Here is a 57,064-nt window from a genome sequence, read left to right as displayed (position 1 = left end):
TACGGCGGCGACAGCTACGACAGCGGCCACTCGCACTCCGACGGCGGTGGCTGGGGCGGCGGCGACGGCGGCGGTGGTGACGGCGGCGGGGGCGGTGGCGGCGGGGACTGACCCCACCGGCGGCTGACCGTCGGGGCGGAGGTCCCTGGCGCACCCGGCGTGGTTGCGGGACCGTTCCGCCATGACGGCAGTCGTGGTGGTCGCGGTGGTGGCGGCGCTGTGCTCCATGGCCCTGCTCGTGCAGCGGGCCCGCAACGGCGCGGAGCGGCGTGCGGGCACCTGGAACGCCGCCGGTGGCTACGGCGTCGGGCACGGCCACTCCGCCCGCTACCTGGCCGGCGGCGCGGCCGGCTACAGCGCCGACGCCGGCGGGGGCTTCGACGCCGGCGGTGGCGGCGGGGGAGGGGACGGCGGAGGCGGCTGCTGACCGCCCCCGCCGACCGGACTCAGTGCTGCCGCTCCTCGTCGGGGCGGTGGCCGATGCCTCCGGGGCCGTGCGACTCCGGCACCTCCTCGCCGGGCGCCACCGGGCCGGGCGGCGTCCCGTCACCGAACGGCGAGCCGCCGAGCTCCTCGCGCCCGTGCGGGGTCAGCCAGTTGCGGGTGTCGGGCCCCATCGGGATGACCTGCGTCGGGTTGATGTCGGCGTGCACCACGTAGTAGTGCTCCTTGATCTGCGGGAAGTCGGTGGTGTCCCCGAACCCCGGCGTCTGGAACAGGTCGCGCGCGTAGCCCCACAGCGCCGGCATCTCGCTGAGCTTCTGCCGGTTGGCCTTGAAGTGGCCGTGGTAGACGGCGTCGAAGCGGGCCAGCGTGGTGAACAGCCGGACGTCGGCCTCGGTGATCGTGTCGCCCATGAGGTAGCGCTGCGTCGTCAGCCGCTCCTCGAGCCAGTCCAGCGCCGTCCACAGCCGCTCGTAGGCCGCGTCGTACGCGCGCTGTGAGCCGGCGAAGCCGCACCGGTACACGCCGTTGTTGACCTCGGTGTAGACGCGCTGCATGACGGCGTCCATCTCGTCCCGCAGGTGCTCGGGATAGAGGTCGGGGGCGCCGTCGCGGTGGTGCGCCGTCCACTGGGTGGAGAAGTCGAGCGTCATCTGCATGAAGTCGTTGGTGACGACGGCCTTCGTCGGGACGTCGACCATCGCCGGCACCGTGATGCCGCGCGGGTACTCGGGGTCGCGGGCGAAGAAGGCCTCCTGCAGCCGCTCGTAGCCCAGCACCGGGTCACGGCCGCCGGGGTCGAGGTCGAAGGTCCAGCTGCGCTCGTCGTGCGTGGGCCCGCAGATGCCCATCGAGAAGGCCTGCTCGAGCCCGAGCAGCCGGCGCACGATCGCCGCGCGGTTGGCCCAGGGGCACGCCCGCGCGATGACCAGCCGGTACCGGCCGGCCTCCACGGGCCAGGGGCTCGACCCGTCGGCGGTGATCCGGTCGGTGATGTAGTTCGTGTCGCGGCTGTACTCCTGGCCGCTGGAGACGTACCCGGATCCGCTGTTGTCGCTCACGTGATCAAGGGTCGCCGACCCGGGGCGGGAGCGCCCGGCGGACGGCCGTGATCCGCAACCCGCGCGCACCGTCCCGTGCCCCGGCAGGTCACACGGGGTCCGGAGGCGGGTCGTGCTCTGCCCACGCGGGCGGGGCAGAGCACGACCCGGCGGGGGACCCGGGTGTCCTGAGCGGGGTCGTGCGCCGATTCCGCAGCGGACTCGGGGCACGAGCCGGCCCACTGCAACTCCCCTCCTCCGTGACCCACGCCACGCGCACGGCCCGCGGCCTCACCCATGGGGGTGGGCCGGACACGAAACGCCTGCTCAGGAGCCCGCCGACGGCCGAGGGAGCGGGTGTGAGCACCCAGCCGATCTGGCCCGCCACCCACCTCGACGGCCTCGACGACGCCGCGCCCCGCACCGTCGCCGACCTCGGCCAGGCCGTCCCCGTCCTCCCCGGCTCCGGCACCTGCCAGGAGCTCGACCGGGTCTTCGGCCGGGCGCACGACTGCGGCTGCGCGGTGGTCGCCCACCCCGACGTCCCCGGCCTGGTCGGCCTGGTCGAGCGCCGCCGCTTCGAGGCCCTGATGAGCGGGCCCTACGGCTACGGCCGCTCGCTCTACGGCCGGCGCACCCTCACCGAGGTCGCCCAGTGGGACGCCCTCACGGTGTCCGGCACGACCACCGTCGTCGAGGCCGCGAGCCGCGCGATCACCCGCGCTCCCGACCACGTGCAGGACCACGTCCTGGTCACCGGGCCCACCGGCGTCCGCGCCCTGCCCATGCCGGTGCTGCTGGCCGCCGTCGCCCGCACGCTCGCCGGCCAGGCGCTGCGCGACCCCCTCACCGGGCTGGCCAACCGCAACGCCTTCTTCGGCCGGGTGGAGGAGTCCTGCCGGCGCAGCGCCACGCAGGTCGGACACCGCACCGCCGTCGTCTACCTCGACCTCGACGGCTTCAAGGCCGTCAACGACGACCTCGGCCACGACGTCGGCGACGGGCTGCTGCGCGACGTCGCGGCCGCGCTCTCCGCCGCCGCCCGGCCCACCGACCTGGTGGCCCGCCTCGGCGGGGACGAGTTCGCCGTCTGCCTCGACGTCGGCGGCGACGGGCCGGGGGAGGGCGAGGCCGACGGGCTGGTGCGCGCGGTCACCGTCCGGCTGCACGACGCCGTGGCCGCCCTCGGCCGCGCGGGCGGCGTCGGGCAGCGGGTGCGGGTGAGCGCCGGGGTCGCGGTGGGCGGCAGCGGCGGGGTCGACGCCGCCGAGCTGGTGCGCGCCGCCGACCTGGCCATGTACACGGGCAAGCGGGAGGGCGGCGACCGGGTCACCGGTCCCGTCGTCGTCTCCAGCCCCGCCGACGCCGACCCGCTGCTGGGCACCACCGTCCGGGAGGCGGCCGCCCGCGGCGAGTTCGTGCTGCGCTACCAGCCGATCGTCGACCTGGCCGACGGACGGCCGGTGGGCGTGGAGGCACTGGTGCGCTGGCAGCACCCGCGGCTGGGCCTGCTCACCCCGGACGCGTTCCTCCACGCCGCCGCCCGTACCGGGCAGCTGCTCGACCTCGACGCGTGGGTGCTGCGCACCGCGACCGCCGAGTTCGCCGCCTGGCGCGCCGGCCACCCCGCCCTCGACGGTGTCGCGCTCAACCTCAACGTCTCCACCGACCGGCTGATCACCCCGGGGCTGTGCGCCCTGCTCGCCGACGCCACCGCGGACGCGGGGCTACCCGCCGGTCTGGTGCGGGTGGAGGTGCCCGAGCACCTGCTGGTCGACCAGATCGAGGCGGCCACCGGCCCGCTCACCGAGCTGCGCGCCGCCGGCTTCCGGGTGACCTTCGACGACGTCGGCGCGGGCGGCACGTCGCTGCGGCACCTGCGCGACGTCCGCGCGGACGGGCTGAAGATCGACCGCTCCTACGTGCAGGGCATGGGCGACGGCGACCGCGACCGGGCGCTGGTGCAGCTGCTGCTGGACTTCGCCGAGAGCACCGGCCTGAGCGTCACCGCCGAGGGCGTGGAGACCGCCGCGCAGCGCGAGCTGCTCCTGGCCATGGGCTGCCGCTACGCGCAGGGCTGGCTGTACGGCCGACCCGGCGCGCTCGACGCGGTGCTCGCGCCGGCCGCCGTCCCGGTCGGCTGACCGCGGCGGGGGGTCACAGCCGCGACGTCGTCGCCTCGTCCTCCTCGCCGCCGAAGTACTGCTCCAGCACGGCGCGGAACACCGGGCGCGCCGGGTCGGCGCGGGCGAACAGCGTCATCGACGAGCGCAACTTCTGGGCGTCGACGGGGCCGAGGACGGCGGCGGCGTCGCGGCCGGGCAGGTCGGCCAGCGCCTGCGCCGCCTCGACCAGCCGCTCGCCGAGCACCGGGTGCGCGAGGTAGGCGCGCGCCTCGTCGAGCCCGCTGATCGCGTAGTGCTGGGCGGTCGCGCTGCGGCCCAGGCCCTCGACCTGCGGGAACACGAACCACATCCAGTGGCTGGTCTTGCGGCCGGCGCGCAGCTCGGAGAGCGCCTGCGCGTAGGTGTCGGTCTGGGCGTCGACGAAGCGGGACAGCCGGTACGGGTCGTCGGTCACGCCCGGCAGCATCGCCCACCCCGGGTCCGGGGGCCCGCCGGGCGGCCGAGGACGGCGGCCCTCACCATGGTGCGGAGGACCGGCGGTGGGAGGGGGCGACGACGTGGTGCACGACGACCCGGTGTGGACGGCGTGGTCGGAGGCCGCCGCCCTCGCCGCCGCGGCCCTCGACCGCGCCGACGAGACCTGGCGCCGGGCGTGGGTGGACGCGGTCGCCGCCGCGGTGCCCGCCTCCGCGATGGCCCCCACCCGCCCGTGGCAGCTGCGCGCCCGCCGCCGCGCCCACCTGCAGCGCGCCGCCGTCTTCGGCGTCGACCCGCTGCGCGACCCGGTGCCCTCCTGGTCGCGGGCGGTCGACATGGCGCGCATCCGGGCGGCGCTGGCCACCGAGCGGCCGGACGGTCCCGTCGAGCTGACCGACCTGCCGTCGCTGCGGCTGCCCGAGGTCGAGGTGCGCGACCGCCCCGTGCCGCTCGACGCGGCGGCCGCCGACCTCGCCGAGCGCGTGCGCGCCTGGGACACCGAGGTCCGGGCGGTGCTGGCCGGGGTCTGACGGCGGCCTAGCGGGTCGCCGCCGGGTCGTCGTCGGTGCCCACGGTGATCGCGGCGTTGACCAGTGCCAGGTGGGTGAGCGCCTGGGGGAGGTTGCCGAGCCAGTCGCCGGTGGCCGGGTCGAGGACCTCGGGCAGCAGGCCGACGTCGTTCGCCGTCCCCATCAGCTCGTCCATGAGTGCGCACGCCTCCTCGCGTCGGCCGCAGAGCGCGAGCGCCGAGACGGTCCTGAACGAGCAGGGCAGGAAGACGCCCTCGACGTCGGACGCGCCGGTGAAGCGGTACAGGTGCGGGCCGGCGCCGAGCTCGCGGCGGAGCACGTCGAGAGTCGAGCTCATCCGCTCGCCGCGGTCGAACCCGCTGATGGCGTGCAGCACGATCGAGGCGTCGAGGGCGTCCGAGCCCGGGTACCAGACGTAGGCGCCGCGCTCGGCGTCCCACGCGTGCTCGTCCACCCACTGCGCGATCCGTTCGGCCTCGTGCGCCCAGCGCGCCGGGTCGCCGGGGATCTGCCCGCGCTCGGCGAGCTCCACGGCCTTGGTCAGCGCCTGCCAGCAGCCGAGCTTCGACGTCGTGTAGTGGCGCAGCTCCGGCAGCTCCCACATGCCGGAGTCGCGCACCTGCCAGCGGTCGCAGGCGAGGTCGGCGATGCCGGCGAGCATCCGGCCGGTCTCGGCGTCCAGCACGTGCCCGTTCTCCACGTACAGCGACACGATGCCGAAGACGTCGCCGAAGACGCCCAGCTGCAGCTGGTCGGAGGCGGCGTTGCCCACCCGCACCGGGCCGATGCCGCGCCAGCCGGGCACGTCGGCCACGGTGACGCCGTCGCTGCGGCCGCCGTCGACGGTGTAGCAGACCCGCGGCTCGGGCCCGTGCCGGCGCATCACCGACAGCAGCCAGCTCATCGCGCCGTGGGTCTCCTCGCGCAGGCCGAAGCGGATGAGCGCGACGAGCGCGTAGGCGGAGTCGCGCACCCACGCGTACCGGTAGTCCCAGGTGCGCCCGCCGGCCGGGCCCTCGGGCAGCGACGTCGTCGGCGCGGCGACGATCGCGCCCGTCGAGGCGTGGATGAGCTGCTTGAGGGTGAGCGTGCTGCGGCGGACGGCGTCGGCCCAGGGCCCCTTCCACTCGAAGGCGTCCATCCACGCGCCCCAGCGGTCGACGGTGCGGTCGATGCCGGCGTCGATGGCCTCCGGCGGCGGGAGGAACAGCGGCTCGTCCTCGGTGCCGACGACGGCGAGCAGGTGCCGCGACCCCGCGTGCGTGGTGAACGTGACGTCGATGCGGCGGTCGGCGGCGGTGACGTCGTCGGCGTGCAGCGTGCGGACGGCGAGGGTGAGCCCGGCGACCCGCAGCACCGGCCCGTGCGTGGTGTCGTGCACCCACGGGCTGACGGTGTTCAGGCAGGTGCCCGGGCGGACGGTGCCGCGCATCGTCACCGACCCCTCGAGCCCCTCGACCCGGCGGGCGAGCTCCACCCACGGCAGCCGGCCGGCGACGCCGGTGTTGAGCGCGTCGGTCACGCGGACCCGGCCGGTGGGCGTGGTGAACGTGGTCGCGAGGACGTTGGAGTCGCCGACGTAGGCGCGGGTGACCGTGAAGTCGCCGTCGGGGCACAGCTCCAGGCAGCCGCCGTTGTCGGTGTCGAGGAGCGCGCCGAACACCGGGGCGCCGTCGAGCTCGGGAAGGGGCAGCCAGTCGATGCGGCCGTCGCGGGCGACCAGGGCGAGGGTGCGGCCGTCGCCGATGGCGGCGTAGGTGCGCAGGTCGGCGTAGCCGAGGTCGTCGCGCTCGGTCACGGGCGCCTCGCGGCCGTCGCCCCAGCGCAGGCTGTCCACGCGGACGGCGCCGGGGCGGGGGACCTCGGTGCGGTCCGGGTCGACGCCGGCGGACTCGTCGACGCCGGTGACTCCGGGCATCGGGCGGGAGGCGGAGCGCGCGGTGCCGGTCACGGGCTGTGGCTGCCCTCCGTGCGCCCGCGCGAACCCCGGGGTCCGGTCAGGCGCTGGTCGTGCGCGCGGTGTCGATCATCGGATGCGTGCCGCTCCCGTCGGCGTGTCCGCGCGTGTTGGCGGCGAGCGTCCGATGATCGACAGTCCATCCCTGCGCCTCTGATCTTGAGCTGCCGGGATGCGAGCCGATCCTCCTGGGAACGCATCCGAGCGATCGGGGGATCGACGTGCCGTTGACCGAGCAGGAGTTCCAGGCCGGGGTCGCCTACTGGCGCGGCCGCTGGCCGGAGGACTTCCACAACGCCTTCTACGCACGGCTCGCGAAGGAGGACCCACGAGGCCACTTCACGGAGGAGTGGTGGCAGGGGTTCCTGCCCCACCTGAAGGCGTGGAAGGCGATCCGTCCGGCCAGCCCGGCCGCCGTGACGGCCAGGGTCACGCACGCCCTGCCGGGGCTGCGGGCCGCGTGGTCCGCGTCCGTCGCCGACGTCGTGGACGGCACCGTGGCAGAGGTGCACTGGAAGTCCGTGGAGGAGTTCGTCACCGAGGTCCGCTCGCTCAAGCAGCGGCGCCTCCGTCCCGAGCCGGTCCGCTCACCGGTGTTCACCGCGAAGTTCTGCCACTTCCTCCTCCCCGCGGTCTTCCCCGTCGTCGACCGGGCCGCCATGGGACTGCCCTACGGCACCGACTACCGCGCGCACTTCGAGGCCGTCCAGCGCGAGTGGGAGTCGACGCCGGAGGCGGTGCAGCGGGATCTGCACGACGCACTCCGTCGGGAGATCTGCACGCCTCTGGTCGAGGGCTACCCGATCACCAACAAGGTCGTCGAGCTGTGCCTCATCGGGCGGCGGCGCTGATGCCTCCGCTCGTGGAAGCATCCGGTGCACTCACCGACGTCCGCCCGGTCGTCGAGGCGGCGCTCGGGCCCGTCGAGGTGTTCGAACCGGGGCCGCGCCTCACCACCCTGGGACGCTGGTTCACGGCCAGGGACGGCAGCGCCCTCGTCATGGCCGTCGACGGCGGCCGGGATCTCGGCGAGGTCTCGACCGCGGTGGCCTACGCGGTCGCGTGGCAGCAGGACCGCGACCTCCTCCTCTTCGTCCCCCACGAGGCGGTGCCTGCAACTGTCGCCCGGATGGCCCTCCTGGCGAGGCCGGTGGGGGTGTGGGGCTTCGGTGTGGACGGGAGGGTGTCCCGGGCCACCGTCCCGTCCGTCGACGACGTCGTCCGCGCGGCCAGGGGACGCCGGCTGCGATGGGAGAAGCCGCACGACCTGGGCGAGCGGGCTTCCCTCGTCAGTGATCTCGTCCGCGCAGCCGACGACCACTGGGCGCTCGAGCCGGCGCACCGCGGCAGCTACCTCTCCTGGCACTGCCGGGGTCGCCAGGTGCTCAAGCTGGTGAAGCAGGGCGGCGGGGTCCTCGTGCAGGCGGGCGTCCAGTACCAGAAGGCGCCGGCGCACCGGCCTCCGTTCTCCGAGGTCCTGACCGCTCCCGTCACGGTGGTGGAACGCGCCCGCGTCGAGGCAGCGGTCGCGGCGGCGGTGCAGGACCGGCTGACGGGTGACGACGCCACCCACGTCGAGCACCAGCTGCAGGCCGCCCTGGGCGCCACGGGGCTGGCCGGCCTGGGGATGGCCGCCTACGAGCGCGAGTACCCGGCGTGGCGTGGAGACGAGGCCTCCGGCTTCATCGACTTCCTCGGCCTGGACCCGGACGGTCGCCTGCACGTCATCGAGACGAAGATCGGCTCCGACCCGATGCTCGTCTTCCAGGCCGTCGACTACGCGACCTGGGTCCGCGCACACGCCGCGGAGATCCGCACCGGCCTCGGATGGCCGGCCGGGGACGACAGCGAGGTCCTCGTCGACCTGGTCGTGGCGCCCAAGGTCTCCCGGCGGCGGAGCGAGTCCGCGATCGGCCCGTACACGGCGGCACAGCTCGAGGCGCTGGCACCGGAGGTGCGCTGGCGGGTGCACGTCGTCGAGGACGCCAGGGCAGAGGAGCCCAGGATCACCAGCCTCACGGAACGGACCCTGCCGGATGCCGCCTCCGGGATGGTGGCCGTCCCGATCGGGCGGGTGTAGCCGAGGACGGCGTCGATCATCGGATGCGTGCCGCGCTCGGCCGGTCCGCGCGTGCAGGCGGTACGCGTCCGATGATCAACTGGCGAGGCGGTGCGCCGTCCCCTCGCGGAGTCGCTGCGCGGCGTCCCGCAGCGAGGTGACGTTGCTCCGCGCGGGCGCCGTCCGCTTCACCCAGGCCTCGCGCGGCGGGAGGACGTCGCGGCACCACCGCTCGCAGTCGGCCAGCAGGTGGCCGGTGGAGATCGAGCGGGACATGCGGTCGAGCGGGGGGTGCACGGGCGTCCTTCCGGAGGGGTCCTCCTGTCCATCGGCAGGCCGGGCCCCGACCGGCACCCTCACGCCGCGGGCAGCCGCAGCCCGGCGCAGCGGACGCGCAGGTGCTCGCGGTGGTGCCGCATCCAGACGAGGTCCTGCAGGGCGCGCAGGTCGCCCGTCGTGACCAGCCCGGCCGCCCGCCGGACCGCGGCCACCCGCTCCACGAGGTCGGCGTCCGCGAACGCGTCCAGCGCCCAGTCCCACCCGTCGCCGGCGACGTCGAGCGCGCACTCCACCACGGGGTCGGGCACCGGGACGAGCAGGGGCCGCTTGCGCGCGAGCAGCGTGCCGGCGACGCGCAGGCCCCCGCGCTCCTCGATCAGGTCCCGCGCGAGGCCGAGCGACGACGACGTCCCGAGCAGCCCGGAGGCGCGCGGGTCGGCGACCGGCACGTCGTCCGGGACCTGCGCGAGGCAGTCGGCGACGTCGAGACCGAGGTCGCCCTCCAGCAGGTCGAGCGCGACGTCGCCCGGCACGGTGACACCGACCAGCCCGGCGGCGACCAGGTCGTCGGCGGTGACGCGCGCCGGGTCGCGGGCGCCGACCCACTCGAAGCGCCGGCCGGGGTAGAACGGCGAGTCGTGCCGGCGCAGGTCCTCGACCGCGTGCGGGTCGTCGACGAGGGGGAGCAGATCGACGGTCATGGCGGCACGGTGCCGCGGGGGTCCGACGGTTCAGGCGGGGAGCAGCGCGTCCAGGCCCTGCTCGGAGTCGGCGGCCAGCGCCCGGCCGACGGCGACCGCGTGCGTCATCCGCAGCGACCCGGACAGCCACAGCAGCACGTCGTGCAGGCGCAGCCGGGTGAGCGGGCGGCCGATGAGCGCCGCCGTCGCGGTCTCCAGGGAGGCGAACGCGCCGGCGTTGGCGGTGAGCTCGCGGTGCACGACGGCCTCGGGCCCGCTGTCGCCCTCGCTCACGTGGCCGTAGAGCTGGCGCCGCGTGACGCCGTCGACCAGCGGCACCAGCCCCGGGTACCGCGAGTGCAGCGCGGCGACGACGTGCCGGGCGCCCGGCGAGCCGGTGAGCGTGCGCAGCGCCGCGCCGACGGTGCCGGGCTCGCCGAGCACGGAGAACTCGTCGTCGGGCAGCTCCCACATCGGGCGGCCGCCGGCGCGGTCGAGCATCGTGCGCACCAGCGGCCAGACGTCGTCCAGGGTGCCGCGCACCTCCCGCCAGGCGGCCGGGTCGAGGCGGCCGTGCAGTCCCTCGGCGACGAGGACGTCGCGGTCGGTGGGCCGGTCGGCGGTCTCGGGCGCCTGGCCGTCGAAGCGGTCGAGGGCGTAGGCGAGCACCTGCACCCAGCGGCCCTGCGGCTGGCTGGGGGAGCGGAAGAACAGCGGCCGGCGGCCGCGCGCGTACCCGAGGACGGCGGCCAGCGCGGTCGGCAGCGGGATCGGGTCGGGCCCGGCGCTGGGCAGGACCAGGACGGCGTCGCTCCCTCGTCCCGCTGCCACGTCTGTCATTACTACTCCGTTCCGGCGACGGCGATGAGTCCCGGCGCGCCGTCGCGTCTGCCTCCCATGACGTTCGACCTGGGACCGGCCGCGGCGACGACGGCGGGCGTCGTCACCGGCATCCGCGACGAGCAGCTCGACGACCCCACGCCCTGCGCCGGCACGACCGTGGCGGGGCTGCTCGGCCACCTCGCCGGGCTGGCGTACGCGTTCCGGATGGCGGCGGCGAAGACGCCGGTCGAGGGCAGCGCGTCGGTGGACCCGGCGCACCTGCCCGCCGACTGGCGCACCCGCATCCCCGCCGAGCTCGACGCGCTGGCCGCCGCCTGGCGCGATCCCGCCGCGTGGGAGGGGGTGACGGCGGCCGGTGGCGTCGAGATGCCCGGCGAGGTCACCGCCGTCGTCGCGCTGGACGAGGTGGTGGTGCACGGCTGGGACCTCGCCGTCGCCACCGGGCAGCCCTACGACGTCGACCCGGCGCTCGCCGACGCGTGCCGCGCGTTCGCCGAGTCCTTCGGCGACGACCGCCCGCCGAGCCTCTACGGGCCGGTCGTGCCGGTGGACGCCGACGCGCCCGCGCTCGACCGCCTGCTCGGCGCCACCGGCCGCGACCCGGGCTGGAAGCCGCCGGCCTAGCCGAGGCGCCAGAGGGTGGGCTCGCCGCGGCAGTCGGCGACCACCGCGCCGCCGCGCAGGTCGGTTCCCGTGACCGCTCCGCTGTCGCACAGCTCCACCTCGCCGGTCACCTCCTCGGAGGCCAGGTCGACGGTCCGCTCGAGCACCCGTGGCACCTCGGCGTCGGACACGGTGTCGACGAGCGTGGCCGTGCCCGCGTCCGGGTCGACGGCGATCGCGGCGGGCAGGTCGCCGTCGACGGTGGTGAGCACCTCGGCGCCGCGGGTGATGCGCAGCTCGCCGCGGCTGCCGGTGATCGCGTACACCTCGCCGTCGACCACGGTCAGCGGTCCCGTCGACCCGTTGCCGAGCGGCGCCGTGCCCACGACCGCCGCCGCGGCGTCGAGCGTGGTGACGGCGGCCGCCGGTCCGTCCTCGGTGGCGACGACCGCGCCGCCGTCTCCGGTCGGCTGCAGGTCGCGCGGGGTGCCGGGCAGCGTGGCGGTGCCGCGGACAGCTCCGGTCGCGGGGTCGACGGCGACCACCCGGGCGCTGCCGGTGATGCCGCCGAGCGCGAGGTGCAAGGAGTCGGGTCCGCCCGCGACGTGGACCGCCGCGACGTCGGCGGCGCCGATCGTCCCGACCGGCTGGACCCCGCCGGCGCCGTGCGGGCCGACGGCGACGAGTGCGATGCGACCGGCGGCGGTACCGACGACGACCACGCCGTCGCCGGTGGCCGCGATCCGGGTGAGGCCGGGGCGCTCGGCGTCGAGGCCGGGCACGGGGACGGCGGTGGCCGTGCCGTCGGCGGCGACGTCGGCGAGGGTGAGCGGGCCGCCGGGCGGCGCGAGCAGGACGACCGCCCGGCCGTCGGGGAGCGCGGCGACGCCGAGGACGCCGGCGTCGGCACCGGCGACGTCCGCGAGGGAGACCGGCGCCGGTCCCGGGGTGCCGCCGGACGCGTCCGCGGCGACCGAGCCGCCGCAGCCGGTGAGCAGGGCGGCGGCCACCAGGAGCGCGGGGAAGCGGCGCACCCGCCGGAGTCTGGCGTCGACGGTGGGGCTCGACAAGGAGTCGCGGCGCGGTCAGTCGTGGGGGTTCGTGAGGAGGGGGGCGGCCTCGACGACGGAGAAGGTGACCGGCGGGCCGTCGGTCGTGGTGGTGCCGGGCACGTCGGCCGGCGCACTGCCGTCGACGGTGAACGTGGCGCCCCAGGTGACGGTGAGCGACGCGGTGTACGCGCCCGAGCGGTAGAGGTGCTCGGTGGCATGGCCGGGGTAGGCGCGGCCGGGTTCGGTGGTGGTGAGCGTCGGGCGGGCAGGGTCGCCGGTGTGCCAGTCGTAGCGCTGCGCCTCGGCGACGATGACGACGTCGAAGCCGCGGATGTCGACGGTGAAGGTCTGCGTGGACGGGGCGTCGGTCCAGAAGACGACGGGGAGGCCGGACAGCCCGCGGTCCGGCGGCGCCTGCGAGGTGGCGAGCTGGGGGAGCGGGAGGCGCTGGAAGTACTGGAACACCTCCTCCGGCGACGGCGGCGGGTTCAGCGCGGTGATGTCGATGCACTCGGTCCGGAGGGTCGCCCACGAGCCGAGTTGGTCTCCCGGGCCGAAACCCGGTGTCACTGGCACGACCGCTGTTCCATCCGGCCGCACGACGGGCCGCTGTTGGACCGAGAGGAAGCGGACGACCTGCCCCGGCTCGGCTGGGCAATTCTGGAAGTCCTGGGCATTGCAAGAGCCGTCTTGTTCGTCCGAGATTACGCACGGCGAGACGAGCCGCCAGACGTAATCGACGGCGGCTGCTCCACCGCCACTCACGAGTTGATTGACCGTCCCGCCGGCGTACTCAACCGTGGCCGCACCCCCACCGACGCCCGTCGACCCACAGTCGAAGAAGGAACATGCTTGGGCAGGCGTCGGGCTCAGCAGACCCAGGAACGTGGCCCACAGCAGCGCGAGGCCGACCAGCAGCGGGGTGCGCTTCATCCGAGTTGAAAGGACGTGACGAGCCAAGACTGCGTGGGTGCCGACCAAGCGAGGTAGAGGCCTGACGCTAGTTCCGGAGCCGCATCAGGACGTTCTTCCAGCACCGCTCCTGAGCTATCGACGAGGGACACAGGCTCGCGCCGTGCACTGAAGCTGAACAACACGTCGGATCCGCTGATCGCCGGTTCGGCCACAGCATTGATCGAGACGGCTCCACCGACGTAGCGGCTCCCTGCGGAGGCGGCTTCATCAAGGTTGTTGGCGATACGCAGGCACTCGTCGCAGTCTGGCCCGAGGTCGCGCAGGGGCTGGCCGGCCGGGATCGCCTGCTGCCGGTTGAGCAGGTCGATCCAGTAGCGGAGGAAGGCCTCGGCGCCCGCGGCGTCCTGGGTGCGCGCCTCGGGCGGGACGGGGAAGTCGGGCGGGCCGACCACCGGCAGCGCCTCGGTGGTGGTCGCGGGCGCCGACGTCGTCGGCAGGCTCTCGCTCGGCGCCTCGGCCTCCGCGGAGCAGGCCGTGAGCACCGCCGTCGCGAGGGTCAGCGCCGCGGCGGCGAGGCGCGTCCGTCGTCCGGGATTCCGCACGATCGCGGACGATAACCAGCCGGACGCCGTCCGCGCGGTAGCCCTGGGGACAACCCACCCGAACGGCTGCCCGGCCCGCCCGACCTCCCGTCGTCAGGCCTGTCCGGCCTTCTCCTTCTCGTACCGCTCGGTCATCGTCGCGACGGCCGCCATCTGCGCCGCGGCGTAGTCCTCCCGCTTGCCCATGGCGTACTCCTTGGCGTTGAGCGTGGCCTGCGCGTGGGTGATCTCCCCGCCCTGGAAGTGCGGCATCACGTGCTGGGCGATGAGCTCCCACGAGCGCTTCGTCGCCTGCGGGTTGGCCCACTCGTGGCCGAGCAGCAGCATCGCGCCGAAGCCGCCGGACTGGTCCCACAGCCGCTGCACCTGCGCGCGGGCGTCCTCGACGGTGCCGATCGCGCCGATGCCGGCCTCGTTGATGAAGTCGATCATCTCCTTGGCGTCGCCGCCCTCGACCGCCATCTGCGGGAACGCCGCCGTCTTCTGGAAGTACCGAAACCACGTCTCGATGCCGAACTGCACGTCGGCGTAGGCCTGCTCGCGCGTCTCCGCGACGTGCATGAGCCCGACCAGCCGCCAGTCGCGCCGCGACACCGTCTGCCCGAAGTGCGCCGCCCGCTCCTCCACGACGTTCCAGTGGTGGGCGAGCGCGTCGAAGCCGTCCTTGGTCAGGGTCGCGCCGATCGACAGCAGCCCGATCCCGTGCCGGCCGGCCATCCGCGGCCCGGTGGGGGAGGCGACCGCGGCGACGGCGATCTCGAAGCACGGCTGCGTGTACGGGCGCAGGTGCAGGCGGGCGTTGACCAGGTTGTGCGTCTTGGTCTGCTCGGTGACGGTCTCGCCGCGCAGGAGCCGCATGATGATGTCGAGGTCGACCTCGAGCAGCTCGCGGGTGTCGGTGGGGGTGAGCCCCAGCATCATCGAGTCGGTGGGCAGCGAGCCCGGGCCGCAGCCGAGCATCGCGCGGCCGCGGGTGAGGTGGTCGAGCAGCACCATGCGCTCGGCCACCCAGAGCGGGTTGTGGTACGCGATCGAGGTGACGCCGGTGCCGAGCTTGATGTGCCGCGTGCGCTCGGCCGCGGCGGCGATGAAGATCTCCGGCGAGGCGATGATCTCCGTGCCGGCCGAGTGGTGCTCGCCGATCCAGGCCTCGTCGTAGCCGAGCCGGTCGAGGTGCTCGACGAGCTCGAGGTCGCGCTGCAGGGCGAGCGTGGGGTTCTCGCCGGCGGGGTGGAACGGGGCCAGGAAGGTGCCGAAGCGCAGCCGGTCCATGGGAAGTCCTCCTCGGTTCGGGGTGCCGCCCATCGTGGTGCAGGTCACAGCCCGCTGACCAGGGTCAGCGGAGGACGAAGGCGGTGGACGACGGCGCGTCGCTGCTGATGCACGAGCCGACGACGACCAGTGCCTCCTCGCTCAGTGCGACCCGGCCGAAGGTGCCCTGGCCGTGGCACAGCCGGACGTCGCCGAGCTGCTCGCCGCCGGCCAGGTCGAGGGTGATGACGCCGGAGGTCACCTCGAACCCGGCCACCGGCAGGTAGGCGACCCGGCCGTCGGGGGAGACGGCGAGGTCGGGCGCGGTGCGGTCGGTGCCGGGAATGGGGTGCGACGCGGTGACCTCGCCGTCCTCGACCACCACCACGCGGAACGGCTCGTCGCCGCCGGCGCTGAGCGTGGCGACGGCGGTGCCGTCCTCGGCCAGGCGCAGGCCGAACGGGACGCTGGCCGGCTGGTCGGGCGCGAGCTCGACGCGGGCGGTCTCCCGGAGCCGGTCGTCCCAGGTGGCCAGCGCCGCGACGTCGGCCAGGTCGGGCGCGCGGGCGTCGCTGAGCAGGGCGGTGACGCCGTCGTCGGAGGCGGCGAGGTCCTGCACGGTGAGGCCGTCGTCGAGGTCGGTGGTGCCGGCGGTCTGCCCGCTGGTCGGGTCGACGGCGGCGACGCGCCGCTCGTCGGCGAGGTAGAGGCGGCGCCCGTCGGGCGAGAGGGCGGCGGCAGTCGCGTCGGCGTCCAGCGGCACGACGGTGGGCTCGCCGCCGGGCGGGACGCGGGTGAGCGCGCCCGGCCCGACCACGAGCGCGGTGCCGTCGGGCGCGACGAGCAGGTGCCGCCCGCCGTCGACCCGCCGCACCTCGCCGACGCCGTCGGCGTCCACCTCCGCCAGGTAGGTGACCGCCGGGTCGGCGGTGTCGGCGAGCAGGGCGAGCGCGCCGTCCGGGCCGGCCGCCAGGTCGAGGACGTCGACGCCGGCGGGGGAGACCGCGTCGAGGTCGACGGTCGTGACGTCGGAGAAGCTGCGCGGCGGCGGGGTGGGGGTGCCGTCGACGCCCGTGCACCCGCTGAGGGCCAATAGCGCGACAAAGGCTGTTCGGCGGGACGGCATGCGGGCTCCGGGGTCGGGGCCCGAGTGTGGAACCGGGCCGCTCGGGGCGGCAACCGGACGCCGTGGTCTGATGCCCTGGCAGGCCCGGCACCGGTGCCGAGGCCCCTGATCCGGAGGTGCACTGGTGGCGAACGCCGAGGTCCTGCTCGAGGTCGACGGCGGCGTGGCGGTGGTGACGCTCAACGCACCCGACCGCCGCAACGCGCTGACGCCCGCGATGGCGTCCGAGCTCATCGACGTCTTCGACCAGGTGGACGCCCAGCCGGAGGTCGGCGCGCTGGTGATCCGCGCGGTGGGCAAGTCGTTCTGCGCGGGTGGCGACGTCGCCACGCTGACCAACGCCGGCAAGGACCCCGCCGCGCCCGACGCCTACGAGGGCATGGGCCGCATCTACGACTCCTTCTACCGTCTCGGACAGGTGAAGGTCCCCACCATCGCGGCGGTGCGCGGGTCCGCCGTCGGCGCCGGGATGAACATGCTGCTGGCCGCCGACCTGCGGATCGTCGCGAACGACGCCCGCCTGCTGGCCGGCTTCCTCAAGCGCGGCCTGCACCCCGGCGGCGGGCACTTCGTCATCCTGTCGCGGCTGATCGGCCGGGAGGCCGCCGCGGCGATGGCGCTGTTCGGCGAGGAGATCAACGGCACCAAGGCCGTGGAGCTCGGGCTGGCGTGGGAGTCGGTGGACGACGCCGCCGTCGAGGACCGCGCCCTGGAGCTCGCCCGCCGCGTGGCCGCCGACCCCGAGCTCGCCCGCGTCGCCGTGGGCAACTTCCGCAAGGAGGTCGTCAACGGCGCGGTGAGCTGGGAGGTCGCCACCCAGTTCGAGCGCCCCGCGCAGATGTGGTCGATGCGCCGGTCGTCCCAGGGCTGACCCGAGCTCCGGCTCCTACCCGCAGACGCGGTACTCGCCGTCCTCCTCGACGACGCCCAGTGCCTCGCGGTGCATGCGGCCGTCGTGCCCGATCCACACGGTGACCAGGTAGGACCGCGAGGTGGAGTCCGTGCGGGGACGGGTGCCACCGACGACGACGGTGACGTCGGCGATGTCCCTGCCCAGGACGGCCATCATCCCGTCCTTGCCGTTGACGTACTGCTCGAGGGAGCCGATCGCCTCCCGGTCGGCGGAGCAGACGAGCGCCCACGACGCGCGCCAGTCGTGGCGCTGGTCGGCCGCGAGGTAGTGCTGGACCACCTCGGACGGTGAGTCCGGCCGGGAGCCGAGCACGCGGCGGGCGACCACACCGCCGATCACCGCGGCGACCGCGAGCACCGCCGCGGTGACGAGGAGTCCGCGGCGCCGGCGGCGATGACCGGGCGGTGGCGGGGCCGGGACGGCGTCGACCACCCAGTCCCGGGGACCGGGCGTCCAGCGCGGGAGGTCGTCCCGGGAGGGCGCCGCACCGTGCTGCGCGGTCACCGGGCACCGTCCTCGGCGGACGCGAACCGGTCGAGGAAGTACCGGACGTCCGTGAGCGGCTCGACCCGGCCGCCGGCGGCCAGGTGGAGGCTCCAGCAGGTGCCGAGGGCGTCGTCGAGGACGTCGCGGAAGGCGTCGGCCCACGCGCGGTCGTCGGCGGTCACCCCCGGACGCCCGGGACGGCACAGCACCATCGCCAGGAGGACCTCGCTGCCGCCGGCCGGGGCGGCGACGTCTTCGTGGAGGGCGAGCAGCTCGGCGACCAGCCGGTGGCGGGGCCGGGCGGGCACGTCCTCGACGGGGACGAGGAACGGCGTCTGCCGGCCGTCCGGGGTCAGCCAGCTGAGCCAGATGCTGCGGGAGGCGAAGAGGGGCGGCGCGAGGAGGTCGGCCCAGCGGTTGGTGAGCTCGAGGGGGGACCGCACAGGGTCGGTGGGCATCGGGGTCGTCATGCCGGTCACCGTGGCAGCCCGGGAGGCCCTCCCCCGGAGTTGTCCACAGGTCCGCCGGACGACGGGCACTGCGGGGTCACCGGTCCCGGCGGCGCTCTGCCACCACGGCGGCGATCCGCGCGACGACGTCGTCCGGTGCCTGGTGCTCCCAGAAGCGGAGCACCGTCCACCCCAGGCCGGTCAGCTGCGCGGTCGCCGCTGCATCCCGCGCACGGTTACCGGCGAGCTTGCGCACCCACCACGCGGAGTTGGCGTGCGGGACGTGCAGGTGCTCGGGGCACCCGTGCCAGAAGCAGCCGTCGATGTAGACGGCGATGCGGAGGCGGGGAAAGGCGATGTCGATCGTCCGCCGTCGCTGTCCGGGGATCCGGTACGCGACGCGGTAGCGGTAGCCGGCCGCGTGCAGTCGTCGGCGCACCGCCATCTCCGGCCCGTTGTCCCGCTTCGCCACCCGCCGCATGCGCTCGGCGATGACAGCGCTGGAGGCGCCCGGGTGCGGCCCCGGGTTCGTCGGAGCCCGGGGCCTCGGCGTCCGCACGACGACGAACCTGCCCGTGACGTACGACAGGTGGGGCCGGTCCGGCATGTGGACGCCCGCGGGCGGCCGTGGAGGTCAGGTCAGGTGGCGGCGGAACCAGTCGAGCTGCGCGGGCGCCGAGCGCTGGAACGCCTCGCCCGTGTAGGCCTCGAAGTGGCCGACCGGCAGGACCACCAGCTCCTTCGGGTGCCGGGCCCGCTCGAAGTACTCGAGGGTCAGGTCGGCCACGGTGAGGTGGTCCTTCGCGGCCACCACGACCATGAGCGGCGTCGGCGCGATGTCGGCGATGTAGGCGCCCGGCTCGTACTCGATGAACATCTCCACCGAGCGCAGCGTCGTCTCGTTGCGCCAGGTGACCGCCCGGTCCTGGATGGGGCCGAAGAAGAACTCCGAGGTGTCGGCGGTGGGCAGGGCGCACACCTCGGCCGGGTCCTTCTCCCAGGTCACCGGCATCATCGCCGGCGGCTTGCCCTCGTAGCGGGCGGCGCGGTCGGCGTCGAAGGCCGCCCGCAGGTCGGCGAACTGGTCGGACCGGATGAGCCGGCGCGCGTTGGCCAGCCCGCTCACCAGCGGCACCTGGCTGACGACGCACCGCACCCGGCGGTCGATCGCCCCGACGACGAGCACGTGCCCGCCGCTGTAGCTGGACCCCCAGACGCCGATGCGGTCGGGATCGCACCACGGCTGGGTCTGCGCCCAGGTGATCGCCGTCCGGTAGTCCCGGACCTGCTGCCACGGGTCGATCTCCCCGCGCGGCTCGCCGTCGGAGCTGCCCAGGTTGCGGTTGTCGTAGGCCAGGACGCCGAGGCCGCCGGCGGCGAAGTGCTCGGCGAAGTCGTCCAGGTACATCTCCTTGACGGCGGAGAAGCCGTGCGCCATGACCACCAGGGGCCGGCGGGTGTCGGAGGGGCCGTCGTCGGGCGCGTAGTGCCAGCCGCGCAGGGTGACGCCGTCCTCGGTCGCAAACTCGATGTCCTCTCGCATGCGGCCGACCCTGGCTCCCGCCGTCCGGCCGGTCGCGGCGCTGCGTGCACGTCCCGCGGCGATGCCTGCAGGCCTTGATGCGCGGCCCGGCCCGGAGTTGGCTGCGCGCCAGGAGGTGCCCGTGACGCTGACCGTCGAGCGCTGGCCCCCTCCCGACCTGCCCCTGAGCGCGCGGGACGAGGCCTTCCGTGAGGCGGTCAGCGCCACCCACCTGCCGTGGTCGCTCGAGTCCGGCCCGGAGGTCCCCGGCCCGACCGAGCTCACCCGCTACCGCATCGGCGACGTCGCCCTCGTCGACTGCCGGTGCGGCCCCTGCGCCGGGTCACGGGGCCGGGCGCAGCTCGCGGCCACCGACGACGACCTGGTCGGCGTCCTCCTCGTCCGCGACGGGGTCGAGGTCGTGGAGACCGGCGGCGCGGAGGCCGTCGTCCGCCCGGGTGCGGCGCTGGTCTGGCGGGCCGACCAGCCCGTGCGGTTCCGGGTGCCCGGGCGGCTGCACAAGTGGACGCTCCTGGTCCCCGCGTCCCGGCTGCCTCCCGCGCCCGCCGGGCTGCTCGACGGGCCGGCGGTCCGGTTGGTGAGCGCCCTGGTCGGGACGACGCTGTCGGGCGCCGGCGCCCTCGACCCGCGGTTGGGGCAGCCGGTCGCCGACGCGCTGGTCGACCTCCTCGCGGGCGCGCTCGCCCCGGCCGACGACGACCCGGCGTGGGCGCGGGTGACCGCCTTCGTCGCCGCCCACCTGCGCGACCCAGCGCTGACCCCGGCGGCGGTCGCGGCCGGGTCCTACGTGTCGGTGCGGGCGCTGTACGGCCTGTGCGCCGCCCGCGGGACGACGCCGGCCGCCCACGTGCGCCGGCTGCGGCTGGAGGGGGCGCGGCGGGAGCTCGCCCGGCGGGGGACGGCGGTGACCGTGGCCGGCGTCGCGCACGGATGGGGGTTCGGCGACGTCGTCACGTTCGGGCGCGGCTTCCGCGCGGCGTTCGGGTGCACGCCGGACGACGTCCGTCGGGGCCGCTGACGCCGCGTCAGGACCGCGGCTCCGCGGCGTACCCGGGCAGCCACCGGCGCAGCTCGCCGTCGACGGGGACCGTAGCGCCCAGCGAGCAGAGGACGCCCGCCAGCCCCACGGCGACCCGCTGCAGCAGCCGGTGACGCGGCGGGATCGTGAGCCGGCGCTGGGTCCGCGACGCCGCGCTGAACGGGTCGGAGGCGGCCTTCGTCTGCTCCTGCATCCAGGCCCGGGTGAAGGCGAAGGCGGGCGAGCGCAGCGGCCGCAGGTAGGGGTCGAGCAGCGCCAGCAGCGCGGCCGGCGTCACCTGGTCCGGCCGCAGCAGCCCCGCCGACGCCGCGATCCGGTGCAGCTCGCCGGCGTCGCCGTCCCGGCCCGCCGCCAGCAGCGGCCCGAGCCGGTGCGGCCAGCCGGACGGCAGCGCTTCGGTCGCGCCGAAGTCGAGGACGCCGAGCCGGCCGTCGGGCAGCAGCCGGAAGTTGCCGGGGTGCGGGTCGCCGTGCAGCCGGCGGGCCCGGGCGGGCGAGGAGGCGAGCAGCCGCACCAGCAGCAGGCCGGCGCGGTCCCGCTCCTCCTGCGTGCCGGTGGCGATGACCCGGGACAGCGGAGTCCCCTCGAGCCAGCCGGTCACCAGCACCCGGTCCTCGGTGGCGAGCACCTCGGGCACGCAGATGTCGGGGTCGCCGCGGTAGGCGTCGGCGAACGCCATCTGGGCGTCGGCCTCGAGGACGTAGTCGACCTCCTCGACCAGCCGGGCGCGCAGCTCCGCGAGCAGCTGCCGGGCGTCGAGGCCCGGCATGGCCGCCTGCACGAGCGGCGCCGCCGTCTGCAGCATCCCGAGGTCGGCGACGAGGGCCTCCCCGGCGCCCGGGTACTGCACCTTCACCGCCACCGGGGTGCCGTCGGACCAGGTGGCGCGGTGCACCTGCCCCACGCTGGCCGCCGCGACCGGCCGGTCGTCGAGGTCGCGCAGGAGCCGGCGCCAGGTCGTCCCGAACGCCGTCTCCAGCTGCTGGTGCACCATCGCCGCCGGCATGGCGGGGGCGGCGTCCTGCAGCCGGACCAGCGCCTCGCGGTAGGGGCCGACGAGCTGGTCGGGCAGCGCCGCCTCCATCGCCGACATCGCCTAGCCGACCTTCATCGCGCCGCCCTTGAGCTGCCCGAGGGTGGCGAACAGCTGCTCGGCGGTGCGCTGCTGGACCTGGGCGGCGACCAGCTCGGCCGGGCGGCCGCCGATGCGTTTCCCCAGGCCGACGGCGGTGCGGCCGGCGAACGCCGCGGGCAGCGCGGCGAGCCGGGCGGTGCGGGCGAGGCGGCTGCCGGTCGGCCGACCGTCCCCGGGGATCGCCGCCCCGCCCGCCGGCCCGGAACCCAGCTCAGCCGCCCATGCCGGGCGCGGGCGGGAGCACGCCGGCCTTGGTCAGCCAGCCGAGCCAGTCACCGATGTGCCAGGCCTCGGACACCTTGTCCCCGGTCCAGTGCAGGACGTGCGCGCCGTCGGCGGACGCGTGGTTCCCGGTCGGTTCCACCCCCGGAAGCAGCGGCGTGGTCCCGGAGAGGTCGGCCTCGGCCGTCCAGCGGTGCACCGAGGTGGTCCCGTCGACGACGTGCTCGTGCACCTGCACGTGGATGCCGGAGAAGCCCGAGCGGAAGGCGGTGACGAAGTCCCGCAGCCCGTCGCGGTCCATGTCCGGGAACGGGGGCCCGTGGTAGACGAGGTCCTCGGCGAACACCTCGTCGACGGCGGACAGGTCGCCCTGCTCCCAAGCCGCCATGAAGCGGATCATCGCCTCGCGCGCCCGGTCCTTCGAGACCGTCGAACCCGTGGTCTGGGTCATGGCAGCAGCTCCTCCCTCGTGTCCTCGACGACGTCCCCGATGCTCCTCGGGACGACGTCCCGGACCAGGGACTTCCGCCCCCGGAGCGCGGGCGTCAGTGGACGGCCCGCTCCTGCCCCGCCCAGTACGGCGCGCGCAGCTCCCGCTTGAGCACCTTGCCGGCCGCGGACAGCGGTAGCGCCTCGACGACCTCCAGCGACCGCGGCGTCTTGTAGCCCGCGAGCCGGTCGGCGCAGAAGTCCCGCAGCTCGTCGAGCGTCACCGTGGCGCCGGACGCCGGGACGACGACGGCGTGCACGCGCTCGCCCCAGGTCTCGTCGGGGACGCCGATGACCGCGCACGTGGCCACCGCCGGGTGCTGGGCCAGGACGCTCTCCACCTCGACCGAGTACACGTTCTCCCCGCCGGAGATGATCATGTCCTTGAGGCGGTCGGTGAGGGAGACGTAGCCCTGCTCGTCCATCCACCCGGCGTCGCCGGTGTGCATCCAGCCGCCGCGCAGCGCCTCGGCGGTGGCCTCGGGCCGGTCCCAGTAGCCGAGCATGACGTTGCCGCCGCGGACGACGATCTCGCCGACCTCACCGCGGGGCAGCTCGACGTCGTCCGGCCCGACGACGCGCACCTCCGTGCAGGGCGCGGCGCGCCCGACGGTGCGCCGGTGGACGGCGTCCTCGTGGTCCTCGGGGGTGAGCAGGGTGGCGACGGGCGCGAGCTCGGTCATGCCGTAGGCCTGCACGAAGCTGGCGTTGGGGAAGCCCTTCATGGCGCGGCCGAGCAGCGCGTCGGACATGGGGGAGGCGCCGTAGAGGACCCGCCGGAGGCTGGTGAGGTCGAACTCGTCGACCCGCGGGGAGTCGACCGTCAGCTGGATCATCGTGGGCACCAGCAGGACGTCGGTCACGCGGTGCTCCTGCACGGCGGAGAGGACGGCGACCGGGTCGAACGCCGGGATCATCACCTGCGTGCCGCCGACCACGCAGCCGGCGACCCAGGCGGAGAAGTCGGCGAGGTGGAACATCGGCGCCGCGTGCAGGTAGACGCGGTCGCCCGGGGTGGGGACGCCCGCGAGGTAGCCCATGGACGACGTCAGCAGGTTGTCGTGGCTGAGCATGACGCCCTTGGACCGGCCGGTGGTGCCGCCGGTGTAGAAGACGCCGGCGAGTGCGTCCCCCCCCGCGGCGGGCGTCCTCGACCGGCTCGTGCGCCGCGACGAGTTCCTCGAAGGCGAGCATGCCGTCGGGGGGAGGGCCGTCGCCGGCGTGGACGACGTGCTCCAGGCCTCCGTGGGCGGCCTTGATGCCGTCGACGCACCCGGCGAGGGCGTCGTCGACGGCGAGCACCCGGGCTCCCACCTCGGCGAGCGACTCGGCGATCTCCGGGACGCTCCAGCGGAAGTTCCCCGGGACGACGACGCCGCCCGCCCACAGCGTCGCGGCGAGGAACTCGGAGTAGCGGTCGGAGTTCAGGGAGAGGATCGCCGCGCGGTCGCCGTCCCCGATGCCGAGCTCCTGCAGGGCGGCCGCGAGGCGGGCGATCCGGTCGACGGACTCGGCATGGGTGCGGACGCGGCCGGCGCAGACGGTGGCGACCTCGTCCGGCCGTTGCTGGACGTGGCGGTGCAGACCCTGGGTGACGTACACGGGACCTCCCTGTCCGGTGGAGGCTCCGCATCGTGGCGGCGGCGGCGAGGGCGGGGCCAGAGGCGGACGGCCCTGCGGCGGCGCGCGGCGTGTTCCCGGGGTGACGCGCCGCGGCTAGGGTGCGCGCGCGTGAGCGCCGCCGTCGACACGCCCGTCCTGCCCTCCCCGCGCGCCGCCGTCGCGGAGCCCGCGCGGTTGGCCGCGATCGGCAGCTACCGGCTGGTCGGGCACGCGGGCGTCGCCGACCTCGACGCCGTCGTCGCCTACATGGCGCGGACGGTGGAGGCGCCGATCGCGATGATCAACCTGGTCGGCCCGGACGAGCAGTGCTACCCGGCCGAGAAGGGCGCCGGGGCGCCGTACTCGCACGTGCCCGACGAGCTGTCGTTCTGCGCGTACGTGGTGGCGCTGCGCGAGCCGCTGCAGGTGGCCGACGCGCTCGACCACCCGGTGTTCCGCGACAACCCCGCCGTGGCGGCCGGCGCGATCCGGTCCTACCTCGGGGTGCCGCTGGTCGACGAGGACGGCTTCGTCCTCGGCTCGCTCGGCGTCTTCGACGACGAGCCGAGGGCGTTCTCGCAGGCGGAGCAGGCGCTGCTGGAGAACCAGGTCCGGCTGGTGCGCAGCGTGCTGTCGCTGCGGCGGCAGGTGGCCGCGCACTGCTGGGACAAGGGGCTGCTGGCGGCGCAGGGGCGGACGCTGGAGGCGGTGGCCGCGGGGCTGCCGCTGGAGGCGGTGCTGGACACGCTGGCGTCGTCGACGGCGTCGCTGGCTCCCGAGGCGGACGCCGACCAGGAGCGGCGGCTGCACGAGACGGTGGACCGGCTGACCGCGGTGGCGACCAAGGCCGACGGGTGGAAGCAGGCGCTGCTGCGCTCGGCGCGGCAGGACCCGCTGACCGGGCTGGCCAACCGCAGCCACCTGCTCGACACCGGCCGCGCGGCGCTGGCGGTCGGGGGAGCGGTGTTGTTCGTGGACGTCGACCGGTTCAAGGAGGTCAACGACCGCGGCGGGCACGCGGTGGGGGACCAGCTGCTCGTGCGGCTCGCCGACCGGCTGCGCCGGCACGTGGAGAAGGAGCTGCCGGGGGCGGTGGTCGGCCGGCTGGGTGGGGACGAGTTCGTGGCGGTCCTGCCGGGGGTGTCCGCTGCTGTTGCCGAGTCGATCGGGCACGGGCTGGCCGCCGTGCTGGTGGACGAGGTCGAGGTGGGACGGCGGACGGTGCGGGTGTCGGCGTCGATCGGGCTGGCGATGGCTGCGCCGGGGACGACGCTGGACGAGGTCCTCTCGCTGGCGGACCGGGCGATGTACGGCGCCAAGGAGCGCGGCCGCGGCGTCCTGCACATGGTCGAGGCCGAGGACTTGCCGGCGTAGAGGCGACTGCTCCGGTCCATGCTGTGCTTGCTGCAGCTGGTGGTGCTCTACGCCGTTCCCGGCAAGCGGCCATCGCGGACGTCAGCCACGACCGGGACATGGTCACTCCGGCCTGAGGCAACCCAGGTGTCGAAGTCCCCGATGCGGACCTCAGCTCCCTCCGCCCACTCGGCTGGCACCCACACGTGGTCAATGTGGAACCCCTGCACGCTGCCTTGCTGACACCGGTAGTACGTCGCCTCTTCCGTCAGAGGTGCAGGTGCTTGTTCTCGGGACGCCCGGTAGACGTCAAGCAGGCCGCGCTGTTGGAGGCGACCCACGACTGCGTCATACCGCTTCTGACTGGTCTCGATTGGGGAGTTGAAGTCTCCGGCCACCACGAATGGCCCCGGGTCACCCACCTCGGCCATCCAGTCGACAACGAGATCAATCTGCTTCTCGTAGTTCGGTATTCCCGTCGCCTGAAAGGTGTGGATACCGACAAGTGTGAAGGGTGTCGGTCCATCAACACGTACGGGAAGTGTCCAGGCCGGTGCGCTCTCGGCGGCCTCGTGCAGCGTCACGGACCACGGAGAGCAGGCTAGAACGACGACTTCGTGCCAGTAGTCCGGCTGTACTCGTCGGCCGTGGCCGGTCACCATCCGGCCACCGGGTGCCGTGGGCCAGACGGGTGGCGTTTGTGCTTCGCACATAACGGCGACGTCAATACCTAGGTCGAGTAGATGTCCGATGTTGGTCACGGTCTTGCCGCGGCAGTTCCAGGTAGCCAGCCTCATGAGCGCGTGCTTCTCCCAATTCGCATCCGGACGACCGCTACTTGCGAGGAGCGCGTGTTGAAGCGCACACAGGTGGTGATCTCACCGATTGTGGCCCGCCTCGAAGTTCGAGGCGCTTTGCGTTGACTGCTAGCTGAACTCGATGGTGGCCGTCAGCATGACCTGTACCTGCTCTTTCGCCTGCTTGGAGAAGTTGGCGCTCACCTTGACGAGTCTGAGACCCGAGTATTCACCGGCCAGCTTGAGGTTCTGCTGAGCCTCCTGAGTCAGGTTGAGGGTGATCTGCCGGCGCTTCAGGGGGTTTGAGCCGCTGCGCATGTCTACCAACGAGACAAGTGTGCTGTCGTCCTCGAGACCGACCCGAGCCAGGAGGGCTCGTGCGGCGGCCACGTCGGCGCTTCCACCGGCGAATGTGTCCTTCAGGGTGAGGCGTTCGTTGATCTTTCGGGTCAGATCGCTGTCGACGTCAACATGACCCGAGTGGACGGCCGCCTTCGCTTGGACCTTCGCGTGCATCCCGCTCGAGTTGGTCACCGTCCTCACTTGTTCCACGCTGACCGACTTCGCCCCGAGCAGAGCGCAGAGCTCGGACAGGCGGACGAACTTGGTGACGGCGAACTCCGCTACAGCCGAGTCGGCCGGCTCGTACTGATCGGGGTCAAACGGGCTCTGGATGAGCAGAGCCCCGGCCCGGACCTTGTTGGAGCGGCGAAGCCGGGCGAGTACCGGGTCGTTAGCATCCATTTCAGCGAGCGACAGGACGACCGCTTCGGGGTGGTCCATGGTGTCGAGGAGGTCCGGGTCCCGCAGGGCCGACCGATAGTCATCCGCCGACAGCGGAACCACAACGCGACGACGCTCTTGTGGCAGGTGACTGAGGTTGACCATTCCGTGTTCCACTCTCTCGCTGTGAAGATCCGTTGACATTTCGGCACCCTCGGGTTCGCTCGTCCTGAGCAGCCACTGCATGTTGTGCTTCAGTCGACCAAGGAATTGGTCCACTAGCCCGGGAGAAGGCGGCCAAGCCGGTGAATCAGCCGACGAAGCCGACGAAACCGGTGGCCGCGATGAGCTTTTCCCGTGGCCGCCCACAGCTTCAGGTCTGCCTCGAGTGCGTCGGCGTCTAGTTGGCGACCCAGCAGTTGCGCAGCCTTCATGACGTCTCGGCTGAGGTCGTCGAGCCGAGCCGGCGGCTCGTTATCCAGCAGTATGTACAGGGGCGAGTTGCGGCCGAGATTATCGCGCGTGAAGGTCGAGGCCTTGACGGCGATGGTGGGACCGTCCTGGGTAATCTGGGTTGCGCCGAAGCGGCGTGCTGCGCCCGACTGTACGACGTCGAAGAGGCGTGCAATGACCGGTCGAGCCTCGGGCGCCGAGGCTGATATGCGGACGCCCCCGATGACGCACTCGTCCTCCGCTGCATTGTCCAGCGCTTGTGAGAGGACCAACACAGCTAGTTCAGGACCTGACGCAGTACGGCAGCGACGTCGTCAGGGGAGCCCGCCAGCGATCCCACCGTGGCGGCCTTCACGTCTGCTCGGGTTCGAAACGCTGCCACGATGTCATGGTCGAGGATGAGGTCGCTGTAGGTGACCAGGCCTCGCTTCCGGCAGGCCGGATCGGTATCCGCGTGTGTGCCGATCATCATGACGCGTCTACCCTCTGTGCCCCAGTCTCGGAAGGAGCGTCCATCCCGCCGGACGCGGTCCGCGTATTCAGTGTCGACGCGGAGCTGGTGAGCGTCGAAGAGGTAGAACACCTTGTTGGCAGCGGTGAAGACCTCTCGCCAGCTGTCGTGTGCATGCTCGCCACCGGGGACATCGCGACCAGTGCGGACGCTCAAGCCCAGGGTTCCGTTGCGGAATGCCTCTCTGTGCTCGGGGGCGACGGTCTGCTCCGGTGGACTGTCGCCGGTCCTCCCCGTCAGGAAGTTGTAGAGGGTCGTCTTTCCCGAAGCGCGCGGGCCCAGGACCGCGATCCGGTCTCCGGCGAACGTGACGACGAGCCAGTCCCACAGGTTCAACGCGCCCAAGCTCCTCATCTGTTCGCTGCGATGGCTCATAGGCGGCCAGAGGCCGTCCTTTCCTATCGGCCGGGTGGAAGGGCGGATCCAGTCAAATTGGCCACTCGTCGGTAGGAGACTGCTCCTGGTGAGGTCGCCGTCACCGCTTATCAACCGACGTGGGGGCTTCGCCGGCTCATGTGCCAGGCGAGCAACTGAGCGCCGGAGTCCCGCTGGTCGAAGAACACCGTCTCCTCGGCGACGTCAGTGAGCTGGTCGAGGAAGGCTTCGTGGGCCCCGTTCGCGGGGTCCTCCGCTGTCCCGCGCACGTACATGACGATGAAGGTGGCGGGTCGGTGGTCGGACTTGGGACGGATGACACGACCCATGCGCTGGATCATCTGCCTCCGGCTCCTGCTGGCGGCCAGGACGACCCCGACGTCCGCCTCGGGGACGTCCACTCCCTCGTCCAGGACGCGTGGCGCCGTCAGTACGTGGACCGCCCCACGTCTGAAGTCCGCGAGGCGCTCCTCGCGTTCCCGCTGCTTCAACGCGCTGGTGAAATCCATCGCCGCTAGCCCTTGTCTGCGCAGGAGTTGAGCGGCGCTGCTGGCGCTGTCCTTCGTCTCGCTGAAGACAAGTCCCCTGTCGGCGGCGTGAAGCAGGGGAACCAAGGCGCCCAACGCGTCGTGCTTCCGCCGACAGCCGGCGAGCAACTGCCGACGCTTGCTGAAGGCGTTGAGATAGCGGCGTGCGTCCTTCGTGGGGCGGGCATCCTCTAGGCCGCCCGTGCTGAGCTGCTGTACGGCGGCCATGAACTCGCCGAACGGCTCGGCAGGACAAGCGTGCTCATCGATGAGACGGCGCCGCAGGCTCCTGGCTTGATCGTCGTACTCGTCGTGTTGTTCGCGCTCCTCCGGTGAGAATTCGACACCCAGGAAGGCGACACGGAAGCGAGCCAGGATCTCGTCAGCGAGGCCGCGCTCGTAACCGCAGCGGAAGACGACCCCACCGAAGTACGGCTCCAGATGTCTCGCGACCCCGTCGTCCTCGCGTTCAAACGTGGCGGTCAACCCCAAGCGGGCGTGGAACTGAGGCTTGAGCGCCAAGGCGAAGGTGTCTGCGCCGTAGCGGTGCACCTCGTCGGCGATGAGCAGCCCATGACGGCCGGGGGTGAGCAGCTGCCACCTCGAGGCCGACTGCACCGTGGCGACGAGAACATCATGGTCGTCGAAGCGGGCACTTTGTCTAGCTCCGAAGCATCCCACCCGAGCTAGGGGGAGGTCCTTCCGCAGGATCTCGTACCACTGGCGGAGCAGTTCTTGGCCTGGCACGAGGATGAGGACCTTCTCGTCCCTGGCGACCGCGGCGGCCGCTGCCAGGACTCCGACCGCGGTCTTCCCTGTGCCGGTGACCGCCTCGATGACACCGCGCCGACCGCGGGCCTGCCAGGCAGCGAGCGCCTCCCGCTGCCAGGCGCGGGGGTCCATGCCTACGTAGCCGCGGGGACGAGAGAAGGTCGTCGCTTCCGCCGCCGGTCGTTCCTCTGGCGAACGTGATGAACCAGTTAAGCGCCATCGGGGCGGTGTCCCGCCGTCCGAGATGAACAGGTCCCGGTGCGAGTAGAGGACGCTGTTGACATCGGTCGTTGTCAGCCGGGCTGCCCTCTTGCCCAGGCGGGCGAGCAGCTGGCGCTTGTTCTGGTCGGGTTGAACGGCGAGCAGATCGCGGATGGCGAGCGCGACGCGCTCACGCCTCATGGGAGTGCTCCCGTCCTCGCCGCCGACTTGGGTACCGCGTGACCACGTGACTTCTCTCGGCATGAGGCCGTGTCATCTTCACCGGATCGCCCGATGTGGTGAGCCGTGCTCAGCGCTCGTTGATGGCACCTGTCCGGCGCTTCATCGAGTCACGGGCACGAGGCAGACCGTCGATGAGTACGTTCAACGGGCGTGTCGCCGTAACGTCAGCCGTTGACCTGGGCCGGTGCTCGTCCGGACCGTCCTCCTCGCACGTCGAGGAGGCGGCCATGGATGGCACCCGTATCGACACCGCTCGGACCTCATCTGGCGGGCGCCGGTTCATTGTTGAGCGCGTCTGCGGAGCAGTGGCACCAGGGGATGAATCTCGGGCGTCATGGTCCGGAGCCCGTGGGCCCCCGGAGACGAGATCCCGGTTCAGCCGCCTGATGGTGCGGCCCGGCCATGGGTCGCCTGCCGTCGTACGAGCAGGTGCCGACGCTGGAGCACGCTGAGCGTCTCGTGGCCCTGATGACCGAGAACTGGGGCCCCGAGCCGCGTCCTCCGCCGCTCGGCCGACCGGAAGGTCACCAACCTGCCGTCGCTGAACGGCAGGACGGCGAGGATCGCCAACAGCTTCGGCTGCCTGCGGGACGTGCGCTCTCATGCCCAGGGGCGACGGCCACCTGTGGGCAGGTCTGCTATGCGGGAAAGCTCGAGAAGCTCTACAAGGGCGTCCTGGACGTCCCCACCAGCAACATGCAAGCGCTCCTCGGGCGGGACCAAGCCGGGATGGCAGAGCTTCTGGCGGACATGATCGACGACTTCCGGGCTGACTGCGAACGAGCGGATAAGCGTGGAGCTGTCGTGCCCCGCGACTTCCGCATCCACTGGGACGGCGACTTCTTCTCCCTCTCCTACGCGGAGGCCTGGGCCGATGTCATCCGCGCCGCTCTGGACATCCGTTTCTGGGCGTACACGCGGAGCTTCGACCCCGCCGCGCTCGATGTCTTGCCCGTCCTCGCGGATCTGCCCAACCTCTCCATCTACCTGTCTGTCGATCCCGACAACCTGGAGGCGGCCAAGCGGGCGCGGTAGCGCCATCCCTGGGTCCGGTGGGCCTATCTGGCCGAGACAGTTGCCGACGGACGCGCAGACCTGGCGGCCCTATCTGGCAAGCGCTACCCGTGCCCCGAGAACGGACGACGGATCCCGCTGATCTCCGAGAAGGGGTCCGCCTGCATCCGTTGCGGTGTCTGCCCCAGCGGTCGGGGTGACGTCGTCTTCTCCATCGCCAAGGACTGCCAAGGACTGAGGTGGGCAAGGAGCCGCTCAGGCTTCCTTCTGTCGTTGAGGGCTCAGCGCGAAGATGCAGTCCGGACACAGGTAGCGACGCCAGTACGTCGAGTTCCGACCGCTCTTGTCCCGTTCTCCGGCCGCTGTGTACAGCCACCACATGAGGCCCTTCTCGGTCTTCGCGGCAGCAGACAGGTCCGGGGAGGAGTCCCATTCCCGCCGCACGACAGTGCTGGACCCCGACATGTTCTTGGTCCGGAAGATGGTCGAGCACAAGGTGCACGTCGCGCAGTCGAGCTTGTCCAACAGCTTGGCTCGAAGCTCGGGGATCGGCTCCTGCAACGGGGCAGTGAGCCGCTCTGTCACCCGGCCCGCATCGGAGATCAGGAGGAGCCCGATACCCAGCTGGCTTGCGACGACCATCTGATCGTCGGTGATGCTCTCCCCTTGTTGGGCCAGGTAGCAGCGGTCCGCCATGACTGAGTAACCGTGAGCCTGGCCTGCGGACTTCGCGAAGGGCGCTCCACGCCTCTTCACCTCGATGGCGACGACCTCCGACCGTGATGCAAGGTCGCCACCGCCGAAGTCGCGCAGGCCGACGACGTCGATGCGCCCGAGGCTCGGACCGGTGTCAACGGCGACCGCCCAGCAGCCGAGCGTCTTCTTCGCCCATGCCTCGACTGAGGGATACAACGCGGCTTCGGGCCCGGTCGTGCGTGCCATGCGAATCCTCCGTGAGCTGGTTGGGGAGCGGAGCGTCAGCGGCTGCGTCAAGCGAGCGGCGACGGCAGGAACGGCGAAGCAGCGCCGTGCCACGTGACGACGAGCTCGTCGCGAGCGCGCGACGAAGCGACGTAGAGGAGCAGCCGTTCGCGTGTCACCGCATCGGCCCTGTCGTCGTCCGGGTACTGGCCGACGACCCGGCCGGCCGGAACCTGCGTCTCGTCAACGCCGGCCAGCACGACCTTGCGGAACTCCAGCCCCTTCGCCCGGTGCATCGTCAGCAGGGAGGGAGCCGGAGCGGTCCGCGAGCGTCGGCCCTCCACCGTCTGAACGGTGACGTGCCGATCATCAAGCCCTCGCTGCACCAGGTCGCGGACCGCTGCACTCCGCACCAGGACGGCGAGGCTGGACGGCTCGACGTCCGGCTCGGCCAGCCACTTCTTCAGCACGTCAGCGATCTCGTCTAGCTCCGCCGAGAGGGATGGAGCGGCCACGAGACGCGGCTGCGCGCCCCGCAGCGGCGACCGGTAACCGGTGACGTCCTCCTCCTCGCCCTCCAGGTCGGTGACGTCCGCACCTTCGAGGACGCCGAGGGCGAACCGGAGGTTTTGCGCGGTCGTTCGGTAGTTGAGCGTCAAGCGCCGGGAACGCCCCTGGATGTTGACGCCCAGCCGTCCGAGGACGACCTTCTCGCCGTAGATCCGCTGGTGCGAGTCCTCGCAGACGAACAGGTCATTCGGTCCCACCGGGACGAGGGCGCGGAGCAGACGCCAGTGCCCCGTGTGAAGGTCCTGTGCCTCGTCCACCACCACGTGGTCGGCGAGGCCGTTCGGCACGGCCACACTGACCGCCCCCGCAGCGAGCGCGGCCAGCTCCGCGAACGTCGCCTTCCCTTCCATGGAGAGGCGCCGGCGGTACGCCTCGACCACAGACCAGACGCCCAGCCGCTCGGCGCGACTCAACCGGACGCCCCGCCCGGTCCGGGGCACGCGGGCGTACTCCTCCCGCGTGGTGACCGCATTGCCGAGGATCACCGATCGGTACTCCGCGGTCAGGAACGTCGGCGTGCGCAGGTGCGCCGGAAGGTCTTGGCCCGAGGTGGCGACGGACTCCTCCCACAGCTGCCGGTCCTCGTTGTCCCGCAGAGCCAGCTCGCCCTGCAGGGCGAGGAAACCGAGGTGTGCCGACACGGACCTCAGCGCCCGGTCGCCCGCCTTGCCCAAAGCCTCCCGTGCAAGCTTGTCGACGCCGACGACATGCACGCCGGGCTGTCCCAGCTCGACGGCCAGCGGCAGGGCTGGATCGAGTTCCAGCAGACTCAATCGCAGACTGTCGGCAAGGGTCGTCGTGTACGTGGTCAGGACGATCCGGGCGTTCGGGTCCTGGCGTGCCAGGAAGTGAGCCCGGTGCAGGGCGACGACGGTCTTCCCGGTCCCGGCGCCACCGCTGAGCCGGAACGCGCCGCTCGCGGGGTATTGCAGTTCACAGACAGTGAGGCTTGAGTGTTCCGGAACGTCTCAAGCGCACTCACGGGGAGCCGGTGGCCGGTCAAGTGATCAACGCCCGTGACTGGATGCAGGGTAAGGAGGACCGCTACCGGTCACTGTTGCGAGAGGCCTCGCTCGCTGTCGAGGCGAACTACTCCCAGGTGGACGTAGAGCGGATCCTCGAGGCCTTCGGTGCCCGCCTCCGCGTGTTCAAGAGACGGGGATACGAGTGGCATCAGGCATTCGATGACTATCCCGCCTGCCTGCTCGTGGGGATGGTGGGCACCGCCGCAACAGCGCCGGAGTCCAACACCTTCTGGCCGGAGTTCTGGCGGAACGTCGAGCACGACCCTCTGCCGGAACTCCAGGGACACATCGGCGACCTGTTCCTCCAGGCGCTGTCTCGATTTCGGCTGCCGTTGTTCAGCGACGTCGCCAAGCAGCGCTTCGTGGGGCCGGCAGCCATGCACGCGGCTGTGCCTGCTGCCGGCATGTCGCGTCTCGTGGGCTTGATCCTCAGTCGGAGGCGCATCGATCCCGCCTTGACCGGCAGCACGCTGCTCGGCTGGCTCCTCGGGCAAGGATCTCGCTGGGAACTGATCGACCGGAGCGTGGGTCGCTTCCTTCAGCATGGAGGCGAGCTGGCTGCCGACGTACTCGATCGCATCATCGAGGTCGTTTCGCACGTCGGCGATGTGCCGACAGCGCTCGATGACGAGTCGTTGACGACCGAGACGACCGGCCTGCCGACCGTCATGCTCTCGGCGCTGGTCCACTCACTGCGAGACCGGCTCGAGGACGTCACAGCCCAGCCGAAGCCGGTGAGTCGGGCCCGCGCGGTGGCCGAGGTCGCCATCCGCCTCGATGTCGGCTCGGGGGCGGTCGTGGTCCGCCTACCCGCCGTGTCCGCCGAGCAAGGAGCAGCGGTCTGGGTTATAGCCGCTGACGGCCAGACGGAGGAGATTCGCTCGGAGGCTCAGTGGGTCGGCCGAGGCGCTGCGACCTCCGTGAGGACGACCGTGTTGCGCCGGCCCACCCGGTCGGTGAACGTCCGTCTGCGGGGACAAGAGTACTCCGACCACCGACTCGTCGAGCCGTCTGATCCCCTGTTGCTGTTCGACCTCGACGGTGGGTTCATCGGGCCTCACCAGCCAGTACCTCGGGGCGAGCTGTGGGTGGTCACTCCAGCCGGCAGGGAGCTGGTGGACAACGCGGGCGCAGGCCTGCGCGTGCTCGGAGACCTCGGCGAGCCGGTTGGCTGGAGCGGCTGGAGCATCCGCTCGGTGGACGTCGGGTCGGCGGACGGGCTGCGTCTGGACGGCACGTCAACCGCGGGGCGGCTCCGAACGGTCCGCAAGTCCGGCGCACCCACCTTCTGGATGCCGCCTCCGATCAGCGGTCTGACCACCCAGCGCGGCCTGCGCGTCCTGTCGGAGCGGCCCACGATCGCACTGCCCGCGGGCTCTGATCCGGCGACATGGCACGTCGAGGTGGTGACCAACGCGGGTGGTGATCGGATGACTCGCCGCCTCTCGCTGGCGGAGTGCGAGCAGCGAGGCGACGGCCTGGACCCGCTGACCGGCTTCCCTGGGCCGCTCCTCGGTGACTTCTTCATCTCCGTGCGTGGCTCGTTCGGCAAGAAGGCGCAGTGCATGGTCTCGCTGGCCGAGGGCCTCGACCTGACCATCGAGCCCTCCGTGCGCCGACCATTCGCTGGGCGGCTCCAGTCGGCGACCGTCCAGCTGTCAGCTCCGGAGGGCATGTCACTCTCCGCCACCGCCGTCACCATGGCCCCGGAAGAGATCCAGGCTCAGCTGACGTGTCAGGTCGGTCAGACCCTGCAGTACCTCGTCGTGGCGCCGCCCAGTGTGCAGATGCGCGTGGCCGCGGACGGCGTGCCGGCTGCCTGGACGGCAAGTCCTCCGACCGTCCATCCCGACATGCTCGAACAACCGGCGTCCCTCTACGTGCGACTGCCTGGGGACCTGTCGCACTACCGGCTCGAGTTCATCGCCGACCAGGGCGACGAGCGCCAGTCCGTGGAGCCCTCCGGACGTCGAGGACACGACAGTCGGTTGTTCGACCTGACGAGGTTCGTCGAGACCGCACGTCGAGCGCAGTCCGGCGTCTTCTCCCTCGTCTCCGGGGAGGAGTCCTTCACCGTCGCGCTCCTGCGGCCGAGGCGCTTCGCCACCGGAGCGCGACCGGTGACCGGTGGCCTGCAGCTCGAGGACCACCGTCACGTGGCTGGCCTCCATGCCGCCGTCTACCAGAAGACGGCGCCTTGGGTGGCGCCGCGGCAGATCCCCGTGACCCCGTCTGGACTCGTCCCGCTGCCCGACGACCTGTTGGAGGCGGGCCCCGTCCTGCTCGAGCTGGCCGTCATCGACCCCTGGGCGGCCACCGAGTGGCCGGCGTGGCCTGGCGCCGACGCCGTGGAGTGTTCCCTGCTCGGTCGCCTCCGGAGCGAGTCCCCGGGTCTGGAGGCGCTGTCCCGGGTGTTGGCCGGAGAGGTCCTGGAGGAGACCCCGCCACCCGCTGACCTCTCGACGGTCTGGGATGTCCTGTGGCTGCACGGGCGCTTCGACCTGCCAGACGACGTGGCCAGGCGGGCTCACCAGCTGTTGCTCGACACCATCCATCTCGATCCCAATGCCGCCCTCGCATCGCTGATGCGATCCCCGCGGGGGCACGTCGCCGTGGTGCAGTTGCTCATCAAGAGCCAGCTGGTCGAACGTCGCTTCAGCGAGATCCCGCTCGACGACCTGACGGTCGGGTGGTCGGCCGCTCCCGTGCTGGCCGCCCTCGGTGTTGCCTCGTCCGTTGCTGCGAGACAGACAGACGAGGAGGTCATGGAGCCGATCCGACTCCACGGCGGTGACAGCCTCGCCACGATCCTCACGACGGCTCGAGATCCTCATCGTGAAGTGGGTGGGTTCGGCCCTGCGGCTCGAGCGATGGACCAGCTCTCACCCGCCCGAGTCGCCGAACTCTGGAGCGCCGTACAGGTCGTTCCGGAGGGGTTGCTGCACCCCGACAGTCGAGTGGCCGCGGCCAAGCAGCTCTTCGATGTGCGTCACGCTCCGGCCCTGCGTCCGGTCATCGACGTCGTCGGGCGGGAGATCGGCCGCATCCGGCGCTTCCTCAAGGACGCCGCACCCGGCGCCGTGCTCGCGCAGCTCGATGCCCGGCTGGACGGCTTCACCGCCGCCTGGCAACTCCTGCCGGCTGCATCCTTCGCCTGGGCCGCGCTCGCCCGACTCCGGGCGCTCGATCCGTCTGCCGTGTTGTCGATGACGGTGAGCCGGCGGGACGCCTGGGTGCAACTCGCCAGCCTCGCGCCTGACTTCGTCGGGATGGACATCGTCCTCGCTGAGGCCCTCGTCCAGTCCACCAACCACCTCGTTCAGAAGGCCACAGCGTGACTCAGCACCTCGACCCACTCCTGGCCAGCACGTCCGTCACCGAGACGTATCACCGGTACGTCAAGACCCTCGTCGACGTCCGGGACGATCGACTGGCTCGGGCCTTCTCGGACGCGGTGGATCTCAGCGGCTCCCTGGCCAAGGGCCCCTTCCTCGAGGCGACCCCGGCCTACAAGCGCGGCGCGTCCCTTGCCCAGCTCATCGACGAGGGCGTTCTCCACCCGGACTTCCGGTCGATGGACAGCCCGGCCATGCCGCTCGCGCGGCCCCTGTACAAGCACCAAGAGGAAGCGATCCGCAAGGCCGTCGCCGGCCGGAACGTCGTCGTGACGACGGGTACCGGCTCGGGGAAGACCGAGTCCTTCCTCATCCCGATCATCAACCGGCTTATCCGTGAGCGGGCGGCCGGGACCTTGGGGCCCGGTGTCCGTGCGCTGTTGCTGTATCCGATGAACGCGCTTGCCAACGACCAGGTCAAGCGACTGCGAGCGCTGCTGTCGGGACACCCCGACATCACCTTCGGCCGGTACACGGGGGAGACGAAGGAACAGACCGGGAAGGCGGAGGACCACTTCGCCGCGCTCAACCCCGGCCAGGCGCGGTTGCCCAACGAGCTCCTCAGCCGCGAGGAGATGCGCGCGACGCCGCCGCACATCCTCCTCACCAACTACGCGATGCTCGAGTACCTCCTCCTGCGACCGTTGGACTTGACCCTGTTCCAGGGGCAGGGCTGGACCTTCGTCGCGCTCGACGAGGCCCACGTGTACGACGGCGCCAAGGGCGCCGAGATCGCCATGCTGCTGCGGCGCCTCCACGACCGCGTGGCCCCCGGGCGCTCACTGCAGTGCATCGCCACCAGCGCGTCCGTGCAGGGCAGCCCGACCCACGTCATGGACTTCGCGACGAAGCTGTTCGCCAGCCCCTTCGAGTGGGTCGAGGACGACCCCGAGCGCCAGGACCTCGTGGTGTCCAGCCGCGTCGCGAGCCCGGCCGTGGCGACGTGGGGACCGCTGAGTGCCGCAGACCTGCGGGCGCTCGTGGGGAGCGCGCCGGCCGACGTCCTGGCACATGCAGGTGCTCAGGGTGCGCAGTACGACGACGCAGCAACGGCCCTAGAGCACGAGAAGTCCGTCGTCGAACTCAAGCGTCTGCTGGCCTCCGGACCCCAGACCGTCAGTGATCTCGCACCTCAGGTCTTCCCCGGGGTCCCCGAGCCCGCGCAGGCGCTGCGGGACCTGGTCGACCTGGCCAGCTCTATCGCTGACTCGTCAGGGACGCCGGTGCTCTCGGCCCGGTACCACCTCTTCCTGAGAGCCACCGAGGGTGCCTTCACGTGCTTGTCCGCATCGGGACCCCATGTCCAGCTGGCACGACATGAGAGGTGTCCGGACTGTGAGGGAGCGTGCTTCGAGTTCGGTGCGTGCCAACGCTGTGGAGCGGTGTACCTCGCCGGATCAGTGGAACAGCGGGACCGCGTTCCCTACTTCGTTCCCTCCCCGAGTCCGGACGGTGCGCACACGTGGCTGATGCTCGGTGACGAGGACTCCTTCATGGACGAGGACGAGGACGTACTCGACGACGGCACCGGGACAGCGATCAATGAGGCGCAGGCTCACTTGTGCGCTGACTGCGGGGCTCTTCACGGGAGCTTGAAGCGCGTCTGCGGCGCCGGCGGCTGTCAGTCCAGCACGCTGCGGGCCGTCAAGAAGTTCGACCGCTCGCACCGCGTGATGAGCGCCTGTACTCGGTGCGGAGCGCGGGCGCGGGACGTCGTCCGGCGCCTGCAGACCGGGTCCGACGCGCCGCCGTCCGTCTTGGCCACGGCGCTGTACCAGCAGCTCCCGCCCGGGCCGCCTGAGACGGCCGACATCCCGGGTCAAGGACGAAAACTCCTGCTCTTCAGCGACAGCCGGCAGGCGGCCGCCTTTGCCGCGCCGTACCTGTCCAACACCTACGGGCAGCTGCAGCAGCGAGCTCTCCTCGTTGCCGGGCTGGAGCGCGCGGCGAGCGCGACGGACGACATCGGGGTGGCGGACCTCGTCCACTACACGCTCGCCGCAGCTGACGAGGCGGAGTTCTTCCGGCACAGCGACACGCGGGACACCAAGCGTCGCGAGGTCGCTCGCTGGCTGGCGGTCGAGCTCGTCGCCATGGACCGGAGGCAGTCGCTCGAGGGGCTCGGCCTCCTCGCGGTCAACCACCACAGTGTTCGGCTCCCGGCCGCTCCGCCGCCGCTCCTCGCGATGGGCCTCAGCGAGGCCGAGGTGTGGGACCTCTTCGAGGAACTGACCGCGATGATGCGGCAGCAGGGTGCTCTCAGCATGCCGGAAGGCGTCGACCACAAGGACGAGGCCTTCGCGCCGCGGATGGGCCCCATCTACATGCGGCAGCTCGGGTCCGAGGCGGGCAGGAAGGTCCTCAGCTGGAGCCCGACGCGGGGTACGAACAGGCGTAACGACTACCTCGCTCGCGTCCTGGCCGGCCTCGGAGCACAGGTCGATGTCCGTGAGGTCCTGGACCGCTCCTGGACCTTCCTGCAAGGCCAGCTCAGCTGGACCGTGTCGATGACCGACAAGAAGCTGGGTGCGCTTTACCAGGACAACGTGACCTTGCTGCGGTTCCGTCGCGGGGCGGACGTCGGCTGGTTCCGTTGCTCCAAGTGTCGGACTATGACGGCGCGGTCGGTGCGGGGCATCTGTCCGACCCTGCGGTGCGACGGGCAGCTCGTGGTCGAGGAGCTGCCCGCCTGCGACCAGGACGACCAGCACTACCGGCGGCTGTACCGCACCATGCAGCCCATCCCGATGGACGCTCAGGAGCACACCGCCCAGTGGTCGTCCACTCGCGCCGCGGAGATCCAGAACCAGTTTGTGGCCGGCCGGACCAACGTCCTCTCCTGCTCGACGACTTTTGAGCTGGGTGTGGACGTCGGCGACCTCCAGTCCGTCGTCCTCCGCAACATGCCGCCATCGACCGCGAACTACGTCCAGCGGGCCGGACGAGCAGGGCGACGGGCAGCGTCTGCCGCGTTCGTGCTCACCTACGCCCAGCGGCGGTCACATGACTTATCCCGCTTCCAGAACCCCGAGCGGATGATCGCCGGGCACATGCGCGTACCGATCATCCCGCTGGAGAACGAGCGCATCGATCGTCGGCATGCGCACTCGATCGCCCTGGCCGCCTACTTCCGGGTCCGCTACCAAGCGGACGGCTCGAGATGGTCGAAGGTCGGGGAGTTCTTCATCGACTCGGCCGGTGGTACGCCGCCCTGTGACGGGGTCCGCGACTTCCTCTCGCCGGTCCCGGCGGACGTCCTCGCCTCCATCCGTGCCGTATTGCCCATGTCGATCGCGGACGCCATCGGTGTCGACGACGGCGCGTGGGTGGACGAGCTGACCGATCTCCTCGAGTCGGTCAAGCAACAGGTCGTGGCTGAGGTGCAGGACTTCGAGGCCAAGCAGATGGAGGCCGTCAACAAGAAGCAGTGGCCTCTGGCGGGAGCCATGGGCAAGACGATCGAGACGATCACAGGCCGAGACCTGCTCGGCTTCCTCGGCAGCCGCAACGTCCTGCCCAAATATGGGTTCCCCGTCGACACGGTGGAGCTGCGCACCGTGCACGCCAAGCAGCCGGTGGGGCGCGATCTCGAACTCGCCCGCGATCTTGCGCAGGCCATCTACGACTACGCGCCGGGGAACCAGGTCATCGCGGGCGGCAAGCGGTGGACCTCAGCGGGCGTCCACCGAGTGCCTGGCAAGGAACTGGTCGCCGTCGACTACCAGGTCTGCACGGCATGCGGGATGTACGTCGAGGGCTCAGCGGCGGGCTCAGTTGCCTGTCCCGGGTGCTCGACCGCCTACCAGTCCAACAAGCGGCAGTACGTCATCCCGGAGTTCGGCTTCAACTGTGACGCGGACGCCGATGACGTCGGTACGGCTCCGCCGGAGCGTCGGTGGGGAGGCGCGTCCCACATCGAGTCCCTCGGAGCAGAGGTCGACGAGCGGACGTGGTCGAGCCCGTCGGGGGCCCTGTGTGTGGCCCGGGCAGGTGCGCGTGGCCGCATCGCCGTCATCTCCGACGCCGGAAACCAGCAGTTCACCATCTGCAGCTGGTGCGGCTTCGCCGTCGTCGGGCCGGCGGGTGCGGGATGGGCTTCGCACAAGCGCCCCACCGACGGCAAGCCCTGCGGAGGCGGTTGGGAGCGGCGCTCGCTCGGACACCGCTACGAGACGGACATCGTCGAGCTGACGTGTGACGCATGGGAGGCCACCAGCACGCAGGCTGACTGGCTGTCCCTCCTCTACGCCGTGCTCGCCGGCGCGGCGGAGCGGCTAGAGATCAGTGAAGACGACCTCGACGGAGCCCTGTACCGGACGCCTGATGGCCGGCGAGCGATCGTCCTCTTCGACACCGTCCCGGGAGGTGCCGGAGGTGCGCGGCTCATCGCCTCGTCCCTGCCGCAGGTCATGGTGGGTGCCTGGGAGCGAGTCGCCGAGTGCGAGTGCGGTCCTGAGACGGCCTGCTATGCCTGCCTTCGCTCCTACCGGAACGCGAAGCACCACGAGGTGCTCAGTCGTGAGGGAGCGCTGCGACTGCTCAGGCGGATGGACGTGGCCGCCGTGACGAGCTCGGCTCAGTCGGGCCGCGTACTGCCTCCTGAGTGGCAGGACCTCGTGGACACCGCCTTGTCCGAGGCGGAGGTGTGGCTCCTCGAGGCATTGGAGGCGCGGCAGTTGCCATTGCCGGTCCAGGGACTCGAGACCACCGAGGGCGTGCCACTTACGCTCTCGTGGCCGTCGTATCGGCTCGCCGTGCAGCTCGACGGCCACGCCATGCCACAGGAGGACGGCTGGACCGTCCTCGGGGCGGGTGGGGACCTCGAGGGGCTCGCCGCTCGAGTGCAGGAGGTCGTTACACAAAGCCCGGTCACGACTTGACCGGCCGCTGAAAGTTCAGCAGCAAGCCACTGCGGGGGATCTCGACTGAGGTCCCCGATGAATGGATTCGTAAAACGGAGAATCAAATGGCAATCGTGAGGTCCCTCGAGTGGGTTGCTCAGGGCGGTCGCGTCCATCCCACCGAAGTCGACTGCGAGGTCCGCGCCATCGTGGAGCAAGGATCAACCTACCTACAGATCAGCTCGTTCGGGTCGGACCAACGGCGGCGTGAGAAAAAGGTCAGCCAGACCCTGCAGTTCGACCGGGAGTCCGCTTTGGCGCTGGCGGTGCTCATTGAGCGGGTGTTCGGTCGGCCGTCCTCGTGAGGAGTGGGACGGCAGGAGTCATAACGGAGGGCTGTGCGAGTTCAATGGCGGCGTCGCCGGGGTGGCGGATCTCGTTGCCTACGGGACTCCACTGCCTCTTTCGTGACGACGAGGCCGTTGTTTTTGGCGATGTGAGGCAATCCCGTGGGCTTCCCGTGGCTTGCTAGGCGGGGATTCGCCGCGGCGGCGCGCGATGTGCAGCTCGGCGTCGTGTGCCAGTAGGGGTTGCCGACGCATGGATCGCCGAATCGCTCGGGTGTACGTCGAAGCATGCGCCGTAGAGATAGTCAGGAGTGCCTGCGGGACTTGTGCGCGGAACGGCTACCGCCCTAGGTCGAATGCCAGGTCATGAGCGCGTCCGGATACGTTCGCCGCTCTCGATAGAGAATCACGTAACCAGGCAGGCCTGTCACTTGCCAACCTGCTGGTAGGGCTGCACAAAGTACGCTGAAGATCTCGGCGGCGGTCTCGATTGACTCATGTAATTGAACATGCGTGTCCTCCAAGTCAACGTGGTGTCGGTCTCCGTTTCCGGAGTCGCGGCGTTCGTATCGGAGGTTGTAGGGCAGTTCTCGCTTCAGCCATTCGAGAATCTGCGCTGCCGTGTGATTGCCCCGGGGGATGGCGCACGGCCAATCGAGGTTGATCGGATAGAGGGCGTCGAAGTGACCTGGTTTGACTCGACTTGTGTCTCGCTGTCGGCCCGGGTCCTTGTTGCCGAAACCGTTCGTGTTCCACAGGCCCGCGGAGCCTGCGTACTTCTTGATGAGCAGTTCTTCAGGCGCTGTCGCGGCCAGGTCTTCCAATACATAGGCGCATACGAAGTTGACGTCTGCGACGTTGATGTTGCGCCGTCCGCGGATCTTCCAGTAGTGGTTCTCGAGTCGATCCGCGAGGCTGCGATCTGCCTTCCCCACGTAGACTCGCGCGTTCCGTAGGTAGAGTTCGTACACGCCACCGGACGCTCGCAGCGTCGTGAGGGCGGCGGGGTCCAGCGGGGTAGGCGTGCAGGTGGCGATCGCGGCTGCCAACTGCTCCTTCAGCGCCTCGGTGATGGACAACCGGAAGTCGACGTCTGGACGGCTGGGCGTACTGCTCGTCACGCGCGGACTTTGTCACACGTAGCCTCTGGTTCCGGTGAGCCCACGCCAGTGGCGGCTCCCCGGAACTGTCCCTTGGCTCGCGTAGCTTGGTTGACGTGGAACCTCTGCCCGTAGCGAGCGGCCGTAGTGAGCCGGTCACCGAGGTCGGCACGAGCGTCGAGCTGTTCACTGGGGGAGGCGGGTTGGCCATGGCCATGCACCGCGCCGGCTTCAGGCACCTCTTGGTCAACGAGTTCAACCACCGCGCCTGCTCCACCCTGCGCAGCAACCTGGCGGTGGACTACGCGGAGGCGGCGCCGCTGCCCACGACGCTCGACGACCCGTGGCCCCTCGTCGAGGGTGACGTGCGCGGGGTGGACTTCAGTCGCCTCGAGGGTCAGGTCGACATCGTGGCCGGGGGTGTCCCGTGTCAGCCGTTCAGTCTCGGTGGCGCTCACCGCGGGCACATGGACGAGCGCAACATGTGGCCCGAACTGCTGCGGTGTGTTCGTGAGACGCGGCCCCGGGTGATCGTCGCCGAGAACGTCAAGGGCCTGCTACGACCGTCGTTCGACCCCTACTGGCAGTACATCCTCCGGGAAATCGAGGCGCCGTTCGAAGAGCGGGTCGAGGGTGAGGCCTGGCAGGACCACGACAAGCGTCTGGTCAAGGCCCAGCGCACGGCCGCCGAGGACGACGCCGACAGGTACGACGTGCACTTCAAGCTGGTGAACGCCGCCGACTACGGCGTGCCGCAGGTCCGCTGGCGGGTCTTCATTGTTGCCTTCCGCAGGGACCTTGGTGTGACGTGGGGCTTCCCGGCCCCCACGCACTCGGCCGCATCACTCGTCGCGGCCCAGGCCGATGGTTCGTACTGGGACGAGCACGGCTTGGCCCATCGTCATCCGGTCTTCACGACTCCAGTGACGGGATCGCTGGACCTGCCGCGTTGGCGCACCCTGCGCGACGCCATCGGTGATCTGCCCGAGCCGGTCGAGCGCCAGGAAACTCAGGGATATGCGCATCACGTGGGCTGGCCCGGTGCGCGCACCTATCCCGGTCACACCCCGAACTCCTTGGACAAGCCAGCGAAGACCGTGAAGGCCGGCGTGCACGGTGTCCCGGGCGGCGAGTCGGTCCTCCTGCGAGACGACGGCTCCATCCGCTATCTGACGGTGCGTGAAGTCGCACGCATCATGACGTTCCCCGACAGCTGGACCCTCGACGGCCCGCGTGGCGAGCAAATGCGCCAACTGGGCAACGCCGTGCCGGTCGAGCTCGCTCACGCGATCCTTGGCTCGGTCGCGACGGCGGCCACGCCGACTCTTCGGGCCGCCTCCCGCTAGGCCCGGTACAGGAGCACGCGTGGCACGGCTCGGTCCTCGTGACCCCGCAGTCACGAGCCGGATGATGTCCAAGGTCCGATCGAAGGACAGCAAGGCGGAGAAGGCGCTCCGACGTGTGCTGCACCGGCACGGCCTGCGCTACCGACTCCATGCTCGCGATTTGATTGGGTCTCCTGATCTGGTCAATCGCTCCCGCAAGATCGCCGTCTTCGTCGATGGCGACATGTGGCACGGCAATCCCGGGGAGCCGGCGCGTCGGGGGAGGGTGAGCTTTGCGGACCTCTTCCCGACGCGGACCGAGTGGTGGCTCGAGAAAATCGAACGGAACAGGGCTCGAGACCAGTACGTGACGGCGAGTCTGGAGAGCGCCGGGTACCGGGTGATCCGGCTGTGGGAGCGGGACGTCCTGTCGGATCCGGAGGCGGCCGCCGCGGAGGTCATCGCCGCCTGGCGCGGTGGCCTTCCCGCGGCGGAGAACAGTGGTCCGGAGGCTCATCAATGTCAGAAACCCGCCGACGCCGCCGACGACTGAACTCCCGTCAGCTGGCGAGCTCCTCCTCAGCCTCCTCGAAGGCCTCCTCGACGGCCTCCTCGACGGCCTCCTCGACGGCCTCGTCGACCGGCCCATTCGCGACCCTGTAGTCGGACTCGCTGACGGCCATGCCCATGCGCTCCACTTCGTCGAGGAAGCGGCGCAGATCGTGGACAACGAACCGGCGGTCCGGATCACCGGAAGCCGCCGGGGTCCAGATCATGCCCGGGCGATCCGCGCGCAGTGCGTTCAGCTCGAGCAGCTTGTCGTCGCCGTCCGGCATCAGACTGATGGCGATTCCCCGCCTGACCTGCTGTTCCAACTCCGCGAGCGTGAAGTAGCGGTTGGGGAGCTGACCGGCCCTCGGGCGGCCCGGGTGGATGGTGTCCCACGCCGACCGGGCGTTCCGGCGGTACGAGCCCGGGGCATTGGAGCCGAAGCCGTTCATGAGCGTGTTCCACAGAACCGGGCGGTACCGCCGGAGGAGCGCCCGTTCTCCCAACACAATCCAGGCGTCGTCCAGCTTGAGATAGCGAACGCTGAAGTCGTCGACGGTCAGCGGGTGCCCGCTGACACCGGTCACCTCGCTGATGCTGCGTGAGTGCTTGACGATGCGGTTGAAGAGCTTAGGCGCCGCATAGTCCGGCGCGAACCCGTAGCTGCTGTTCCCCGCCTCCGCCTTGCCCACGTAAACGGGCACGTCCGTGCCGGCGAGGTCCGCGTAAAGGCCTCGACCCGACGTCGCATACAGCGCGTACAGGCCTGATCCGTCAAACCGCGGCGGCGGAAAGGCGAGCGCCGGCTGACTGTCCAGTCGCTCCTGAAGGACTCGGCCGATCTCCTCGGGGTTCAGCGGGTTGAAGCGGTCCTCGATCACTGCGGCTGCCGCCGACGTCCCGTGCATGCGACCAGGTTAACGGCCCGTAAGCAGATGACTACTGACCTGCGCGGCGGACCCACTCGAACTTGGCAGGTCTCTACCCTCGCGGACCGGTGGCACGAATCGATCGCTCAGACCGTCGCGGGGAGTGGGACGACCGCCGCGGCCTCCGGGCCCAGGAACGCCAGACGCGCCTCGATGTTCTCGGCGGCGCCTGCGTCGGCGAGCATCCGGGTGTAGGCGCGAAGCTGGGGCGCGTAGTAGCGCGAGCGCGCTGCTATCGCGACTCCGGGGATGGCGTCGGTCTTGTAGTCGACGACCACCAGCGAACCGTCGTCCTCCCGGTACACGAGGTCCACGAAGCCCTCGAGCACGGTGCCGTCCTTCACGGTGCCCACGTACATCTCCCGCCAGTGGGGTCGCTGCGCGGCCCGCCGGATCTCCGGCGCAGCCAGTGCGGAGCGCACGAGAGCCGCCACGAGCTCCGTCTCGTCGTCCACGTTCTCGGCGACGCACTGCGCGGCCACGGCGGCGTCCAGGCCGTCGCCGGTGCGCAGGTCGATTGCCTGCAGCACGCCATGCACTGCCCGCCCGATCGCCGTGCCGTGCCGGCCCTTCGCCCACGGCGGCAGCTCGACGTTGACCGGCCCCTTGGCCTCGCCCGCGCGGCTCTCGTCGGCGGTCAGCACGACCTCGGGCTCGGTGCCCTCCAGGCCCGACGCCGAGACGGACGCCGCTCGCCGGCCCGCCTCGCGGGCCCGCTCGACGCTCGCGAGCCAGGCCGCGTACTCCGGCAGCTGCGGCCCGTCGGTGGCCGACCCCTCGGGTTCGCCGTCTTCGTGCCGCTCGGGCGCCGCCCAGGCCTCGGCGCCCTCGGTGGCGCCGCCCTCGGCCAGCCGGTAGGCCGCGGTGCGCGTGGTCGAGCCGGCACAGCGGTGCAGGGAGACGACCAAGTGGTCCTGCGCCCGCGTTGCGGCGACGTAGAGGAGCCGGAGCCCCTCCTCCTCGCTCATCTGCTCGTCGATGGGCGCCGCGGTGGCGAAGTCACCCGTGCTGACGTGCTTGGACAACGACACCGCGTAGCCGCCGCCCTCCGGCCAGAGCACCCGGACGCCGGACTGCCGGCGCGGCTCCGTAGTCATGCCGCTCATCACGACGATCGGGAACTCCAGGCCCTTCGCCGCGTGGACGGTCATGATGCGCACCGAGCGGGCGTCGGTCTCGGGCAGCGCCGACTCGCTGACCCGGGTGGTCTCCCCGCCCTGCAGCGCGGCCCAGGCCAGGTAGGCGCGCAGCCCACCGTGCTCCGACTCGGTCCAGGCGCGGGCCTGGTCGACGACGAAGCGCAGCGCGCGCCAGTCGTCCCGCGCCCGCTGGCCCGTCGCGGCCACCTCGAACATCCGCCGGTCGGCCACCAGGGTGGCCAGCACCTGCGCCGGCGTCATCCACCGGGCCCGCCCGTGCAGCCCGGCGAGGTAGGCCACCGCCCGGCCGACGGGGGAGCTGGATACGTCGTCGGGCGCGGGAACGAGCAGGTGGAAGGCCCCGCCGGCATGCTTCCACGTCCACAGGTCGTCGTCACCGCAGGCGAACAGCGGCGAGCGGAGCGCGGTGACCAGCGCATGGGCGTCGCTGGGGTCGGCGATCGCACGGGTGGCAGCCAGCAGGTCGCGCACCACCGGCGCCTGGTACACCAGCGAGCTCGCCTCGGCCCGGTACGCGATGCCGGCCGAGTCCAGCGCGGCCTCGAGCGCCGGCAGCGACGTCCGCGACGGGACGAGGATGGCGATGTCGTCGAGCCGGGCGTCCCGCCAGGTCTTCGTGACCCCGTCGCGGACCTGCCACTTCTCCGCGACGGCCTGCCGCACGACGCCGGCGACGTCGGCGGCCTCCCGCGCGCGCAGCGCGTCCGCGTTCAGCTCCTCCTCGTGGGCCTCTGCTCCCACGACGACGACCGCGGGTCCACCCTCCTGCGCCGGTGCCCGGTCGGCCTTGAGCGGGCGGTACCCGGGCTGGACGCCGGGCTGGAACCGCATCAGCCGGCCGAAGACCTGGTTGATCCAGTCGAGCACGGCGGGCACGGTGCGGAAGTTGGTCGTCAGCTCAATGTTCGTGCCACGCCGCTGCCCGAACACCTCCTGCGCCCGCAGGTAGACGCCGATGTCGGCGCGGCGGAACCGGTAGATCGACTGCTTGGGGTCGCCGACGACGAACAGGGACCCGGCGGGGACCTCGACGTCCTCCCAGCGCTCCTGCGTGGCCGCGGCGCCGCCGGCGATGCGGACGGCGAGCTCGATCTGGATGGGGTCGGTGTCCTGGAACTCGTCGAGCAGCAGCCTGGGGTAGCGCCGCTGCAGGGCCGCCCGCACGCCCGCGTCGCGGAGGACTTCGCGGGCCAGCACGAGCAGGTCAAGGAACTCCAGCCGCCCGGCGGTGCGACGCTCCTCGGCGGCCTGCACGGCGGACGCCGCCAGCCACCGGGCCAGGATGCGCAGGGTCTGCTCGACGACGTCCCGGACGACCTCGGCGGCCTGGGCGACGAGCTCCTTGCAGTCGGCTCGGAGGGCGTCCAGCCGGTCCTTGCCGCCCCAGTTGGGTCCCTGGCCGTGCTGGAGGTTCAGGCCGGCGGCGGCGCGGAGGACGTCGAAGCGGTCCGCCGTCCCCTCGGCCGCGCCCAGGCGCCGGCCCCACGCGCCGATCGCCTCGAGCTTGGGCAGGAACTTGTCGTCGTGCTGGGTGCAGTCGGAGGCCCGTTCGGCGAGCTCCGCCGCGCGCTCGACCAGGCGCTCCAACTCGCGGATCTCCACGGACGACGGCGCGCCGGACTCGCCCAGAATGCGGTCCCGGGCCAAGTCCCAGTCGTTGCCGAGCAGCTTGGCCAGCGTCCGCAGGTGGTCCAGCGTCACGCCCGCCGACATCGCCAGCAGGAGCGTCGGGGCGATGGCGTCGTCGTCCAGCAGCCGGCGGCGCTGCTCGGCCCACCGCTCCTCGAAGGCGACTGACGAGCTCAGCTCGTCGGCCACCTCGACCAGGGGCGGCAGCCCGGCCTGGATGGGGTGCTCGCCGAGGATGCGCTGGGCGAAGGAGTGCAGCGTGCCGATGGCGGCGCTGTCGAGGTCGTCGAGGGCCCGGTCGGCCAACGGGTGGCGGGCCTGCTCCAGGGCCGCCCGCAGGCGGTCCCGGAGCTCGGCCCCGGCCTTCTCGGTGAAGGTGACGGCTGCGATCGCGCGCAGGGGTACCTCGTCGACCAGGACGAGGCGGACGATGCGCTCCACCAGGCTGCGCGTCTTGCCCGACCCGGCGCCCGCCTCGACGAAGAGGGTGCGGTCGGTGTCCTCGCAGATGACCCGACGCTGCTCGGCGTCCTCCAGGGGCAGCTTGCTCTCGGTCACGCGTCGGCTCCATCGGTGTCGGTGGGGGCGGCGGGCGCAGGCGGCAGCGGCTCGACGAGCGCCACCAGGTCGGCGAGCAGGGGGTCGGTCTTCAGGCGCTCCCAGCGCCGGCGCGTCTGGACGTGCCCGATCCCGTCGGGGTTGCAGTACCAGCACTGGACGTGGGTCCTGTCGGCTGCAGCCGGCGGCCGCAGCGGGAAGAGGCCGGCGCGGATGCTGGTCACGATGGTCAGCAGGGTCTCCGCGTACCGGGTCTCGACGGCCTCGGTCAGCGGGACGTCGATGCGCCGCCGCTCCTTGCCCACGAACCAATACCCGGCCTCGACGACGGTGTCGCGGTCGCCGTGCACCTGCCGGACGGCGTGCGCGTACACCGGCAGCTGCAGCTTGCTCCCCCCGAGTACCGGGTCGCGCGCGCCCAGGCCCTTGAACGGCTTGCTGCTGCCGCTCTTGATGTCGGAGACGACGAGGCGGCCGTCCGCGGTCCGGTCCACCTTGTCCGCCGAGCCCCGCATCAGCAGGGTCGTGCCGTCGGGCAGCGCGATCGCTACCGGGGCCGCGCCGTGCATGCCGAACGGCATCTCACTGGCGATGACCGCCGCCTGGTTGTCGGCGCGCCAGGCGTCGTCGTCGTCGAGCATCGCCTGCAGGTCGTCCTGGATCCCGGCGAGGGCCTTTTGCCACAGCCGCCGGTGGCCGGTCCGGCCGTCGGCGGCCAGCGTCGCGGCCAGCCCGGCGGCGATGTCCCGGAGCCGATCGCGCTGCTCGCGGCTCCACGGCCGGCCGTGGCCGGGCAGCGAGTCGGGGAACGCCTTGACCAGCGCGTCAAAGGCGCCGTGGATCAGCGTCCCGACCTCGCGGGCGCTGACCGTGAGGAGGTCCTCGGGCTGCTCCACCGGGCGCACGCCGAGGAGCCGCTCGACGAAGTACCCGTGCGGGCAGGCGACGTAGGCCTCCAGCGACGTGGGGGAGACGACCCGGTCGGCGTCGAAGAAGCCGGGGAAGGCGGAGGCCACCGACGCGAGGTTGCCGTCGAAGCGGGTGAACCGATCGCTGCGCCGGGCGTCCACCAGCTCCCGGGCCGCGGCCAGCACCGGGTCACCGATCGGGCCGTGCCCGGCGTGCACGGCGGCGGTGCGCCACTCCTGCTCGCTCGCCGGCTGCCGCGTGGTCGTCAGGGATCCGGCGAACGACGGCGACGTCCACACCCCCGGGATCTGCGCCTTCGCCCAGTCGGTCGCCGCCAGCTCGGGGCGGCCGGCGAGCGCGCGCAGGGTGGGCAGCAGGAAACGGCTCGGCAGGTGCTCCCGCGACGCGCGAAGGTCGCCCCGCGGGAAGGAGGCCACAACCTCCGGGGCGGCGGCGAACGCCGCCAGCAGGTGGCGGTGCGCGGCGTCGACCTGTTCCCGCTGGCCGAGCAGCTGCCCGCCGGTGGCCAGGCGCGCCTCCTCGGGGAGCAGGGGGTCCTCGCGGAACCGACCCGGGTACAGGGCCTCGGCCAGCCCGACCACGTAGACGACGTCGGCGTCCAGGCCGACGGCGGCCGAGACCGGGGCGACGAGCACGCCCGTCCCGAAGCGCCCGTTGCGGGGCACCTCCCGCTCGAGCTGGCTCGTGATCGTCTCGCGCAGCGCGCCGAGGTCGGCGGGTGCGCCGAACTCGTCGAGCACGGCCACCGCCCGCAGCGCCCGCTGGAGCGCTGCGGCGGCGTCCTGCTCCTCCTTGGGCAGCCGGGTCAGCGCGTCCCGGTCCCCGAGCAGGGAGTGGGACAGGTCCAGCGCCCAGGCGCTGAGCTCGCGCCATTCGACCAGCCTGCGCCCCCGGTGCAGCTCCCCGCGCAGGTCGGCGACGAAGCGCCGCAGCGCGTCGGCAGCGCGGGCGTCGCTCTCGCGTCGTTCGGCGGACGGGCGGCGCGCCTCGTCGCCGGCGTCGCGTTCGGCCTGGGCGTGGTGCTCCTCGACGTAGCGGGTCAGGTGGCGGTCCCAGTCATCGCCCTGCACCACGCCCGCGGCGCGGGAGATCCGCTCCCACCGGGTCACCGGCACGCGGTCGCCCTCGAACCACACCGGCGCTGCGCTGAGCACGCGGAAAAGGTCGGCGCGGGGCACCTCGTTGCCGGCCAGGTCGAGCAGCTCGACGAAGGCGCGGGGGACCGCCCGCTCGTGCACCGGCCGGGTGCCCGGTCCGTTGACGGCGATGCCGGCCGCCCCGAGGTGCTCCTGGAGCAGCCGCGCGTAGGGGTCCCGGGCCGTGTACAGGACGGCGACGCGGTGCCCCGCCTGCTTCGGCTCGTCGGTCTCGCCCTCCGCCTGGCCCTCCGCCTCGTCGTCCCGGCTCAGCGCGGCGACCACCTCGCGGACGACGCAGCGCACCTCGTCGTCGGCGTCGGAGGCGGTGATGACGCGGTGCGCCGTGGGCGTCGCGGGTGCCGGCGGGACGTCCACGCCCACCTGCTGCAGGGAACGCCGGACCGCGTCGTCGGCGCGGGCGACCCCGGTCAGCCCCGCGACGACCCGGAGCCGGCCGCCGGCGGACAGGGCCCGAACGAAGTCGGCCTCGGCCCGCGTCAGCGCCTGGGGGAGGTAGAGGACGACGGCGCCGATCGCGACGACCCGGGTGGGGCGGTCGAGGCACAGCGTCGTGGCCGTGCGGAGGAGGTCCGTCTCGTCGTACCACTCGGCGCCGAGGCCGGACTCGACGTCGCCCATGAGCCGGACCAGGTCGGGCCCCAGTGCAGTCGCCGCCCCGACGGCGCGCCGCCCGGCGTCGTCGACGTCGCGCAGCTGGACGCCGGCACGGACCAGGGCCTCGACGGTGGCGGGGTGCTCGGCGACCGGCTCGAACACGCCGGGCGCCTTGAGCGCGCGCCGCCACGCGGCGGCCAGCACCGGCGCCGTGGCGGGCCGTCGCGGGTGCAGCACGGGCGCGGCGAGTTCCTCGGCCAGACGCTTGAGCGTCGTGGGGTAGATGGCCGCGATGCCCGGTCGCCCGTCCAGCCCCTGTGCGAGGAAGCGGCGGGCCGCGATGCCCGCGAGGTCGCTGGGCACCACAATGGTGACCGGCGACAGGGGGTCGCCGTTCTTGGCCGCGCGCACCGCGTCTCGCAGAGCCGTCAGGGCCGGTTGCCCGTAGCCGCTGGTCATGGATGTGTCGCCCCCGTTCCGGATTGCGGGAGAACGTAACAGCGGAACGTCACCGTTCAGGTGCACTCCGTCACTCAACGGCGGTGTGTCACCCAAAGTGGCGGTACCGACCGGGACCTCCTCCTCACGAGTCACGAGCGTTCTTGTTCCGCTACCTGAGGCCGCCGCGAGCGCCGATGACGGACCCGTGAGCCCGAACAACCCCGTGATCCCCGTGTCGCCCGGCGGAGGTGCCTGATGACGGCCCGCCTCCTCCCGGACGACCCGCAGTTCGAGTCCTCCGCCGAACGCAGCTTCGCCGAGGCGCTGCGCGACCAGTTACCGGGCGACGCGGTGATCATCTGCAACCAGCGCTTCACCGACGAGAGCGAGGACCGCGAGGCCGACCTGATCGTCGGCTGGCCCGGCGTCGGCATCGCCGTCATCGAGGTCAAGGGCGGAGCGGTCGAGATCCGCGGCCGGGAGTGGCGGCAGACCGGCGGGCGCGTGCGGGACAAGCGCATCCACCCCGTGGACCAGGCGCGCACGTGCATGTACCTGCTCCGCCGCTACCTGGGCGGGCACCGGGGCTGGGGCTCGTCCCGAGACCCGCGGATGGCCTTCTTCGTCGCGGTGCCCGCCACCGATCTGCCATCCGGGTTGGACCTGCCGGAGCTCCCGAGGTCGAGGGCGATCGGAAGTGCCGACGTGCCCCGCGCCGCCGACCGGATCCGCGCCGGGCTGCTCGCCGTGGGCAGCGGGCCGGCCGTCCCGACGGCGGACGACGTCCGGCGGCTCGAGGAGTGCCTCCTCGGCGCCGGTCTCCCTCCTCAGCAGGTGCTCGCCGACCTGCGCGAGCGCGGGGCCCGGGTCGAGCACCTGACCGGTGAGCAGGCCCGGGTGCTCGACCAGCTGGCGCTCAACCGGCGCGTCGAGGTCCGCGGCGGCCCGGGGTCGGGGAAGACGTGGCTGGCGCTGGAGAAGGCCCGGCGCCTCGCCGAGGACGGTCAGCGGGTGGCGCTGCTGTGCTACTCGCGAGGGCTCGCTGAGTACCTGCGGCGGCGCGCGGACGAGCTGCCCGCCAGGCAGCGACCGGCCTACGTGGGGACCTTCCACGGACTCGGGACCCTCTGGGGTCTCACTCCCGGCGCCGGCGACGACGACCGGTTCTTCTGGGACGAGGTGCTGCCCGCGCTCATGGCGGACGCCGCCGCCCTCCTGCCGGACGACGAGCGATTCGACGCTGTCGTCGTCGACGAGGCCCAGGACTTTGGCAGCAACTGGTGGACGACGGTCACGGCGGCGCTGCGCGACCCGGACCAAGCGCCGTTGTACATGTTCACCGACGGCGACCAGCAGGTCTTCCACCGCGACGGCGAGACGGGCCTCGACCTCGTCCCCTTCCTCCTGACCGAGAACCTGCGCAACACCAAGCAGATCGCCGGCACGTTCAGCAGCCTGCAGACGAACCGCCAGGTCCTCCGCGGCGGCAGCGGCGCGCCCGTCGTCTTCGTCGAGTGCGCGATGCAGGACGCCGTGGCGAGGGCCGACGCGGAGGTGCGCCGTCTCCGCGAGGAGGGGTGGCCTCCCGGCGGCATCGGCGTTGTCACGACGCGCCGCCGTCACCCGGAGCACGCCGCGCGGTTGGAGGAGCGGGGGGCAGACGGGTACTGGGCCTCGTTCTTCGAGGAGGGCGAGCCGTTCTACGGCCACGTGGCGGGGGTTAAGGGCCTCGAGTGGCCGGCCGTGGTGCTCGCAGTCGACGGGTTCAACGAGAACGCCCGCGCCGAGCGGCTGCTCCACGTCGGCCTCTCCCGCGCCCGCGACCTGTTGATCGTCTGCGGTGACCTCGACGTCCTCCGCCGAGCGGGCGGGGAGGGCGTCCACCGCCGGCTCCTCGCCGCCCGCCGCTCCACGACCACCCCCTCGACCTCCCCAGGAGCCCCCCGATGAACCAGCACCTGCAGACCCTCTGGGCCCTCGCCGTGGCGGAGTACCCCACCGTCGACGCGCAGGACTTCCACGCCGTCCACCTCACCTACGGGCCCGCGTTCGGGCCGTGGCGCGCGGTCGAGGTCGTCGCCGGCGAGAAGCCCGTGGCGACGCTCGCCGCCGGGGGAGCGCTGACCGACGTCCCGGCCGCGCTGCGCCGGGTCGCGGCCGACTGGCGCGACCTGACCGAGAGCGACCTCTCCGGCAGCCTCCCCGCCTGCCCGGACGCCCCGACGGCCGGCGACGTCGCCCTGCAGGCACCGCACGGCCTGCTCGTGCACCGCGGCCTGGTGCGGCTCGCCGGCGAGGCACCCGGCACCCGGGTTCCGGCCGACCTGCCGCTGGCGATCGGGAAGGCCGCCTCGTGACGACCACCCCGTTCACGCCGGAGAACATCCACCAGGGCGACGACGGCCGGTGGTGCCACGACGGCGTGGACGTCACCGACCGTCCGGTCTGGTGGACCTGCCCGCAGGGGCACGACTATCAGCGCAGCATCGCCGGGGCGATCGCCGCGGCGGGGCGCTGCCCGGGATGCGAGGGCTGAGGTCGCTGCCGATCCCCTGATGCGCAGCCGCGCGCGTCAGAGGATCGGCGCCCGCGCCACCACCCGGGCGCCGGCGAAGACCAGCGGCGACCACGAGCCCGCCACCGACCATCCCCACCCCGGGTCGACGCCGGCGAAGTGCCGGCTGCCGATCACCCCGCGCAGGTGCCGGCACCGCCGGACGGGCACGAAACGCGCCGCCACCTCGGGTGGGCACCGCCAGGCCCGTGTCGCCCAGTCGAAGGCGCTGGAGTGCCCGTGCACCTGCCCGAACGGCACCGGCCGCCCGGCTCGCTCGTGCCCCAGCCACGACGGGTACACCTCGTGGCCGGCCTCAGCCCACAGCGGCCCAGCGTCCGGATCGTCGCCTCCGGCCCGCATCATGCGGCCGGCCGCCCACAGCATGGCCGGATCGGTCTCGCGCAGACCGTCGAGCAGCGGTACTGCCTCCCGGACGTCGCCCGGTGCGCTGATCCGCCCCCACACCCCGGCGGTCAGGCCCGCGTGCGTGACCAGCAGGTCGCCGTGGTCGGTCGACAGGCCGGCGGCGACCGTCATCCGTCCGTCCCGCCACCAGGTGCGGAGGAGGTCCTGGTCCTCCGGCGCCAGGGCCCGCAGCCAGGGGAAGTGCGGCGCCTGAGGGAGGTACAGCCCCTCGTGGTTGCCCGCCAACTGAACCCAGTGCTCGGGTTGCCGAATGAGGAAGCCGTCGACCATCCGCAGGACCTCGGCCGACGCCGGCCCGCGGTGCACCAGGTCACCGACCTGGACGACGGTGAGGTCGGCGGGCAGCGTCTCACTGCCGGGGTCCATGCCGAGGTCGACCAGGGCCTCCCGCAGGCGGTCGGCATGGCCGCCGATGTCCCCGATCACCGCCACGCGGCGCACGCGTCTCTCCCTCCGACGGGGCGCGCGGCTTCGCTCCCGAGGAGCGAGGCCGCGGGCGCGGATGTCCGCCTACCGGGCCGCGAGCGGCTGCGCCGCGACGGCGGTCTGCGCACCCAGGGCCTGAAGCGCGGGCACGATCTCCGCGGCGTGTGCGGCTTCCATCTCGTGGACGGCCCGCGTGAACAGGGCGTCGTCGGGGATCTCCCCGGCGCAGGTGGTGGGCGGCATCCCCAGGTCGGCGGCGGTGAGTTCGCGACCGCGCCAGCCGCACCAGCACCCCAGGACGATGCGCTCGATGCCCTCGTCGAGCCAGCAGGCTGCCTCCACCCACTCACCGCCGGCGGTGCGCCGCAGCGGGACGAGGTCCAGGGTGTGGGTGTCGACGGTCATGTGGTGGCTCCTCTTGTCGGAATGGCAATTGCGGACGACGCGAATTCGCGGTGTCGGCCGATGCGTCAATTGTCGTGACGGTGTGTGACAGAACTGCGGTCCTCGTTGTCGGGAATGGCCCGATCCGGTGAACGGCGTTGCCATTCGTGCTGTGCGGGGCGAGCGGCCGCAGGGGGATGTCCGAGGCGCTTCAGGGCCTGGTCCAGAGCGCGGGCGATATCGTCGGCTCACTCGGCCCTCTGCTCCGGAGTGACCGGGACAGGAGGGAGCAAGGACCCGTCCGAGTCGCAGTTCACGTCGAGCTCGGGATGTCGCCGCACCCAGTCCCGGTTGCCCGCGGCCAGGGCGGCGAGGTACTGCTCGCGGGTCAGGTGCGGAGGCCGGGTGTGGCCGGTGTGACCGTGCATGTCGTCCTGGGTTTGCTCTCTCTCCGGTCACCAACTATCGATCGCGGTGAAGTCCGTGGTGGCGCCGGGCCAGCGATAGGTCCAGCAGGGCGTGCCGTCCGCGGTGGTCACCCGGACCCGCTGGAACAGGCCGACCGCGACGCCCTCGATCGCGTCCAGCAGGGCCAGCGCCTCCGCGACCCGGGAGGGGACGAGCGGAACGAGGACGCCGGGGACCGGGGCGGCGCCGGAGGTCATGGCCGGCCAGCCGTACCCGGTGTCCCACAGGGCTCCACGCACCGCCGTCTCCCGCACGCCGGCGGGCTCGTCGGCGAAGGGGGCGAGCGCCGGCCAGCGGGCGTGTCCGGGCTTGAGCGTGCCGTAGACGAAGACGGTCCGGAGTTCGGGCGTGGTGTGTTCTGCCATGGGTTCTCCCCTCGATCGACGGCCTCCCCGGGGTGGGGGGGGGGGGGGGGGGGGGGGGGGGGGGGGGGGGGGGGGGGGGGGGGGGGGGGGGGGGGGGGGGGGGGGGGGGGGGGGGGGGGGGGTGGGGGGGGTGG

51 protein-coding genes and 2 pseudogenes (1 of these 53 cut by a window edge) are annotated in these 57,064 nt (G+C 72.3%); 19 read left to right on the top strand and 34 right to left on the bottom strand.

Translation table 11 applies throughout. The annotated features are described in order from the left end of the window. Window positions 1-111, top strand: the 3' portion of a protein-coding gene (locus tag ACI79X_RS19180) for a hypothetical protein (RefSeq protein WP_457027012.1). Its footprint begins 138 nt before the window's first position; only the last 111 of its 249 coding nucleotides appear in the window; its start codon lies off the left edge, out of view; it ends in the stop codon at window positions 109-111. A gap of 70 nt (window positions 112-181) precedes the next feature. Continuing rightward, window positions 182-427: a hypothetical protein gene (locus ACI79X_RS19175; protein WP_457027011.1), complete on the top strand. Its 246-nt coding sequence runs from the start codon at window positions 182-184 to the stop codon at window positions 425-427. A gap of 19 nt (window positions 428-446) precedes the next feature. On the opposite strand, the gene ACI79X_RS19170 is transcribed toward ACI79X_RS19175, so the two are convergent. After that, window positions 447-1,505, bottom strand: a complete 1,059-nt coding sequence (locus tag ACI79X_RS19170; RefSeq protein ID WP_457027010.1) for a glutathione S-transferase family protein — start codon at window positions 1,503-1,505, stop codon at window positions 447-449. Between the two features lie 338 nt (window positions 1,506-1,843). Here ACI79X_RS19170 and ACI79X_RS19165 point away from each other — a divergent pair, with 338 nt between their 5' ends. Then, complete coding sequence (locus tag ACI79X_RS19165; protein ID WP_457027009.1) at window positions 1,844-3,628, top strand: EAL domain-containing protein; 1,785 nt, start codon at window positions 1,844-1,846, stop codon at window positions 3,626-3,628. Between the two features lie 13 nt (window positions 3,629-3,641). Here ACI79X_RS19165 and ACI79X_RS19160 read toward each other — a convergent pair whose 3' ends face one another. Further along, a complete protein-coding gene (locus ACI79X_RS19160) occupies window positions 3,642-4,064 on the bottom strand; it encodes a DUF1810 domain-containing protein (protein ID WP_457027008.1) in 423 nt (140 codons plus the stop codon). Window positions 4,065-4,149: 85 nt separating this feature from the next. On the opposite strand from ACI79X_RS19160, the gene ACI79X_RS19155 reads away from it, so the two are divergent. Next, the gene (locus ACI79X_RS19155; protein ID WP_457027007.1) at window positions 4,150-4,617 is read left to right on the top strand and encodes a hypothetical protein; all 468 of its coding nucleotides are present in this window, start codon (window positions 4,150-4,152) and stop codon (window positions 4,615-4,617) included. A 7-nt stretch (window positions 4,618-4,624) separates the two neighbouring features. Here the strand turns inward: ACI79X_RS19155 and ACI79X_RS19150 are convergent, their stop codons facing one another. Beyond that, on the bottom strand, window positions 4,625-6,568 hold the full coding sequence (locus ACI79X_RS19150; RefSeq protein WP_457027006.1) for a glycoside hydrolase family 15 protein: 1,944 nt from the start codon (window positions 6,566-6,568) through the stop codon (window positions 4,625-4,627). A 227-nt stretch (window positions 6,569-6,795) separates the two neighbouring features. Here ACI79X_RS19150 and ACI79X_RS19145 point away from each other — a divergent pair, with 227 nt between their 5' ends. Together ACI79X_RS19145 and ACI79X_RS19140 are read left to right on the top strand one after the other, a co-directional pair. Further along, complete coding sequence (locus ACI79X_RS19145; protein ID WP_457027005.1) at window positions 6,796-7,425, top strand: hypothetical protein; 630 nt, start codon at window positions 6,796-6,798, stop codon at window positions 7,423-7,425. A gap of 11 nt (window positions 7,426-7,436) precedes the next feature. Next, entirely contained in the window at window positions 7,437-8,654 is a 1,218-nt protein-coding gene (locus tag ACI79X_RS19140; protein WP_457027004.1) for a hypothetical protein, read from the top strand. Between the two features lie 75 nt (window positions 8,655-8,729). Here ACI79X_RS19140 and ACI79X_RS19135 read toward each other — a convergent pair whose 3' ends face one another. Genes ACI79X_RS19135 through ACI79X_RS19125 form a run of 3 tightly spaced genes read right to left on the bottom strand, consistent with a single transcriptional unit; the run spans window position 8,730 to window position 10,432 of the window. Next, the gene (locus ACI79X_RS19135) at window positions 8,730-8,930 is read right to left on the bottom strand and encodes a hypothetical protein (RefSeq protein WP_457027003.1); all 201 of its coding nucleotides are present in this window, start codon (window positions 8,928-8,930) and stop codon (window positions 8,730-8,732) included. A 59-nt stretch (window positions 8,931-8,989) separates the two neighbouring features. Next, window positions 8,990-9,613 carry a DUF6308 family protein gene (locus ACI79X_RS19130; protein WP_457027002.1) on the bottom strand — a complete coding sequence of 208 codons (624 nt, stop codon included), beginning with the start codon at window positions 9,611-9,613 and terminating at the stop codon, window positions 8,990-8,992. Between the two features lie 30 nt (window positions 9,614-9,643). Continuing rightward, window positions 9,644-10,432 (bottom strand): DUF6308 family protein, encoded by a 789-nt coding sequence (locus tag ACI79X_RS19125; RefSeq protein ID WP_457027001.1) that lies wholly within the window; start codon window positions 10,430-10,432, stop codon window positions 9,644-9,646. A gap of 57 nt (window positions 10,433-10,489) precedes the next feature. Between ACI79X_RS19125 and ACI79X_RS19120 the strand changes: the two genes are divergently transcribed. Then, window positions 10,490-11,059, top strand: coding sequence for a TIGR03086 family metal-binding protein (locus ACI79X_RS19120; RefSeq protein WP_457027000.1), 570 nt, complete (start codon window positions 10,490-10,492; stop codon window positions 11,057-11,059). Here ACI79X_RS19120 and ACI79X_RS19115 read toward each other — a convergent pair. From ACI79X_RS19115 to ACI79X_RS19095, 5 genes are all read right to left on the bottom strand, one after another. Further along, entirely contained in the window at window positions 11,056-12,072 is a 1,017-nt protein-coding gene (locus ACI79X_RS19115; RefSeq protein WP_457026999.1) for a hypothetical protein, read from the bottom strand. The two genes, ACI79X_RS19120 and ACI79X_RS19115, sit on opposite strands and share 4 nt — an antisense overlap. Window positions 12,073-12,123: 51 nt before the next feature. Beyond that, complete coding sequence (locus ACI79X_RS19110) at window positions 12,124-12,666, bottom strand: hypothetical protein (RefSeq protein ID WP_457026998.1); 543 nt, start codon at window positions 12,664-12,666, stop codon at window positions 12,124-12,126. A gap of 353 nt (window positions 12,667-13,019) precedes the next feature. Then, window positions 13,020-13,607 (bottom strand): hypothetical protein, encoded by a 588-nt coding sequence (locus tag ACI79X_RS19105; RefSeq protein WP_457026997.1) that lies wholly within the window; start codon window positions 13,605-13,607, stop codon window positions 13,020-13,022. Window positions 13,608-13,700: 93 nt separating this feature from the next. Next, the gene (locus ACI79X_RS19100; protein WP_457026996.1) at window positions 13,701-14,879 is read right to left on the bottom strand and encodes an LLM class flavin-dependent oxidoreductase; all 1,179 of its coding nucleotides are present in this window, start codon (window positions 14,877-14,879) and stop codon (window positions 13,701-13,703) included. Window positions 14,880-14,943: 64 nt separating this feature from the next. Continuing rightward, window positions 14,944-15,951, bottom strand: coding sequence for a hypothetical protein (locus ACI79X_RS19095; RefSeq protein ID WP_457026995.1), 1,008 nt, complete (start codon window positions 15,949-15,951; stop codon window positions 14,944-14,946). A 157-nt stretch (window positions 15,952-16,108) separates the two neighbouring features. Between ACI79X_RS19095 and ACI79X_RS19090 the strand changes: the two genes are divergently transcribed. After that, window positions 16,109-16,855: an enoyl-CoA hydratase/isomerase family protein gene (locus ACI79X_RS19090; RefSeq protein ID WP_457026994.1), complete on the top strand. Its 747-nt coding sequence runs from the start codon at window positions 16,109-16,111 to the stop codon at window positions 16,853-16,855. Window positions 16,856-16,870: 15 nt separating this feature from the next. Here ACI79X_RS19090 and ACI79X_RS19085 read toward each other — a convergent pair whose 3' ends face one another. From ACI79X_RS19085 to ACI79X_RS19070, 4 genes are all read right to left on the bottom strand, one after another. Continuing rightward, window positions 16,871-17,401, bottom strand: a complete 531-nt coding sequence (locus ACI79X_RS19085; RefSeq protein ID WP_457026993.1) for a hypothetical protein — start codon at window positions 17,399-17,401, stop codon at window positions 16,871-16,873. Then, on the bottom strand, window positions 17,398-17,853 hold the full coding sequence (locus ACI79X_RS19080) for a hypothetical protein (RefSeq protein WP_457026992.1): 456 nt from the start codon (window positions 17,851-17,853) through the stop codon (window positions 17,398-17,400). Before ACI79X_RS19080 ends, ACI79X_RS19085 begins: the two co-directional genes overlap by 4 nt. 76 nt (window positions 17,854-17,929) lie before the next feature. Next, a complete protein-coding gene (locus ACI79X_RS19075; protein WP_457026991.1) occupies window positions 17,930-18,313 on the bottom strand; it encodes a very short patch repair endonuclease in 384 nt (127 codons plus the stop codon). A gap of 153 nt (window positions 18,314-18,466) precedes the next feature. After that, window positions 18,467-19,375: an alpha/beta hydrolase gene (locus ACI79X_RS19070; protein WP_457026990.1), complete on the bottom strand. Its 909-nt coding sequence runs from the start codon at window positions 19,373-19,375 to the stop codon at window positions 18,467-18,469. Window positions 19,376-19,496: 121 nt separating this feature from the next. On the opposite strand from ACI79X_RS19070, the gene ACI79X_RS19065 reads away from it, so the two are divergent. Further along, window positions 19,497-20,393: a helix-turn-helix domain-containing protein gene (locus tag ACI79X_RS19065; protein ID WP_457026989.1), complete on the top strand. Its 897-nt coding sequence runs from the start codon at window positions 19,497-19,499 to the stop codon at window positions 20,391-20,393. 7 nt (window positions 20,394-20,400) lie between these two features. Here ACI79X_RS19065 and ACI79X_RS19060 read toward each other — a convergent pair whose 3' ends face one another. From ACI79X_RS19060 to ACI79X_RS19040, 5 genes and pseudogenes are all read right to left on the bottom strand, one after another. Then, window positions 20,401-21,507, bottom strand: a complete 1,107-nt coding sequence (locus ACI79X_RS19060; RefSeq protein ID WP_457026988.1) for an ABC1 kinase family protein — start codon at window positions 21,505-21,507, stop codon at window positions 20,401-20,403. 253 nt (window positions 21,508-21,760) lie between these two features. Further along, window positions 21,761-22,222: an ester cyclase gene (locus tag ACI79X_RS19055; protein WP_457026987.1), complete on the bottom strand. Its 462-nt coding sequence runs from the start codon at window positions 22,220-22,222 to the stop codon at window positions 21,761-21,763. Window positions 22,223-22,316: 94 nt separating this feature from the next. After that, entirely contained in the window at window positions 22,317-22,640 is a 324-nt protein-coding gene (locus tag ACI79X_RS19050; protein WP_457027028.1) for an AMP-binding enzyme, read from the bottom strand. A 171-nt stretch (window positions 22,641-22,811) separates the two neighbouring features. Then, window positions 22,812-23,384 (bottom strand): annotated as a pseudogene (locus ACI79X_RS19045) (AMP-binding protein); the annotation flags it as partial. Between the two features lie 121 nt (window positions 23,385-23,505). After that, a pseudogene (locus ACI79X_RS19040) lies at window positions 23,506-23,862 on the bottom strand (AMP-binding protein); the annotation flags it as partial. 129 nt (window positions 23,863-23,991) lie between these two features. On the opposite strand from ACI79X_RS19040, the gene ACI79X_RS19035 reads away from it, so the two are divergent. Beyond that, complete coding sequence (locus tag ACI79X_RS19035; RefSeq protein ID WP_457026986.1) at window positions 23,992-25,236, top strand: diguanylate cyclase domain-containing protein; 1,245 nt, start codon at window positions 23,992-23,994, stop codon at window positions 25,234-25,236. 47 nt (window positions 25,237-25,283) lie between these two features. Here ACI79X_RS19035 and ACI79X_RS19030 read toward each other — a convergent pair whose 3' ends face one another. From ACI79X_RS19030 to ACI79X_RS19010, 5 genes are all read right to left on the bottom strand, one after another. Further along, complete coding sequence (locus ACI79X_RS19030; protein WP_457026985.1) at window positions 25,284-26,012, bottom strand: endonuclease/exonuclease/phosphatase family protein; 729 nt, start codon at window positions 26,010-26,012, stop codon at window positions 25,284-25,286. 129 nt (window positions 26,013-26,141) lie between these two features. Continuing rightward, complete coding sequence (locus tag ACI79X_RS19025) at window positions 26,142-26,981, bottom strand: hypothetical protein (protein WP_457026984.1); 840 nt, start codon at window positions 26,979-26,981, stop codon at window positions 26,142-26,144. A gap of 32 nt (window positions 26,982-27,013) precedes the next feature. After that, window positions 27,014-27,463 carry a hypothetical protein gene (locus tag ACI79X_RS19020; protein ID WP_457026983.1) on the bottom strand — a complete coding sequence of 150 codons (450 nt, stop codon included), beginning with the start codon at window positions 27,461-27,463 and terminating at the stop codon, window positions 27,014-27,016. A gap of 2 nt (window positions 27,464-27,465) precedes the next feature. Continuing rightward, window positions 27,466-28,035 (bottom strand): hypothetical protein, encoded by a 570-nt coding sequence (locus ACI79X_RS19015; RefSeq protein WP_457026982.1) that lies wholly within the window; start codon window positions 28,033-28,035, stop codon window positions 27,466-27,468. 149 nt (window positions 28,036-28,184) lie between these two features. Continuing rightward, the gene (locus ACI79X_RS19010; protein WP_457026981.1) at window positions 28,185-29,774 is read right to left on the bottom strand and encodes a DEAD/DEAH box helicase family protein; all 1,590 of its coding nucleotides are present in this window, start codon (window positions 29,772-29,774) and stop codon (window positions 28,185-28,187) included. A 510-nt stretch (window positions 29,775-30,284) separates the two neighbouring features. Here ACI79X_RS19010 and ACI79X_RS19005 point away from each other — a divergent pair. Then, the gene (locus ACI79X_RS19005; protein ID WP_457026980.1) at window positions 30,285-30,851 is read left to right on the top strand and encodes a GP88 family protein; all 567 of its coding nucleotides are present in this window, start codon (window positions 30,285-30,287) and stop codon (window positions 30,849-30,851) included. Window positions 30,852-31,085: 234 nt separating this feature from the next. Here ACI79X_RS19005 and ACI79X_RS19000 read toward each other — a convergent pair whose 3' ends face one another. After that, window positions 31,086-31,772, bottom strand: a complete 687-nt coding sequence (locus ACI79X_RS19000) for a hypothetical protein (protein ID WP_457026979.1) — start codon at window positions 31,770-31,772, stop codon at window positions 31,086-31,088. Window positions 31,773-31,819: 47 nt separating this feature from the next. Then, window positions 31,820-33,253, bottom strand: coding sequence for a 3'-5' exonuclease (locus tag ACI79X_RS18995; RefSeq protein ID WP_457027027.1), 1,434 nt, complete (start codon window positions 33,251-33,253; stop codon window positions 31,820-31,822). Window positions 33,254-33,324: 71 nt separating this feature from the next. Here ACI79X_RS18995 and ACI79X_RS18990 point away from each other — a divergent pair, with 71 nt between their 5' ends. The 3 genes from ACI79X_RS18990 to ACI79X_RS18980 all read left to right on the top strand — a co-directional run bounded on the left by ACI79X_RS18990 (window position 33,325) and on the right by ACI79X_RS18980 (window position 41,947). Further along, window positions 33,325-36,684 (top strand): hypothetical protein, encoded by a 3,360-nt coding sequence (locus ACI79X_RS18990; protein ID WP_457026978.1) that lies wholly within the window; start codon window positions 33,325-33,327, stop codon window positions 36,682-36,684. Then, window positions 36,681-41,621, top strand: coding sequence for a DEAD/DEAH box helicase (locus ACI79X_RS18985; RefSeq protein WP_457026977.1), 4,941 nt, complete (start codon window positions 36,681-36,683; stop codon window positions 41,619-41,621). Before ACI79X_RS18990 ends, ACI79X_RS18985 begins: the two co-directional genes overlap by 4 nt. 95 nt (window positions 41,622-41,716) lie before the next feature. Continuing rightward, entirely contained in the window at window positions 41,717-41,947 is a 231-nt protein-coding gene (locus ACI79X_RS18980) for a hypothetical protein (protein ID WP_457026976.1), read from the top strand. A gap of 329 nt (window positions 41,948-42,276) precedes the next feature. Here ACI79X_RS18980 and ACI79X_RS18975 read toward each other — a convergent pair whose 3' ends face one another. Continuing rightward, window positions 42,277-43,050: an Eco29kI family restriction endonuclease gene (locus ACI79X_RS18975; protein WP_457026975.1), complete on the bottom strand. Its 774-nt coding sequence runs from the start codon at window positions 43,048-43,050 to the stop codon at window positions 42,277-42,279. 95 nt (window positions 43,051-43,145) lie between these two features. On the opposite strand from ACI79X_RS18975, the gene ACI79X_RS18970 reads away from it, so the two are divergent. Both ACI79X_RS18970 and ACI79X_RS18965 read left to right on the top strand, forming a co-directional pair. Then, a complete protein-coding gene (locus tag ACI79X_RS18970; RefSeq protein WP_457026974.1) occupies window positions 43,146-44,375 on the top strand; it encodes a DNA cytosine methyltransferase in 1,230 nt (409 codons plus the stop codon). Window positions 44,376-44,394: 19 nt separating this feature from the next. Beyond that, complete coding sequence (locus tag ACI79X_RS18965; RefSeq protein ID WP_457026973.1) at window positions 44,395-44,907, top strand: very short patch repair endonuclease; 513 nt, start codon at window positions 44,395-44,397, stop codon at window positions 44,905-44,907. Between the two features lie 7 nt (window positions 44,908-44,914). Here the strand turns inward: ACI79X_RS18965 and ACI79X_RS18960 are convergent, their stop codons facing one another. The 3 genes from ACI79X_RS18960 to ACI79X_RS18950 all read right to left on the bottom strand — a co-directional run bounded on the left by ACI79X_RS18960 (window position 44,915) and on the right by ACI79X_RS18950 (window position 52,274). Then, a complete protein-coding gene (locus tag ACI79X_RS18960) occupies window positions 44,915-45,811 on the bottom strand; it encodes an Eco29kI family restriction endonuclease (RefSeq protein WP_457026972.1) in 897 nt (298 codons plus the stop codon). Between the two features lie 107 nt (window positions 45,812-45,918). Next, a complete protein-coding gene (locus ACI79X_RS18955; RefSeq protein WP_457026971.1) occupies window positions 45,919-49,179 on the bottom strand; it encodes a UvrD-helicase domain-containing protein in 3,261 nt (1,086 codons plus the stop codon). Next, complete coding sequence (locus tag ACI79X_RS18950; RefSeq protein ID WP_457026970.1) at window positions 49,176-52,274, bottom strand: PD-(D/E)XK nuclease family protein; 3,099 nt, start codon at window positions 52,272-52,274, stop codon at window positions 49,176-49,178. The genes ACI79X_RS18955 and ACI79X_RS18950 overlap by 4 nt, the downstream gene beginning before the upstream one ends. A gap of 285 nt (window positions 52,275-52,559) precedes the next feature. Between ACI79X_RS18950 and ACI79X_RS18945 the strand changes: the two genes are divergently transcribed. The 3 genes from ACI79X_RS18945 to ACI79X_RS18935 are packed head-to-tail and all read left to right on the top strand — an operon-like array spanning window position 52,560 to window position 54,840. Beyond that, window positions 52,560-54,254 carry an NERD domain-containing protein gene (locus ACI79X_RS18945; protein WP_457026969.1) on the top strand — a complete coding sequence of 565 codons (1,695 nt, stop codon included), beginning with the start codon at window positions 52,560-52,562 and terminating at the stop codon, window positions 54,252-54,254. Beyond that, window positions 54,251-54,661, top strand: a complete 411-nt coding sequence (locus ACI79X_RS18940) for a hypothetical protein (RefSeq protein ID WP_457026968.1) — start codon at window positions 54,251-54,253, stop codon at window positions 54,659-54,661. Before ACI79X_RS18945 ends, ACI79X_RS18940 begins: the two co-directional genes overlap by 4 nt. Further along, entirely contained in the window at window positions 54,658-54,840 is a 183-nt protein-coding gene (locus tag ACI79X_RS18935; RefSeq protein WP_457026967.1) for a zinc-ribbon domain-containing protein, read from the top strand. The genes ACI79X_RS18940 and ACI79X_RS18935 overlap by 4 nt, the downstream gene beginning before the upstream one ends. Before the next feature lie 36 nt (window positions 54,841-54,876). Here ACI79X_RS18935 and ACI79X_RS18930 read toward each other — a convergent pair whose 3' ends face one another. The 3 genes from ACI79X_RS18930 to ACI79X_RS18920 all read right to left on the bottom strand — a co-directional run bounded on the left by ACI79X_RS18930 (window position 54,877) and on the right by ACI79X_RS18920 (window position 56,930). Continuing rightward, the gene (locus ACI79X_RS18930) at window positions 54,877-55,728 is read right to left on the bottom strand and encodes a metallophosphoesterase (RefSeq protein ID WP_457026966.1); all 852 of its coding nucleotides are present in this window, start codon (window positions 55,726-55,728) and stop codon (window positions 54,877-54,879) included. A gap of 69 nt (window positions 55,729-55,797) precedes the next feature. Further along, window positions 55,798-56,118, bottom strand: coding sequence for a hypothetical protein (locus ACI79X_RS18925; protein WP_457026965.1), 321 nt, complete (start codon window positions 56,116-56,118; stop codon window positions 55,798-55,800). A gap of 434 nt (window positions 56,119-56,552) precedes the next feature. Beyond that, on the bottom strand, window positions 56,553-56,930 hold the full coding sequence (locus ACI79X_RS18920) for a gamma-glutamylcyclotransferase family protein (RefSeq protein ID WP_457026964.1): 378 nt from the start codon (window positions 56,928-56,930) through the stop codon (window positions 56,553-56,555). Window positions 56,931-57,064 lie beyond the last annotated feature (134 nt).

The sequence above is a fragment of the Geodermatophilus sp. SYSU D01119 genome (genome assembly GCF_054049975.1).
This window is presented reverse-complemented; position numbering and strand designations above follow the sequence as displayed.

Bases quoted from the DNA above. Each gene is read 5' to 3' on its own strand.
- ACI79X_RS19010 (WP_457026981.1), bottom strand. From the start codon at position 29,774: ATGAGGCGTGAGCGCGTCGCGCTCGCCATCCGCGATCTGCTCGCCGTT.
- ACI79X_RS19130 (WP_457027002.1), bottom strand. From the start codon at position 9,613: ATGACCGTCGATCTGCTCCCCCTCGTCGACGACCCGCACGCGGTCGAG.
- ACI79X_RS19080 (WP_457026992.1), bottom strand. From the start codon at position 17,853: ATGACGACCCCGATGCCCACCGACCCTGTGCGGTCCCCCCTCGAGCTC.
- ACI79X_RS19060 (WP_457026988.1), bottom strand. From the start codon at position 21,507: ATGTCGGCGATGGAGGCGGCGCTGCCCGACCAGCTCGTCGGCCCCTAC.
- ACI79X_RS19120 (WP_457027000.1), top strand. From the start codon at position 10,490: ATGACGTTCGACCTGGGACCGGCCGCGGCGACGACGGCGGGCGTCGTC.
- ACI79X_RS19125 (WP_457027001.1), bottom strand. From the start codon at position 10,432: ATGACAGACGTGGCAGCGGGACGAGGGAGCGACGCCGTCCTGGTCCTG.
- ACI79X_RS19025 (WP_457026984.1), bottom strand. From the start codon at position 26,981: ATGCAGTGGCTGCTCAGGACGAGCGAACCCGAGGGTGCCGAAATGTCA.
- ACI79X_RS18920 (WP_457026964.1), bottom strand. From the start codon at position 56,930: ATGGCAGAACACACCACGCCCGAACTCCGGACCGTCTTCGTCTACGGC.
- ACI79X_RS18960 (WP_457026972.1), bottom strand. From the start codon at position 45,811: ATGCACGGGACGTCGGCGGCAGCCGCAGTGATCGAGGACCGCTTCAAC.
- ACI79X_RS19100 (WP_457026996.1), bottom strand. From the start codon at position 14,879: ATGGACCGGCTGCGCTTCGGCACCTTCCTGGCCCCGTTCCACCCCGCC.
- ACI79X_RS19005 (WP_457026980.1), top strand. From the start codon at position 30,285: ATGACCGAGAACTGGGGCCCCGAGCCGCGTCCTCCGCCGCTCGGCCGA.
- ACI79X_RS18925 (WP_457026965.1), bottom strand. From the start codon at position 56,118: ATGACCGTCGACACCCACACCCTGGACCTCGTCCCGCTGCGGCGCACC.
- ACI79X_RS19050 (WP_457027028.1), bottom strand. From the start codon at position 22,640: ATGATCATCTCCGGCGGGGAGAACGTGTACTCGGTCGAGGTGGAGAGC.
- ACI79X_RS19030 (WP_457026985.1), bottom strand. From the start codon at position 26,012: ATGAGGCTGGCTACCTGGAACTGCCGCGGCAAGACCGTGACCAACATC.
- ACI79X_RS18940 (WP_457026968.1), top strand. From the start codon at position 54,251: ATGAACCAGCACCTGCAGACCCTCTGGGCCCTCGCCGTGGCGGAGTAC.
- ACI79X_RS19075 (WP_457026991.1), bottom strand. From the start codon at position 18,313: ATGCGGCGGGTGGCGAAGCGGGACAACGGGCCGGAGATGGCGGTGCGC.
- ACI79X_RS19055 (WP_457026987.1), bottom strand. From the start codon at position 22,222: ATGACCCAGACCACGGGTTCGACGGTCTCGAAGGACCGGGCGCGCGAG.
- ACI79X_RS19070 (WP_457026990.1), bottom strand. From the start codon at position 19,375: ATGCGAGAGGACATCGAGTTTGCGACCGAGGACGGCGTCACCCTGCGC.
- ACI79X_RS19175 (WP_457027011.1), top strand. From the start codon at position 182: ATGACGGCAGTCGTGGTGGTCGCGGTGGTGGCGGCGCTGTGCTCCATG.
- ACI79X_RS19000 (WP_457026979.1), bottom strand. From the start codon at position 31,772: ATGGCACGCACGACCGGGCCCGAAGCCGCGTTGTATCCCTCAGTCGAG.
- ACI79X_RS18945 (WP_457026969.1), top strand. From the start codon at position 52,560: ATGACGGCCCGCCTCCTCCCGGACGACCCGCAGTTCGAGTCCTCCGCC.